48 protein-coding genes, 4 tRNA genes and 4 pseudogenes (2 of these 56 cut by a window edge) are annotated in these 57671 nt (G+C 70.9%); 20 read left to right on the top strand and 36 right to left on the bottom strand.

Features of this window, described 5'->3' with window-relative positions:
• The 13 genes from fusA to L6E17_RS24220 all read right to left on the bottom strand — a co-directional run.
• A protein-coding gene (gene fusA / locus L6E17_RS24280; protein WP_236242852.1) for an elongation factor G crosses the window boundary here: on the bottom strand, positions 1-1851 show its 5' portion. The gene continues 276 nt to the left of window position 1, outside the view; 1851 of the gene's 2127 nt are visible here — the first part of the coding sequence; its start codon is at positions 1849-1851; its stop codon lies beyond the left edge, outside the window.
• 39 nt (positions 1852-1890) lie between these two features.
• Positions 1891-2361, bottom strand: coding sequence for a 30S ribosomal protein S7 (gene rpsG / locus L6E17_RS24275; RefSeq protein ID WP_023587042.1), 471 nt, complete (start codon positions 2359-2361; stop codon positions 1891-1893).
• Positions 2362-2363: 2 nt separating this feature from the next.
• Positions 2364-2735, bottom strand: coding sequence for a 30S ribosomal protein S12 (rpsL, locus tag L6E17_RS24270; protein ID WP_003948652.1), 372 nt, complete (start codon positions 2733-2735; stop codon positions 2364-2366).
• A 1319-nt stretch (positions 2736-4054) separates the two neighbouring features.
• Complete coding sequence (locus L6E17_RS24265; RefSeq protein ID WP_236242851.1) at positions 4055-7954, bottom strand: DNA-directed RNA polymerase subunit beta'; 3900 nt, start codon at positions 7952-7954, stop codon at positions 4055-4057.
• 95 nt (positions 7955-8049) lie between these two features.
• A complete protein-coding gene (gene rpoB, locus L6E17_RS24260; RefSeq protein WP_236242850.1) occupies positions 8050-11535 on the bottom strand; it encodes a DNA-directed RNA polymerase subunit beta in 3486 nt (1161 codons plus the stop codon).
• Between the two features lie 532 nt (positions 11536-12067).
• On the bottom strand, positions 12068-12457 hold the full coding sequence (gene rplL / locus L6E17_RS24255) for a 50S ribosomal protein L7/L12 (RefSeq protein WP_236242849.1): 390 nt from the start codon (positions 12455-12457) through the stop codon (positions 12068-12070).
• 116 nt (positions 12458-12573) lie between these two features.
• Positions 12574-13104 carry a 50S ribosomal protein L10 gene (gene rplJ / locus L6E17_RS24250; RefSeq protein WP_071273103.1) on the bottom strand — a complete coding sequence of 177 codons (531 nt, stop codon included), beginning with the start codon at positions 13102-13104 and terminating at the stop codon, positions 12574-12576.
• A 286-nt stretch (positions 13105-13390) separates the two neighbouring features.
• Complete coding sequence (locus L6E17_RS24245; protein WP_236242848.1) at positions 13391-14389, bottom strand: hypothetical protein; 999 nt, start codon at positions 14387-14389, stop codon at positions 13391-13393.
• A 178-nt stretch (positions 14390-14567) separates the two neighbouring features.
• Entirely contained in the window at positions 14568-15290 is a 723-nt protein-coding gene (gene rplA, locus L6E17_RS24240) for a 50S ribosomal protein L1 (protein ID WP_236242847.1), read from the bottom strand.
• A gap of 82 nt (positions 15291-15372) precedes the next feature.
• Positions 15373-15807 (bottom strand): 50S ribosomal protein L11, encoded by a 435-nt coding sequence (rplK, locus tag L6E17_RS24235; RefSeq protein ID WP_071273094.1) that lies wholly within the window; start codon positions 15805-15807, stop codon positions 15373-15375.
• Between the two features lie 181 nt (positions 15808-15988).
• Positions 15989-16879, bottom strand: a complete 891-nt coding sequence (gene nusG, locus L6E17_RS24230) for a transcription termination/antitermination protein NusG (RefSeq protein WP_374109134.1) — start codon at positions 16877-16879, stop codon at positions 15989-15991.
• Between the two features lie 77 nt (positions 16880-16956).
• Positions 16957-17241: a preprotein translocase subunit SecE gene (gene secE, locus L6E17_RS24225; protein WP_071273091.1), complete on the bottom strand. Its 285-nt coding sequence runs from the start codon at positions 17239-17241 to the stop codon at positions 16957-16959.
• A 102-nt stretch (positions 17242-17343) separates the two neighbouring features.
• Positions 17344-17416 (bottom strand) — tRNA-Trp (locus tag L6E17_RS24220).
• Positions 17417-17679: 263 nt separating this feature from the next.
• Here L6E17_RS24220 and L6E17_RS24215 point away from each other — a divergent pair.
• Positions 17680-18915 (top strand): pyridoxal phosphate-dependent aminotransferase, encoded by a 1236-nt coding sequence (locus tag L6E17_RS24215; RefSeq protein WP_071273088.1) that lies wholly within the window; start codon positions 17680-17682, stop codon positions 18913-18915.
• Positions 18916-19054: 139 nt separating this feature from the next.
• Positions 19055-20131: an adenosine deaminase gene (locus L6E17_RS24210; protein ID WP_236242845.1), complete on the top strand. Its 1077-nt coding sequence runs from the start codon at positions 19055-19057 to the stop codon at positions 20129-20131.
• 462 nt (positions 20132-20593) lie between these two features.
• Here L6E17_RS24210 and L6E17_RS24205 read toward each other — a convergent pair whose 3' ends face one another.
• From L6E17_RS24205 to L6E17_RS24180, 6 genes are all read right to left on the bottom strand, one after another.
• On the bottom strand, positions 20594-21649 hold the full coding sequence (locus tag L6E17_RS24205) for a UDP-N-acetylmuramate dehydrogenase (protein WP_236242844.1): 1056 nt from the start codon (positions 21647-21649) through the stop codon (positions 20594-20596).
• A 365-nt stretch (positions 21650-22014) separates the two neighbouring features.
• Entirely contained in the window at positions 22015-22443 is a 429-nt protein-coding gene (locus tag L6E17_RS24200; protein ID WP_236242843.1) for a MaoC family dehydratase, read from the bottom strand.
• An 8-nt stretch (positions 22444-22451) separates the two neighbouring features.
• Entirely contained in the window at positions 22452-22904 is a 453-nt protein-coding gene (locus L6E17_RS24195) for a MaoC family dehydratase N-terminal domain-containing protein (protein WP_236242842.1), read from the bottom strand.
• A 384-nt stretch (positions 22905-23288) separates the two neighbouring features.
• Positions 23289-23453 carry a 50S ribosomal protein L33 gene (gene rpmG, locus L6E17_RS24190; RefSeq protein ID WP_003948671.1) on the bottom strand — a complete coding sequence of 55 codons (165 nt, stop codon included), beginning with the start codon at positions 23451-23453 and terminating at the stop codon, positions 23289-23291.
• 88 nt (positions 23454-23541) lie between these two features.
• Positions 23542-23614: transfer RNA gene (locus L6E17_RS24185), tRNA-Met, on the bottom strand.
• A gap of 48 nt (positions 23615-23662) precedes the next feature.
• Positions 23663-23735: transfer RNA gene (locus L6E17_RS24180), tRNA-Thr, on the bottom strand.
• A 729-nt stretch (positions 23736-24464) separates the two neighbouring features.
• Here L6E17_RS24180 and L6E17_RS24175 point away from each other — a divergent pair.
• Together L6E17_RS24175 and L6E17_RS24170 are read left to right on the top strand one after the other, a co-directional pair.
• Positions 24465-25697: an amidohydrolase family protein gene (locus L6E17_RS24175; RefSeq protein ID WP_236242841.1), complete on the top strand. Its 1233-nt coding sequence runs from the start codon at positions 24465-24467 to the stop codon at positions 25695-25697.
• A 34-nt stretch (positions 25698-25731) separates the two neighbouring features.
• Positions 25732-26388 (top strand): NAD(P)H-binding protein, encoded by a 657-nt coding sequence (locus L6E17_RS24170; protein WP_236242840.1) that lies wholly within the window; start codon positions 25732-25734, stop codon positions 26386-26388.
• A gap of 709 nt (positions 26389-27097) precedes the next feature.
• Here L6E17_RS24170 and L6E17_RS24165 read toward each other — a convergent pair.
• Positions 27098-27179 (bottom strand) — tRNA-Tyr (locus tag L6E17_RS24165).
• Positions 27180-27371: 192 nt separating this feature from the next.
• Between L6E17_RS24165 and L6E17_RS24160 the strand changes: the two genes are divergently transcribed.
• The 5 genes from L6E17_RS24160 to L6E17_RS24145 all read left to right on the top strand — a co-directional run bounded on the left by L6E17_RS24160 (position 27372) and on the right by L6E17_RS24145 (position 30018).
• The gene (locus tag L6E17_RS24160) at positions 27372-27860 is read left to right on the top strand and encodes a YajQ family cyclic di-GMP-binding protein (RefSeq protein WP_236242839.1); all 489 of its coding nucleotides are present in this window, start codon (positions 27372-27374) and stop codon (positions 27858-27860) included.
• A gap of 182 nt (positions 27861-28042) precedes the next feature.
• Entirely contained in the window at positions 28043-28546 is a 504-nt protein-coding gene (locus L6E17_RS24155) for a methylated-DNA--[protein]-cysteine S-methyltransferase (protein ID WP_236242838.1), read from the top strand.
• Positions 28543-29223 (top strand): alpha-ketoglutarate-dependent dioxygenase AlkB, encoded by a 681-nt coding sequence (locus tag L6E17_RS24150; RefSeq protein ID WP_236242837.1) that lies wholly within the window; start codon positions 28543-28545, stop codon positions 29221-29223. The genes L6E17_RS24155 and L6E17_RS24150 overlap by 4 nt, the downstream gene beginning before the upstream one ends.
• A 10-nt stretch (positions 29224-29233) precedes the next feature.
• Positions 29234-29356, top strand: a complete 123-nt coding sequence (locus tag L6E17_RS30705; protein ID WP_268985584.1) for a hypothetical protein — start codon at positions 29234-29236, stop codon at positions 29354-29356.
• Between the two features lie 491 nt (positions 29357-29847).
• Positions 29848-30018, top strand: coding sequence for a hypothetical protein (locus tag L6E17_RS24145; RefSeq protein WP_236242836.1), 171 nt, complete (start codon positions 29848-29850; stop codon positions 30016-30018).
• Here the strand turns inward: L6E17_RS24145 and L6E17_RS24140 are convergent, their stop codons facing one another.
• Entirely contained in the window at positions 30019-31020 is a 1002-nt protein-coding gene (locus L6E17_RS24140) for an IS630 family transposase (protein ID WP_236242916.1), read from the bottom strand.
• A gap of 112 nt (positions 31021-31132) precedes the next feature.
• Here L6E17_RS24140 and L6E17_RS24135 point away from each other — a divergent pair, with 112 nt between their 5' ends.
• The 4 genes and pseudogenes from L6E17_RS24135 (at position 31133) to L6E17_RS24120 (ending at position 34229) form a co-directional block, all read left to right on the top strand.
• Complete coding sequence (locus tag L6E17_RS24135) at positions 31133-31294, top strand: hypothetical protein (protein ID WP_236242835.1); 162 nt, start codon at positions 31133-31135, stop codon at positions 31292-31294.
• Positions 31295-31652: 358 nt separating this feature from the next.
• Positions 31653-32276 carry a hypothetical protein gene (locus L6E17_RS24130; protein WP_236242834.1) on the top strand — a complete coding sequence of 208 codons (624 nt, stop codon included), beginning with the start codon at positions 31653-31655 and terminating at the stop codon, positions 32274-32276.
• Positions 32277-32319: 43 nt separating this feature from the next.
• Positions 32320-33089, top strand: a pseudogene (locus L6E17_RS24125) (transposase).
• 177 nt (positions 33090-33266) lie between these two features.
• Entirely contained in the window at positions 33267-34229 is a 963-nt protein-coding gene (locus tag L6E17_RS24120) for an IS481 family transposase (RefSeq protein WP_236242833.1), read from the top strand.
• Here L6E17_RS24120 and L6E17_RS24115 read toward each other — a convergent pair.
• A complete protein-coding gene (locus L6E17_RS24115; protein WP_236242832.1) occupies positions 34226-34495 on the bottom strand; it encodes a GlsB/YeaQ/YmgE family stress response membrane protein in 270 nt (89 codons plus the stop codon). The genes L6E17_RS24120 and L6E17_RS24115 overlap by 4 nt on opposite strands.
• Before the next feature lie 92 nt (positions 34496-34587).
• On the opposite strand from L6E17_RS24115, the gene L6E17_RS24110 reads away from it, so the two are divergent.
• Positions 34588-35856 carry an APC family permease gene (locus L6E17_RS24110; RefSeq protein WP_236242831.1) on the top strand — a complete coding sequence of 423 codons (1269 nt, stop codon included), beginning with the start codon at positions 34588-34590 and terminating at the stop codon, positions 35854-35856.
• Between the two features lie 308 nt (positions 35857-36164).
• On the opposite strand, the gene L6E17_RS24105 is transcribed toward L6E17_RS24110, so the two are convergent.
• The 12 genes and pseudogenes from L6E17_RS24105 to L6E17_RS24050 all read right to left on the bottom strand — a co-directional run bounded on the left by L6E17_RS24105 (position 36165) and on the right by L6E17_RS24050 (position 48604).
• Complete coding sequence (locus L6E17_RS24105; protein ID WP_236242830.1) at positions 36165-36566, bottom strand: YccF domain-containing protein; 402 nt, start codon at positions 36564-36566, stop codon at positions 36165-36167.
• Positions 36563-37426: a zinc metalloprotease HtpX gene (gene htpX / locus L6E17_RS24100; RefSeq protein ID WP_236242829.1), complete on the bottom strand. Its 864-nt coding sequence runs from the start codon at positions 37424-37426 to the stop codon at positions 36563-36565. The genes L6E17_RS24105 and htpX overlap by 4 nt, the downstream gene beginning before the upstream one ends.
• Before the next feature lie 366 nt (positions 37427-37792).
• Positions 37793-39412: an NADH-quinone oxidoreductase subunit N gene (locus L6E17_RS24095; RefSeq protein WP_374109133.1), complete on the bottom strand. Its 1620-nt coding sequence runs from the start codon at positions 39410-39412 to the stop codon at positions 37793-37795.
• The gene (locus tag L6E17_RS24090; protein ID WP_236242914.1) at positions 39409-40962 is read right to left on the bottom strand and encodes an NADH-quinone oxidoreductase subunit M; all 1554 of its coding nucleotides are present in this window, start codon (positions 40960-40962) and stop codon (positions 39409-39411) included. The genes L6E17_RS24095 and L6E17_RS24090 overlap by 4 nt, the downstream gene beginning before the upstream one ends.
• Positions 40963-40989: 27 nt before the next feature.
• Positions 40990-42981 carry an NADH-quinone oxidoreductase subunit L gene (locus L6E17_RS24085; RefSeq protein WP_236242828.1) on the bottom strand — a complete coding sequence of 664 codons (1992 nt, stop codon included), beginning with the start codon at positions 42979-42981 and terminating at the stop codon, positions 40990-40992.
• Positions 42978-43349: an NADH-quinone oxidoreductase subunit NuoK gene (gene nuoK / locus L6E17_RS24080; protein WP_236242827.1), complete on the bottom strand. Its 372-nt coding sequence runs from the start codon at positions 43347-43349 to the stop codon at positions 42978-42980. The genes L6E17_RS24085 and nuoK overlap by 4 nt, the downstream gene beginning before the upstream one ends.
• Entirely contained in the window at positions 43349-44014 is a 666-nt protein-coding gene (locus L6E17_RS24075) for an NADH-quinone oxidoreductase subunit J (RefSeq protein WP_236242913.1), read from the bottom strand. Before L6E17_RS24075 ends, nuoK begins: the two co-directional genes overlap by 1 nt.
• A gap of 38 nt (positions 44015-44052) precedes the next feature.
• Positions 44053-44970 (bottom strand): NADH-quinone oxidoreductase subunit I, encoded by a 918-nt coding sequence (locus tag L6E17_RS24070; RefSeq protein ID WP_236242912.1) that lies wholly within the window; start codon positions 44968-44970, stop codon positions 44053-44055.
• Positions 44970-45938 (bottom strand): complex I subunit 1 family protein, encoded by a 969-nt coding sequence (locus tag L6E17_RS24065; protein ID WP_236242826.1) that lies wholly within the window; start codon positions 45936-45938, stop codon positions 44970-44972. Before L6E17_RS24065 ends, L6E17_RS24070 begins: the two co-directional genes overlap by 1 nt.
• A 1258-nt stretch (positions 45939-47196) precedes the next feature.
• Positions 47197-47607 (bottom strand): annotated as a pseudogene (locus L6E17_RS31635) (NADH-quinone oxidoreductase subunit C); the annotation flags it as partial.
• Positions 47604-48221, bottom strand: coding sequence for an NADH-quinone oxidoreductase subunit B (locus tag L6E17_RS24055; RefSeq protein ID WP_236242825.1), 618 nt, complete (start codon positions 48219-48221; stop codon positions 47604-47606). The gene L6E17_RS24055 and the pseudogene L6E17_RS31635, both read right to left, overlap by 4 nt.
• The gene (locus L6E17_RS24050) at positions 48212-48604 is read right to left on the bottom strand and encodes an NADH-quinone oxidoreductase subunit A (RefSeq protein WP_071264819.1); all 393 of its coding nucleotides are present in this window, start codon (positions 48602-48604) and stop codon (positions 48212-48214) included. Before L6E17_RS24050 ends, L6E17_RS24055 begins: the two co-directional genes overlap by 10 nt.
• Positions 48605-49046: 442 nt before the next feature.
• On the opposite strand from L6E17_RS24050, the gene L6E17_RS24045 reads away from it, so the two are divergent.
• The 4 genes and pseudogenes from L6E17_RS24045 to rarD form a co-directional block, all read left to right on the top strand.
• Entirely contained in the window at positions 49047-49307 is a 261-nt protein-coding gene (locus L6E17_RS24045; RefSeq protein ID WP_236242824.1) for a hypothetical protein, read from the top strand.
• Between the two features lie 245 nt (positions 49308-49552).
• Positions 49553-51397 (top strand): annotated as a pseudogene (locus L6E17_RS24040) (2-oxoacid:acceptor oxidoreductase subunit alpha); the annotation flags it as partial.
• 148 nt (positions 51398-51545) lie between these two features.
• Positions 51546-52598 carry a 2-oxoacid:ferredoxin oxidoreductase subunit beta gene (locus tag L6E17_RS24035; protein WP_236242823.1) on the top strand — a complete coding sequence of 351 codons (1053 nt, stop codon included), beginning with the start codon at positions 51546-51548 and terminating at the stop codon, positions 52596-52598.
• Between the two features lie 291 nt (positions 52599-52889).
• Positions 52890-53921: pseudogene (gene rarD, locus L6E17_RS24030) on the top strand (EamA family transporter RarD); the annotation flags it as partial.
• Between the two features lie 268 nt (positions 53922-54189).
• On the opposite strand, the gene L6E17_RS24025 reads toward rarD, so the two are convergent.
• A complete protein-coding gene (locus L6E17_RS24025) occupies positions 54190-54807 on the bottom strand; it encodes an ABATE domain-containing protein (protein WP_236242822.1) in 618 nt (205 codons plus the stop codon).
• 21 nt (positions 54808-54828) lie between these two features.
• Here L6E17_RS24025 and L6E17_RS24020 point away from each other — a divergent pair, with 21 nt between their 5' ends.
• Both L6E17_RS24020 and L6E17_RS24015 read left to right on the top strand, forming a co-directional pair.
• Positions 54829-55284 carry a VOC family protein gene (locus L6E17_RS24020; RefSeq protein ID WP_236242821.1) on the top strand — a complete coding sequence of 152 codons (456 nt, stop codon included), beginning with the start codon at positions 54829-54831 and terminating at the stop codon, positions 55282-55284.
• A 492-nt stretch (positions 55285-55776) separates the two neighbouring features.
• Positions 55777-57135, top strand: a complete 1359-nt coding sequence (locus L6E17_RS24015) for a M28 family metallopeptidase (RefSeq protein WP_268985583.1) — start codon at positions 55777-55779, stop codon at positions 57133-57135.
• 273 nt (positions 57136-57408) lie between these two features.
• Here the strand turns inward: L6E17_RS24015 and L6E17_RS24010 are convergent, their stop codons facing one another.
• On the bottom strand, positions 57409-57671 hold the final stretch of the coding sequence (locus L6E17_RS24010) for a sigma-E factor regulatory protein RseB domain-containing protein (protein ID WP_236242820.1). 1012 nt of this gene lie beyond the right edge of the window; 263 of the gene's 1275 nt are visible here — the last part of the coding sequence; its start codon lies beyond the right edge, outside the window — the gene reads right to left on this strand; its stop codon occupies positions 57409-57411.

The following is a 57671-nucleotide window of genomic DNA, read 5'->3' as shown; positions in this document are numbered from 1 at the left end:
CTCAAGGAGCACGGGGGATGCCTTGCGCGCGGCCTCCTTGAAGGCCTGCGAACCGGCGATCTTGAAGGCGAGCTCGGAGGAGTCGACCTCGTGGTAGCCACCGTCGAGCAGGGTGACGCGCACGCCCGTCATCTCGTAGCCCGCGAGGATGCCGAACTGCATGGCCTCCTGGCAGCCGGCGTCCACGGAAGGAATGTATTCCTTCGGGATGCGGCCACCGGTGACCTTGTTGACGAACTCGTACGAGGCGTCGCCGCCCTCGATCGGCTCGATCGCGATCTGCACCTTGGCGAACTGACCGGTACCACCGGTCTGCTTCTTGTGGGTGTAGTCCACGCGCTCGACCGTCTTGCGGATGGTCTCACGGTACGCGACCTGCGGCTTGCCGACGTTGGCCTCGACCTTGAACTCGCGCTTCATGCGGTCGACGAGCACCTCGAGGTGAAGCTCGCCCATACCGCCGATGACGGTCTGGCCGGTCTCCTCGTTGGTGTGCACCTGGAAGGAGGGGTCCTCCTCCGCGAGACGCTGGATGGCGACACCCAGCTTCTCCTGGTCACCCTTGGACTTGGGCTCGATCGCGACCTCGATGACCGGCGCCGGGAAGTCCATGGACTCCAGGATCACCGGGGACTTCTCGTCGCACAGCGTCTCACCGGTCGTGGTCTGCTTCAGACCCATGACGGCGACGATGTCGCCGGCGCCCACCGACTCGATCTCCTCACGCTTGTTGGCGTGCATGCGGTAGATCTTGCCGATGCGCTCCTTCTTGCCCTTGACGGAGTTCAGCACCGAGGTGCCGGACTCCAGGCGGCCGGAGTACACGCGGACGAACGTGAGCTTGCCGAGGTGCGGGTCGCTCATGATCTTGAAGGCCAGGGCGGCGAGCGGCTCGGAGTCGGCCGGCTTGCGCTTGACGACCTCCTCCGGGTCCTTGACGTCGTGGCCCTCGATGGCCTCGATGTCGACCGGCGACGGCAGGTAGCGCACGACCGCGTCGAGCAGGGGCTGGACGCCCTTGTTCTTGAACGCGGTGCCGCAGAACACCGGGGTCACCGTGGTGCCGGTGCCCTTGCCGGAGGCGATGGTGATACGACGGATCGCGGCGTACAGCTGCTCCTCGGAGGGCTCCTGGCCTTCCAGGTACAGCTCCATGATCTCTTCGTCGTTCTCCGCGACAGCCTCGACGAGCTTGTTGCGGTACTCCTCGGCGGCCTCGGCGTGGGTGTCCGGGATGTCGACGATGTCGTACATCTCGCCCTTGGCGGCCTCGGCGGACCAGACCAGCGCCTTCATGCGGACCAGGTCGATGACGCCCTTGAAGTCCGCCTCGGCACCGATCGGCAGCTGCATGACGATCGGCTGCGCGCCCAGGCGGTCCGAGATCATGTCCACGCAGCGGTGGAACTCGGCGCCCGTACGGTCGAGCTTGTTGACGAAGCAGATGCGCGGGACGCCGTAGCGGTCCGCCTGACGCCAGACGGTCTCGGACTGCGGCTCCACACCGGCGACACCGTCGAACACGGTGACGGCACCGTCGAGCACGCGCAGGGAACGCTCCACCTCGACGGTGAAGTCGACGTGGCCCGGCGTGTCGATGATGTTGATGGTGTGGTCGACGTCCTCGAGCGGCCAGTGGCAGGTCGTCGCGGCGGACGTGATCGTGATGCCGCGCTCCTGCTCCTGCTCCATCCAGTCCATCGTGGCAGCGCCGTCGTGGACTTCACCGATCTTGTAGGAAACACCGGTGTAGAAGAGGATGCGCTCGGTGGTGGTCGTCTTGCCCGCGTCGATGTGGGCCATGATGCCGATGTTGCGCACCCTGGCCAGGTCAAGCGAAGTGGTAGCCATAAGGCTTCAGTCTTCTCTCGGTCTCGATGGGGGTTGCGACTACCAGCGGTAGTGCGCGAAGGCCTTGTTGGACTCGGCCATCTTGTGCGTGTCCTCGCGCTTCTTGACCGAGGCGCCGAGGCCGTTGGAGGCGTCGAGCAGCTCGTTCATCAGGCGCTCGGTCATGGTCTTCTCGCGACGGGCGCGGGAGTAGCCGACCAGCCAGCGCAGCGCCAGGGTGGAGGCACGGCCGGGCTTGACCTCGATCGGCACCTGGTAGGTGGCGCCACCGACACGGCGGGACTTGACCTCAAGAGCGGGCTTGACGTTCTCGAGGGCGCGCTTCAGCGTGATGACCGGGTCCTGACCGGTCTTCTCGCGCAGGCCCTCCATGGCGCCGTACACGATGCGCTCGGCGGTGGAGCGCTTGCCGTTCAGGAGGATCTTGTTGATCAGCGAGGTCACCAGAGGAGAACCGTAAACCGGGTCGATGATGACCGGGCGCTTCGGGGCGGGGCCCTTACGAGGCATTCTTACTTCTCCTTCTTGGCGCCGTAGCGGCTGCGGGCCTGCTTGCGGTTCTTGACACCCTGGGTGTCGAGCGAGCCGCGGATGATCTTGTAGCGAACACCCGGCAGGTCCTTCACACGGCCACCACGCACGAGCACGATGGAGTGCTCCTGCAGGTTGTGTCCCTCACCCGGAATGTAAGCGGTGACCTCGATCCCGCTGGTCAGACGCACACGCGCGACCTTACGCAGGGCCGAGTTCGGCTTCTTCGGGGTGGTCGTGAACACACGCGTGCAGACGCCGCGGCGCTGAGGGGAACCCTCGAGGGCGGGCGTCTTGTTCTTCTCGACCTTGTCCTGCCGGCCCTTGCGGACCAGCTGCTGGATCGTAGGCACTACTTCTCCGGTTTCTGTGTGCCGTATAAGTAAAGCTAACCTGGAACTTCTCCGACCCACGCGGTCGGGTGTGTCGAATCAGGCGGGCCCCCGCCGCGAGGCGGGAACGAGCACAGATTGCGGTGGCCCTTGCTGGCTGCCCGTGCGGTTGAGGACACGCACAGGAGCCCAGGCACACCCCAGGCACAAGGTCTGAGCGTACCTATCGCATGGACTCCGGTCAAAACAAATGCCACGGCCCCGAACCGGCCGCGCAACCCCTCGAACAGGTGCGGGAGGCGGTCCGGCCCCCGCCGGCCGCCCGGCGCGGCGGCGGCGACGACTTCCCCGTGCCCCCGCGCTCCGCCGCGGCGCCGGCAGATCCCGCCCGAGGGTGCGACCACAGCGCGCAGGAACGCCGCCGCAGACCGCAGGATCGCCCTGACCCCCACGCATCGCCGCGCCGCAGGACGCCCAGGCACCCGCGCCACCGCCCCGCCGGACGCGCGGCCGGGCGTCCCGGCTGCGGCGTACGCGCCCCGCACCGCGTCCCCCTGCCGCCACCCGCAGCCTCGGCCGGGGCCGGCCGGCGAGGCAGGCACCCGACCGGCCGCCGCCGCGCGCTGCGGTACCGCGCGACCACGACCTCGCCCGCCGCCCTCCTCTCTCCCCCGCCGGGTGCCGCACCCTCCCAGCCGGGCAGCGCCTTGAGCGGGAGCGCGCCGAGCGCCGGACGCGCCCGCCGTACAGAAGCAGCCCCGGCTCCCCACCACCCACGAACCCGCCAGAGCGGAGCGAGCACCCTGGCACGGGCCGGCCGGAAAAGGACGCCGGCGTCGAACACGGCGACCCGCAGGCGCAGGCACCGTGCAGGGCGCGTGCGGTCGGCACCCTTGGGGGAGGCACCGCCCCTGAGGCCGCGTGCCGCCGCCCCGGTGCGCCGGCGCACCGCCGCCCCCGTGAACCCGCGCACCAGCGCCCTGGCGGCCGCCCACGGACCCGCAGAACGCCAAGTGCCGGACCCGCAGTCCTGCGGCCCGCCGCCCCGCAGCCTCCGGCCCGCAACCCAGCGCCCCCAGCCCTGCCACTCCACAGGCCGCCGCCCCGCAGACCCGCGCCCCCAGCCCCGCCACTCCACAGGCCGCGGCCCCGCAGACCCGCGCCCCCAGCCCCGCGCCCCCGCAGGCCGCCAGGGCTGAGCGACCACCCCGCACACGGCCGCGCGCGCACCGCGCCGACCGGACCCCCAGCGGGCCGCGGCGGGCCGCGGCGGCGCGCCCCGGGCACGCCGAAGGGCGGCCACCCCGCACGGGGTGACCGCCCTTCGTCAGACGTACGCCTTACTGGTTGTACGGACCGTAGTCGTAGTCCTCCAGCGGAACGGCCTGGCCGGAGCCCGTGCCGAACGGCGAGTAGTCGATGTCGTCGTAACCGACGGCCGAGTACATCGCGGCCTTGGCCTCCTCGGTCGGCTCGACCCGGATGTTGCGGTAGCGGGACAGGCCCGTACCGGCCGGGATGAGCTTACCGATGATGACGTTCTCCTTGAGGCCGATCAGGGAGTCGGACTTGGCGTTGATCGCCGCGTCCGTCAGGACCCTGGTCGTCTCCTGGAAGGAGGCCGCGGACAGCCACGACTCCGTCGCCAGCGACGCCTTGGTGATACCCATCAGCTGCGGACGGCCGGAGGCCGGGTGGCCGCCTTCCTGGACCACGCGACGGTTCTCGGTCTCGAACTTCGAGCGCTCCACCAGCTCGCCGGGCAGCAGCTCGGCGTCGCCGGACTCGATGATCGTCACGCGGCGCAGCATCTGCCGGATGATGATCTCGATGTGCTTGTCGTGGATCGACACGCCCTGCGAGTTGTAGACCTTCTGCACCTCGCCGACCAGGTGGACCTGCACGGCCCGCTGGCCGAGGATGCGCAGCACGTCGTGCGGGTTCTCGGTACCCACGGTGAGCTTCTGGCCCACCTGGACGTGGTCGCCCTCGCCGACCAGGAGACGGGCGCGCTTAGAGATCGGGTAGGCCGTCTCCTCGCTGCCGTCGTCCGGCGTGATGACGATCTTCTTGGTCTTCTCGGTCTCCTCGATCCGGACGCGGCCGGACGCCTCGGCGATCGGGGCCATGCCCTTGGGGGCACGGGCCTCGAAGAGCTCGACGACACGCGGCAGACCCTGGGTGATGTCGTCACCGGCCACACCACCGGTGTGGAAGGTACGCATCGTGAGCTGGGTGCCGGGCTCACCGATGGACTGGGCGGCGATGATGCCGACCGCCTCACCGATGTCGACGAGCTTGCCGGTGGCCAGCGAGCGGCCGTAGCACATGGCGCAGGTGCCGACGGCGGACTCGCAGGTCAGGACCGAGCGGGTCTTGACCTCGGCCACACCGGCGCCGACGAGCTGCTCGATGAGCACGTCACCGAGGTCGACACCGGCCGGGGCCAGCACCTTGCCGTCGACGACGACGTCCTCGGCGAGGCAGCGCGCGTACACGCTGGTCTCGACGTTCTCCGTCTTCCGCAGGACGCCGTCGGCGCCGCGCTCGGCGATCGCCAGGCGCAGACCGCGGTCGGTGCCGCAGTCCTCCTCGCGGATGATGACGTCCTGGGAGACGTCGACGAGACGACGGGTGAGGTAACCCGAGTCGGCGGTACGCAGAGCGGTGTCCGCCAGACCCTTACGGGCACCGTGTGTGGAGATGAAGTACTCCAGCACGGACAGGCCCTCACGGAACGAGGACTTGATCGGACGCGGGATGGTCTCGTTCTTGGCGTTCGACACCAGACCGCGCATACCGGCGATCTGGCGCATCTGCATCATGTTTCCGCGCGCACCCGAGTCGACCATCATGAAGATCGGGTTCGTCTTCGGGAAGTTGTCGTTCATCGCCTCGGCGACCTCGTTGGTCGCCTTGGTCCAGATCGCGATGAGCTCCTGGGTGCGCTCGTCCTTGGTGATCAGACCGCGCTCGTACTGCTTCTGGACCTTCTCGTCCAGCGCCTCGTAGCCGGCGACGATGGTCTTCTTCGCCTCGGGCACGACGACGTCGGAGATGGCGACGGTGACACCGGAGCGGGTGGCCCAGTGGTAGCCGGCCGCCTTCAGGTTGTCGAGCGTCGCCGCGACGATCGTCTTCGGGTAGCGCTCGGCGAGGTCGTTGACGATCTCGGAGAGCTGCTTCTTGCCCACCTGGTAGTCGATGAACGGGTAGTCCTCGGGCAGCAGCTCGTTGAAGAGCGCCCGGCCGAGGGTCGTCTCCAGCCGGAAGCTGTCACCGGCCTGCCACTCGGGCTCGCCCTCCTCCGCCACCGGCGGAGTCCAGCCGCGGGGCGGGATGGAGCCGATCGGGAAGCGGATCTCGACCTTCGCCTGGAGCGACAGCTCGCGGGCGTCGAAGGCCATGATCGCCTCGGCGGTGGAGGCGAAGGAGCGGCCCGCGCCCTTGACCTCCCGGCCCTCCTCGTCGGTGGTGAGGAAGAACAGGCCGAGCACCATGTCCTGGGTCGGCATGGTGACCGGGCGGCCGTCGGCGGGCTTGAGGATGTTGTTCGAGGACAGCATCAGGATACGGGCCTCGGCCTGCGCCTCCGCGGAGAGCGGCAGGTGGACGGCCATCTGGTCACCGTCGAAGTCCGCGTTGAACGCGGTGCAGACGAGCGGGTGGATCTGGATGGCCTTGCCCTCGACCAGCTGCGGCTCGAAGGCCTGGATGCCGAGGCGGTGCAGGGTGGGCGCACGGTTCAGCAGCACCGGGTGCTCGGCGATGACCTCTTCGAGGACGTCGTACACGACGGTGCGGCCGCGCTCGACCATGCGCTTGGCCGACTTGATGTTCTGCGCGTGGTTCAGGTCGACCAGGCGCTTCATCACGAACGGCTTGAACAGCTCCAGCGCCATGTACTTCGGCAGACCGCACTGGTGCAGCTTGAGCTGCGGGCCGACGACGATGACGGAACGGGCCGAGTAGTCGACGCGCTTGCCGAGCAGGTTCTGACGGAAGCGGCCCTGCTTGCCCTTCAGCATGTCGCTGAGGGACTTCAGGGGGCGGTTGCCGGGTCCGGTGACCGGGCGGCCGCGGCGGCCGTTGTCGAACAGCGCGTCGACGGCCTCCTGGAGCATGCGCTTCTCGTTGTTCACGATGATCTCGGGCGCGCCGAGGTCGAGAAGCCGCTTCAGGCGGTTGTTCCGGTTGATGACGCGGCGGTACAGGTCGTTCAGGTCGGAGGTCGCGAAGCGGCCGCCGTCCAGCTGCACCATCGGACGCAGGTCCGGCGGGATGACCGGGACGCAGTCCAGGACCATGCCCTTGGGGCTGTTGGAGGTCTGCAGGAACGCGGAGACGACCTTGAGCCGCTTGAGGGCGCGGGTCTTCTTCTGGCCCTTGCCCGTGCGGATGATCTCGCGGAGCTTCTCCGCCTCCTCCTCCAGGTCGAAGGACTCCAGGCGCTTCTGCAGCGCGGCGGCGCCCATCGAGCCGTCGAAGTAGGTGCCGAAGCGGTCGCGCAGCTCGCGGTAGAGCAGCTCGTCGCCCTCCAGGTCCTGGACCTTGAGGTTCTTGAAGCGGCTCCACACCTCGTCGAGGCGGTCGATCTCGCGCTGGGCGCGGTCGCGGAGCTGCTTCATCTCGCGCTCGGCGCCCTCGCGGACCTTGCGGCGCACGTCGGCCTTGGCGCCCTCGGCCTCCAGCTCGGCCAGGTCGCTCTCCAGCTTCTTGGCGCGGGCCTCGAGGTCGGCGTCGCGGCGCTGCTCGATCTGCTGGCGCTCGACGGAGACGTGGGCCTCCAGCGAGGGCAGGTCGCGCTGGCGGCGCTCCTCGTCGACGTACGTGATCATGTACGCCGCGAAGTAGATGACCTTCTCCAGGTCCTTCGGGGCGAGGTCCAGCAGGTAGCCCAGCCGGGACGGGACGCCCTTGAAGTACCAGATGTGGGTGACGGGGGCGGCCAGTTCGATGTGGCCCATCCGCTCACGGCGCACCTTGGCGCGGGTGACTTCGACGCCACACCGCTCGCAGATGATGCCCTTGAAGCGGACACGCTTGTACTTGCCGCAGTAGCACTCCCAGTCCCGGGTGGGGCCGAAGATCTTCTCGCAGAAGAGGCCGTCCTTCTCGGGCTTCAGGGTGCGGTAGTTGATGGTCTCCGGCTTCTTGACCTCGCCGTGGGACCACTGGCGGATGTCGTCCGCGGTGGCCAGGCCGATCCGCAGCTCGTCGAAGAAGTTGACGTCGAGCACTATGCGTCAATCCCTCTCAGGGTTCGTGTCAATCCATGGTCTGTACGGGTCGCTGGGTGGCCGGCCGGACCGCGGGGGTCCGGCCGGCCGACCCGTCAGACCTCTTCGACGCTGCTCGGCTCGCGCCGGGACAGGTCGATGCCGAGCTCCTCCGCAGCGCGGAAGACGTCCTCGTCGGTGTCGCGCATCTCGATGGACATGCCGTCCGAGGACAGCACCTCCACGTTGAGGCACAGGGACTGCATCTCCTTGATGAGCACCTTGAAGGACTCCGGGATGCCGGGCTCCGGAATGTTCTCGCCCTTGACGATGGCCTCGTAGACCTTCACGCGGCCGGTGACATCGTCGGACTTGATGGTCAGCAGCTCCTGGAGGGCGTATGCGGCGCCGTAAGCCTCCAGCGCCCACACCTCCATCTCACCGAAGCGCTGGCCACCGAACTGAGCCTTACCACCCAGCGGCTGCTGGGTGATCATCGAGTACGGACCGGTCGAGCGGGCGTGCAGCTTGTCGTCGACCAGGTGGTGCAGCTTGAGGATGTACATGTACCCGACCGAGATCGGGTCCGGGAACGGCTCGCCGGAGCGGCCGTCGAACAGGCGCGCCTTGCCGGACGGCAGCATCATGCGGTCGCCGTCGCGGTTCGGGATGGTGTGCTCCAGCAGACCGGCCAGCTCGTCCTCGCGGGCGCCGTCGAAGACCGGGGTCGCGACGTTGGTGCCCGGCTCGACGCGGTCGGCGCCGATGGACTGGAGCCGCTCGGCCCACTGCTCCTGGAGGCCGGAGACGTCCCAGCCCTGGCTGGCGAGCCAGCCGAGGTGGATCTCCAGGACCTGTCCCGGGTTCATTCGGGACGGCACACCCAGGGGGTTGAGGATGATGTCGACCGGGGTGCCGTCCTCCAGGAACGGCATGTCCTCGATCGGCAGGATCTTGGAGATGACACCCTTGTTGCCGTGGCGGCCGGCGAGCTTGTCACCGTCGGTGATCTTGCGCTTCTGCGCCACGTAGACGCGGACCAGCTGGTTCACGCCGGGCGGCAGCTCGTCGCCCTCCTCGCGGTCGAAGACGCGCACGCCGATGACCTTGCCGGTCTCGCCGTGCGGCACCTTCAGGGAGGTGTCGCGGACCTCGCGGGCCTTCTCGCCGAAGATCGCGCGGAGCAGGCGCTCCTCGGGGGTCAGCTCGGTCTCGCCCTTCGGGGTGACCTTGCCGACGAGGATGTCGCCGGCGACGACCTCGGCGCCGATGCGGATGATGCCGCGCTCGTCGAGGTCGGCGAGGACCTCCTCGGAGACGTTCGGGATGTCCCGGGTGATCTCCTCGGGGCCGAGCTTGGTGTCGCGGGCGTCGACCTCGTGCTCCTCGATGTGGATCGAGGAGAGGACGTCGTCCTGCACGAGGCGCTGCGACAGGATGATCGCGTCCTCGTAGTTGTAGCCCTCCCACGGCATGAAGGCCACGAGCAGGTTCTTGCCGAGCGCCATCTCGCCGTCTTCGGTGGCCGGGCCGTCGGCGAGGACCTGGCCCTCGACGACCCGGTCGCCCTCGGCGACGATGACCTTCTGGTTGACCGAGGTGCCCTGGTTGGAGCGGGCGAACTTGGCCAGGCGGTAGGTGATGTACGTGCCGTCGTCGTTGGCGACGGTGATGTAGTCGGCGGAGAGCTCCTGGACCACACCGTCCTTCTCGGCCTTGACCACGTCGCCGGCGTCGACGGCGGAGCGGTACTCCATGCCGGTGCCGACGAGCGGGGACTCGGCCTGGATGAGCGGCACGGCCTGGCGCATCATGTTCGCGCCCATGAGGGCGCGGTTGGCGTCGTCGTGCTCCAGGAAGGGGATCATGGCGGTCGCGACCGACACCATCTGGCGCGGCGAGACGTCCATGTAATCGACGTCCTCGGGACTGAGGTAGTCGACCTCGCCGCCGCGGCGGCGGACCAGGACGCGGGGCTCGGCGAACCGGAGGTCCTCGGTCAGCGGCGCGTTGGCCTGCGCGATGACGAAGCGGTCCTCCTCGTCGGCGGTCAGGTAGTCGACCTCGTCGGTGACCTGGCCGTCGATGACCTTGCGGTACGGGGTCTCGACGAAGCCGAACGCGTTGACCCGGCCGTAGGAGGCGAGCGAGCCGATCAGGCCGATGTTCGGGCCTTCGGGGGTCTCGATCGGGCACATGCGGCCGTAGTGCGACGGGTGCACGTCGCGGACCTCGAAGCCGGCCCGCTCACGGGACAGACCACCCGGGCCGAGCGCGGACAGACGGCGCTTGTGCGTCAGTCCGGACAGCGGGTTGTTCTGGTCCATGAACTGGGACAGCTGGCTGGTGCCGAAGAACTCCTTGATGGAGGCGACGACCGGCCGGATGTTGATCAGGGTCTGCGGCGTGATCGCCTCGACGTCCTGGGTCGTCATGCGCTCGCGGACGACGCGCTCCATACGGGCCAGACCCGTGCGGACCTGGTTCTGGATGAGCTCGCCGACGTTGCGCAGGCGGCGGTTGCCGAAGTGGTCGATGTCGTCGGTCTCGACGACGATCGTCGAGCCGTTGGCACCGACGGTCTCCGTCTCACCGGCGTGCAGCTGCACCAGGTACTTGATCGTCGCGATGATGTCGTCGACGGTCAGGACGCCCGCGTCCAGCGGCTCGTCCGCACCCAGCTTCTTGTTCAGCTTGTAGCGGCCGACCTTGGCCAGGTCGTAGCGCTTGGGGTTGAAGTAGAGGTTCTCCAGCAGCGTCTGCGCGGCCTCACGCGTCGGGGGCTCGCCCGGGCGCAGCTTGCGGTAGATGTCGAGCAGCGCGTCGTCCTGGCCCTGGGTGTGGTCCTTCTCCAGGGTGGCGCGCATGGACTCGTACTCGCCGAACTCCTGGAGGATCTGCTCGGTGGTCCAGCCGAGCGCCTTGAGGAGGACGGTCACGGACTGCTTGCGCTTGCGGTCGATGCGGACGCCGACCATGTCGCGCTTGTCGATCTCCATCTCCAGCCAGGCACCCCGGGACGGGATGATCTTGGCCGAGAAGATGTCCTTGTCGGACGTCTTGTCGATGGAGGAGTCGAAGTAGACGCCCGGCGAGCGCACGAGCTGCGACACCACGACACGCTCGGTGCCGTTGATGACGAAGGTGCCCTTGTTCGTCATGAGCGGGAAGTCGCCCATGAAGACCGTCTGGGACTTGATCTCGCCGGTCTCGTTGTTCGTGAACTCGGCCGTGACGAAGAGCGGCGCGGCGTAGGTGAAGTCGCGCTCCTTGCACTCGTCGATCGAGTTCTTCGGAGGCTCGAAGCGGTGGTCGCGGAAGGTGAGCGACATCGACCCGGAGAAGTCCTCGATCGGGGAGATCTCCTCGAAGATCTCCTCAAGACCGGACTTGGTGGGGACGTCCTCTCCCCGCTCAAGAGCCGCCTCGACACGAGCCTTCCACGCCGCGTTGCCGAGCAGCCAGTCGAAGCTCTCGGTCTGCAGGGCGAGAAGGTTCGGAACCTCAAGGGGCTCCTTGATCTTTGCAAAGGAGATGCGCAGCGGAGCAGTGCTTGCGCCGGTGTTCGTATTCGCGGTCGAGGCGTTGCGCGAGGCGGCCAAGAGGGGGTCCTTCCGAGGGCTCGGACTCACTACGCGCGTACCGGTTCCCAGCCGGGCGCAGAGACGACGAATGTTCCTGAAGGGGCCAAAGGGCCTGGTCAGGGCACTCGGTCAACTGTGCTCTTGCGAGGGGATGCCCCTGGTGACGGGCAGGGAGCAGCTAACAGGCAGCGCAAAGGGTCAGTGTAGCCACTTGGCCCACTGATGTCCAGGGCGTGTAGATCGCGACCCTCGTTGTTCTCAACTTCGCGCACCTCGCGCCGTCAGCGCACATCGATACTGCCCGCTCGGTCACCGATCCATGCCTCGGATCTGGATCGTGTGCCGACGCGTCCTGAGAATTGCGCGCGGCGTGCGGTTCGTCAAGGCCCCTGGCTGAGCGGGGCGCACGGCGAAGATCACCATACTCCCCTGGAGCCCCAGTGCAACCCGGCTGCCACGCAACGACGGAAGGGCGACCACCCCAATGGGTGATCGCCCTTCCTCACGCCCGCGGAGGGGCGTCAGTACGAGTCAGGAGACCCGCAGGAGGTCACTTGACCTCGACGGAGGCACCGGCGCCCTTGAGGGCCTCGGCGGCCTTGTCAGCGGCCTCCTTGTTGACCTTCTCCAGGACCGGCTTCGGGGCGCCGTCCACCAGGTCCTTGGCCTCCTTCAGGCCGAGGGAGGTCAGCTCGCGCACGACCTTGATGACCTGGATCTTCTTGTCGCCGGCACCGGTGAGGATGACGTCGAACTCGTCCTTCTCATCCTCGGCCTCGGCGGCGGCGCCACCAGCGGCACCACCGGCGACGACGACCGGCGCGGCAGCGGCGGCGGTGACGTCGAACTTCTCCTCGAAGGCCTTCACGAACTCGGAGAGCTCGATGAGGGTCATCTCCTCGAACTGCGCGAGCAGCTCGTCCTGGGTGAGCTTCGCCATGATGGCGGTCCTTCCACTCATTCGGCAGGTGCCGGGATGTACATGTGAGGCGGGCGTACGTCTGGCCCGCTGTGACCGCCGCCGCAGGTCAGGCGGCGATCAGAGTGCGAGCCGAATTACTCGGCACCGCCCTGCTCGGCCTGCTTGGCGCGCAGCGCGTCCACGGTGCGGACGAGCTTCGACGGCAGCGCCTGGAAGACGGAGGCAGCCTGGGACTGCTTCGCCTTGAAGGCACCGGCCAGCTTGCTGAGCAGAACCTCGCGGGACTCGAGGTCCGCAAGCTTCTTGATCTCGTCGGCGGACAGCGCCTTGCCGTCAAGGACACCGCCCTTGATGACGAGATTCGGGTTCTCCTTGGCGAAGTCACGAAGACCCTTCGCCGCCTCGACCGGGTCACCGGTGACGAAGGCGACCGCCGTCGGACCGTTGAACAGGTCGTCGAGCGTGCTGATCCCGGCCTCGTTGGCCGCAATCTTGGTCAGCGTGTTCTTCACCACGGCGTACTGGGCGTTCTCACCGAGCGAACGGCGCAGCTGCTTGGTCTGCGCCACGGTGAGACCGCGGTACTCGGTCAGCACAGCGGCGCTGGAGCTGCGAAACTTGTCCGTCAGCTCGGCAACCGCGGCAGCCTTGTCGGGCCTCGCCATGAGCCTCGGCCTCCTTCCGGGTGATTCGGACCGCAGTGGCTGAAGGAAGGAGACTGGGCAAAACGAAACGCCCCGGCGCAGGCACACGGGGCGTCACTCGACCAGAACGGAATCCTGGGAGTACTTCCTGAGTCACCTGCGCGGGTCGTCCGCAGCTAGCGGATCCTTCGGCCGCCGCACCCGTACGGGCACAGCAGCGACCAGCGGTCTTTGGCTTCTCAGGCAGAGTACGGGAGGGGGGCGCAGACAGGCAAATCGGTGCCTGTCTGCGCCCGGGGTCCGCTCGTCAGGCCGCGTCGGCGAACGGTTCCTCGCCGGCGCCCGCGCGGCCGGCACCCGCGCCCTCGCCCTCGCCCACGGCGCCCGCTATCCCCTCGATCATCTCGACGAAGTCGACGGTCTCGTCGGCCGGCGGTGCCTTCACGGCCGCCTTGGTGCCGTAGTCGGAGTACTCGGCGGTGATCTTCACCGTGCCCTGGGCCGTCTCCATGCCGACATCCATCTTGACGGGGTAGCCGTCGCCGTCGACCCAGACCTCGGTGTCGTACGCCTTGAGGCCCGACTTCTCGGCCTCGGCGACCAGTTCGTCGCGCTCCTCGTCGCTGAGCACCGAGAGCGACTTGTTGGCGGCCACCATCTCGTCCACGGACACCCGGCCCCGGTAGTGCTGGGTCTCCACGCCCTCGACCTTCGCCGGGCCGATGTGCTTGAGGCTCGGGGAGTCGAGGAGCAGGGCCAGCTGCTGCGCCGGGTCCTGGTTCATGGTCTCCAGGCCCTGGGTCATCTGCTTCTGGATCCGGGCGTCCCCGGACTTCTCGGCCAGGGCCTTGAAGTCCAGCTTCATCCAGCTCTTGCCCCGGAACTCCTCCGGAGTCCCCTCGCCCGCCTCCATGGCCTTACCCATGTCCATGTACATGACCTGGTCGAGCATGATCATGCGGAACTCGCCGGGTCCGCCCTGCTCCGCCAGCGGCCCGCCCTTGACCGTGAAGTCCATCACCGCGGGATCCCACCCGAGGACACCGGACATCTCCATCTCCCCGAGGCCCCCGGCGCCCTCCGGTCCACCGGGCATGCTCAGCGTCATCTGCACCTTGGCGGACTTGGCCTTCGAGGTCTTCTCGTACGCGGCCTTGATGGCGTCGACCGGTGAAGCCCCCAGGACCTCGTCACGCGGCGCGTCGGCGGCCTTCTTGTCCCCGTCCTGGCAGGCCGCCGCGCTCGCCATCACGGCCAGGGCCGCGACGGAGACACCGAGACGCCTGCGGACACGCGTGCTGTTCATTCCCCACCCTCAAGATCTCTCATACGAACACCTGCACGCTAGCGCATGGGTCCGACACTCCGGCCTGAAAAAAGTCGGCCCCGGCCCTCAGGGGAGGAGCGGGGCCGGCACGCACACCGGCCCCCGTCCTTCCGGAGAAGGGCGGGGGCCGGTCGGCGAACCGGGTGAGCCGTCAGGCTCAGACCGCGGCCGGGTCCTCCTCGACGAGGAGGTTCCGGGTGCGGTTCGGGTCCAGCGGGATGCCGGGGCCCATGGTGGTGGTGAGGGTCGCCTTCTTGACGTAGCGGCCCTTCGCGGCGGACGGCTTCAGGCGGAGGATCTCCTCCAGGGCCGCGCCGTAGTTCTCGACCAGCTTCGTCTCGTCGAACGACACCTTGCCGATGATGAAGTGCAGGTTCGAGTGCTTGTCGACACGGAACTCGATCTTGCCGCCCTTGATGTCGGTGACGGCCTTGGCGACGTCCATGGTGACGGTGCCGGTCTTCGGGTTCGGCATCAGACCACGGGGGCCGAGGACGCGGCCGAGGCGGCCGACCTTGCCCATGAGGTCAGGGGTGGCGACGACGGCGTCGAAGTCCAGACGGCCCTTCGCCACCTCGTCGATCAGTTCGTCGGAGCCGACGATGTCGGCGCCCGCGGCCTCCGCGGCCGCAGCACGGTCACCGGTCGCGAAGACCAGGACCCGGGCGGTCTTGCCGGTGCCGTGCGGAAGGTTCACGGTGCCACGGACCATCTGGTCGGCCTTGCGCGGGTCGACGCCCAGGCGGAAGGCGACCTCGACGGTGCCGTCGAACTTCGTGCTGGCGGTCTCCTTGGCGAGGCGGACGGCCTCGAGGGGGGCGTAGGTACGCGCCCGGTCGATCTTCGCGTCCGCGGCTCGCAGAGCCTTGCTGCGCTTCACTGCTTCTCCTGTGTTTCAGGGGTGGAGTCGTGGTGCGGGCCAGCGCCTGGCCCTACCACAGAGGTCACTGCGAGGGGGCTGGTCAGCCCTCGACCGTGATGCCCATGGAACGGGCGGTGCCGGCGATGATCTTCGCGGCGGCGTCCAGGTCGTTCGCGTTGAGGTCGGGCATCTTGGTGGTGGCGATCTCGCGGACCTGCGCCTCGGTGATCTTGGCGACCTTGGTCTTGTGCGGCTCGCTGGAGCCCTTCTCCACACCCGCGGCCTTGAGGATCATCTTCGCGGCCGGCGGAGTCTTGGTGACGAAGGTGAAGGAGCGGTCCTCGTAGACCGTGATCTCCACCGGGATCACCCAGCCGCGCTGCGACTCGGTCGCGGCGTTGTAGGCCTTGCAGAACTCCATGATGTTGACGCCGTGCTGACCCAGCGCCGGGCCGACCGGCGGAGCCGGGTTGGCGGCGCCGGCCTGGATCTGGAGCTTGATAAGCCCCGTGACCTTCTTCTTCTTGGGAGGCATTGCTCTCTCCGGGTCCTAGTGAGAGTGTTCCGCCGCCACCCGGCATCATCCGGATGGAGGCATACCGCACAACGATAACGGGTATCGGTGCACGTCCAAAAACCGAGCAGGTCAGAGGCGGGAATCCCCACCTCTGACCTGTCCGGAAGCCTTCAGAACGCCGGGTGCTCCGACCCTGGCCTCAGTTCTTCTGGATCTGGTCGAAGCTGAGCTCGACCGGGGTCTCGCGGCCGAAGATCTCGACGAGGCCCTTGACCTTCTTCGAGTCGGCGTTGATCTCGTTGATGGTCGCCTGCAGCGTGGCGAACGGACCGTCGGTGACGGTGACGGAGTCGCCGACCTCGAAGTCCAGGACCTGGACCTCGACCTTGCGGGCGGGGGCGGGCTTGCCCGCGGCCTCGGCGGCCTCGCGGGCGGCCTTGTCCTCGGCCTCCGGGGCGAGCATCTTGACGATCTCGTCCAGGGTCAGCGGGTACGGGTCGTAGGCGTTGCCGACGAAGCCGGTGACGCCGGGGGTGTTGCGGACGACGCCCCAGGACTCGTTCGTCAGGTCCATGCGGACGAGCACATAGCCAGGCAGCTTGTTCTGCTTGACGTTCTTGCGCTCGCCGTTCTTGATCTGGACGATCTCTTCCTCGGGGACCTCGGCCTGGTAGATGAAGTCCTCGACGTTCAGCGAGACGGCACGCTGCTCCAGGTTGGCCTTCACGCGCTTCTCGTAGCCCGCGTAGGTGTGGATGACGTACCACTCGCCCGGCAGGCCGCGCAGCTCCTCGCGGAGGGCGGCGACCGGGTCGACGGGGGCGGCGGCCTCGGCAGCAGCCTCGGTCTCGTCGTCCTCGTCGGACTCGTCGTCAGCCTCGGCGGCCTCGTCCTCGTCGGCCTCGTCCTCGGACTCCGTCTCGTCGGTGTCCTCGGCGTCCTCGGCGTCCTCGACCGTCTTGTCGGCCTCGGCGTGACCCTTGGTCGCCTCGTCGGCAGCGGCGTCCGCAGCTTCCGCCTGGTCCTCGACGGCCGCCTCGACGACGTCGAGCTCGTCCTGGGCGGACTCGTTCAGGTTCGGGTCAGACACGGTGGCTGCTTCTTCCTGGATACAGATGGGGTGGAACATGCGAAAAGGGGCGCCGGGGTGGGCGCCCTCCGCGGGAATCAGCCGAAGACGTACTTGACTGCTTCCGTGAAGCCGAGATCGATCACGGTCACCATGGCGATCATGATGACGACGAAGATGATCACAACGGTCGTGTAGGTCGAGAGCTGGCTACGGGTAGGCCAGACGACCTTGCGCAGCTCGGCGACGATCTGGCGGTAGAAGAGCGCGAGACGGCCCAGCGGGCCCTTCTTGGCTCGCTTGCCACCCTTGCGGTTCTTCTTCGACTCCGGGGCTTCGTCTTCAGCATCAGGCATGTCGATGGAGCCTACGGCGTCCGTCACGTCTCTCACCTGATTCCGGGTCGGCCGTGCCGCGCCCGGGTGGAGCCGCACGGCGGTGCAATGAAGTACATACCTGCGCACACATCCTGGCGGTGTGTGTAGCAGGGCCGGAGGGACTTGAACCCCCAACCGCTGGTTTTGGAGACCAGTGCTCTACCAATTGAGCTACGACCCTTTGTGGTGCTCCCCCAACTTACCGCATCCGCAGCAGTGCTCCGTAAGCCTCGGTGCGGGTGGTTCGTGAGGGCCAACGATCAGAGAGTGTACGTGGTCAGCGGCGCCGCGTCGAACAGATACCCCCGCGAGCCCGCCGTCCATCGGCCGCGCGGCCGGGCCCGCAGCCCCCGCGGAGGCCGCCCGCGGGGGTCCTCGGCGGTACCGGTTCATACGGTGAAACCCGTGTACCGGGGCCACGCGGGGTCTGGGAGCATGGGCCGCATGAGCGCTGCAACTCCTCCGACCTCCCCGACCGAGCGCAGGGTCTCCGCCCGCATCGGCGCGATCTCCGAGTCCGCCACCCTGGCCGTGGACGCCAAGGCCAAGGCCCTCAAGGCGGCCGGCCGCCCGGTGATCGGCTTCGGCGCGGGCGAGCCCGACTTCCCGACGCCCGACTACATCGTCGAGGCCGCGGTCGAGGCCTGCCGTAACCCGAAGTACCACCGCTACACCCCGGCCGGCGGCCTGCCCGAGCTGAAGGCCGCGATCGCCGCGAAGACGCTGCGCGACTCCGGCTACGAGGTGGACCCGTCCCAGATCCTCGTGACGAACGGCGGCAAGCAGGCCATCTACGAGGCGTTCGCCGCCATCCTGGACCCGGGCGACGAGGTCATCGTCCCGGCCCCGTACTGGACCACCTACCCGGAGTCGATCCGTCTCGCCGGCGGCGTCCCGGTGGAGGTCGTCGCCGACGAGACCACCGGCTACCGCGTGTCCGTGGAGCAGCTGGAGGCGGCGCGCACCGAGCGCACCAAGGTCGTGCTCTTCGTCTCCCCGTCGAACCCGACCGGCGCCGTCTACTCCCGCGAGGACGCCGAGGCCATCGGCCGCTGGGCCGCGGAGCACGGGCTGTGGGTGCTGACGGACGAGATCTACGAGCACCTCGTGTACGGAGACGCCGTCTTCACGTCGCTCCCGGCGCTGGTGCCCGAGCTGCGGGACAAGTGCATCGTGGTGAACGGCGTGGCGAAGACGTACGCGATGACCGGCTGGCGCGTGGGCTGGATCGTCGGCCCGAAGGACGTCGTGAAGGCCGCGACGAACCTCCAGTCGCACGCCACCTCGAACGTCTCCAACGTGGCGCAGGTCGCCGCGCTGGCGGCGGTCTCCGGCGACCTGGACGCGGTGGCGGCGATGCGCGAGGCGTTCGACCGGCGCCGCCAGACGATCGTGCGGATGCTGAACGAGATCGACGGCGTGGTCTGCCCGACTCCGGAGGGCGCCTTCTACGCCTACCCGTCGGTGAAGGGGCTGCTGGGCAAGGAGATCCGCGGCAAGCGCCCGCAGACCTCCGTGGAGCTGGCGGCGCTGATCCTCGACGAGGTGGAGGTCGCGGTGGTGCCGGGTGAGGCGTTCGGGACGCCGGGCTACCTGCGGCTGTCGTACGCGCTGGGCGACGAGGACCTGGTCGAGGGCGTGAGCCGGATGCAGAAGCTGCTGGCGGAGGCCCGCGACTGACGCGGTCCGCTGCCGCGGTCCCTCCGGCGGGCTTCGACCTGGGAACGTTCCCAGGTCGAAGCCCGCTTCTTCGTTCCCTGACGCACCCGATCGGAGAAAGGGGCTGCCGCGGGGCGCGGATGTGCGGCAGGATCCCTGGATGGAGCACGTTGTCCGCGATCTGAAACTGCTGCCGAAGGCGCATCTGCACCTGCACTTCACCGGGTCGATGCGGCCCTCCACCCTCCTGGAGCTCGCCGACAAGTACGGCGTGCACCTTCCGGAGGCGCTGACCGGCGGGGAGCCGCCGAAGCTGCGGGCGACCGACGAGCGGGGCTGGTTCAGGTTCCAGCGCCTGTACGACATCGCCCGGTCGTGCCTGCGGGAACCGGAGGACATCCGGCGGCTGGTGCGTGAGGTGGCCGAGGAGGACGTGCGGGACGGTTCCGGCTGGCTGGAGATCCAGGTGGACCCCACCTCGTACGCACCGAGGCTCGGCGGCCTGATCCCCGCCCTGGAGATCATCCTGGACGCGGTGCGGACCGCGCAGCGGGACACCGGCCTGGCGATCAGGGTGCTGGTCGCCGCGAACCGCATGAAGCACCCGCTGGACGCGCGGACGCTGGCGCGGCTCGCCGTGCGCTACCGGGACCAGGGCGTGGTGGGCTTCGGGCTGTCGAACGACGAGCGGCGCGGCATGGCCCGCGACTTCGACCGGGCGTTCGCGATCGCGCGGGACGGCGGGCTGCTGGCCGCGCCGCACGGCGGCGAGCTGACCGGCCCGGCGTCCGTGCGGGACTGCCTGGACGACCTGCGGGCCTCGCGCATCGGTCACGGGGTCCGGGCGGTGGAGGACCCGCGGCTGCTGCGGCTGCTCGCGGAGAGAGGCGTGACGTGCGAGGTCTGCCCGGCGTCGAACGTGGCGCTCGGCGTGTACGAGAAGCCGGAGTACGTGCCGCTGCGGACGCTGTTCGAGGCGGGCGTGCCGATGGCGCTGGGCGCGGACGACCCGCTGCTGTTCGGGGCGCGGCTCGCGGACCAGTACGAGATCGCGCGGCACCACCACGGCTTCACGGACGCCGAGCTCGCGGAGCTGGCCCGGCAGTCGGTGCGGGGTTCGGTGGCGCCGGAGGACGTGCGGCGCGCGCTGCTGTCGGGGATCGACGACTGGCTGGCCGCGGACCCGGCGGCCGGAGGCGCCGCGGGCTCCGAGGCGGGCAGCGGGCCCCGCAGGTAGCGGGGTGCTGGCGTCCGGGGCCCGCCTGCGTACGTGAAGCGCGGGTGACATCGCGGTTCACCTCCGCTCGCGCGGAGAGCAGGCCCGCCCGGGTACGTGAAGCGGGGGTGACATCGCGGTTCACCTCCGCTCGCGCGGAGAGCAGGCCCGCCCGGGTACGTGAAGCGGGGGTGCGCGGGAGCGCGGGGCCTGACCGGCCGGGCGTATGAGCGGCGCCGCGCCGCCGGGGCGGCGCCGCGGGGTGCCGCTCTTCGCGGCAAACGGCGGCGGGCTCGGGCCGCGGGGTCTCCTGCGCGTACGACGGCCGGATGCGGCGCCGAGGCGGGGTGAGGCGCCGGAAGCGGCGCGAGCCGACCCGGGGCGCGGCCACCGGAAGCGGCGCGGAGGCGTTGCGGCCGCGGCGGGCGGCAGGCTCGCGGGGGCTTCAGAGGCTCCGCGCCGGGCGGTCGGCCCGTGGGAGCCTCAGAGGCTGACGCCGACGGTCACCGGCTCGTTGACGAGCGTGACGCCGAAGGCGTCCCGTACGCCGGCGACGACCTCGCGGGCCAGGGCGAGCAGGTCCTCGGTGGTGGCCTCGCCGCGGTTCGTGAGCGCCAGGGTGTGCTTGGTGGAGATCCGGGCGGGCCCGGAGCCGTACCCCTTGGTGAAGCCGGCCTTGTCGATGAGCCAGGCGGCGGAGGTCTTGGTCCGCCCCTCCCCCGCCGGGTACGCGGGCGGCGTGACGTCGGCGCCGAGGCGCTCGCGAACGCGGCCGAGGAACGCCTCGTACGCCTCGTCCGTGAGGATCGGGTTGGTGAAGAACGACCCGGCGGACCAGGTGTCGTGGTCGTCCGGGTCCAGGACCATGCCCTTCCCGGCGCGCAGGGCGAGGACGGTCTCGCGTGCGTCGGCGAGCGGCACGCGGTCGCCCACCTCGACGCCGAGGGCGCGCGCGGTCTCCGCGTACCGGACCGGGGCGCTCATGCCCTGCCCGTCCTCCAACCCGAAGCGGACCCGCAGGACGACGAACCGGTCGGCGTCGCCCTTGAAGCGGCTGTGCCGGTAGGAGAAGCCGCACGCCTCGCCGGGGAGGGTGACGACCTCGTCCGCACGCCGGTCGTACGCGACGACCTCGGTGATCGTGGAGGAGACCTCCTGGCCGTACGCCCCGACGTTCTGGATGGGGGTGGCCCCCGCGGAACCGGGGATGCCGGCCAGGCACTCGACGCCGGCGAGCCCGGCCTCCACGGTGCGGGCCACGGCGTCGGACCAGACCTCGCCCGCGGCGAGCTCCAGGCGGGTGCCGTCGAGGCGGAAGCCGCGTGTGGCGATGCGCAGGGCGGTGCCGTCGAAGCCCTTGTCACCGATGACCAGGTTGGACCCGCCGCCGATCAGCAGCAGCGGTGTCCCGGTGGCGTCGGCCTCCCGTACGGCGGCGACGACCTCGTCGTCCGTGGTGGCGGTGAGCAGCCGGTTGGCGGGGCCGCCGAGCCGGAACGTGGTCAGCGGGGCGAGGGGAGCGTCGTGGAGTTCCTGCACGCGCCAAGCCTACGGTGCGGCCCGCGCCGGCGGCCCCGGAGACCTTCCAGGGCCGGGCGCGCTCCACGGCTGCACGGCTGCACGGCTTCCGGCGGCCGACGGCCGACTGCTGGCGGCCGGCCGCCGTCGGATGCGGGAGCCGCGGCAGGGACGAAGCCGGGCGGCTTCGGCGGCTCCGAGGCTCGACGGCTGCCTCGGGGCCGCGGGCGTACGGGCGCACAGCCCGGATGTGGGGCGGTCGGCAGGCGGCCGCCGGCCCCGGCCTGCCGGCGGCCGTGTGCCCGCGCCGCGCCCCAGCCGTACCCGCCGCCGGCCGCGGTCGCCGAGCGCCAGGCCGGAGGTCACGGAGGACCTCGGCCGGAGGGTCAGGCGAGCCGGACCACCGCGCGGGACATGCCGAGTACCCTCTGGCCACCGCTCATGGCGGTCAGGTCGACGCGTACCCGCCGGTCGTCCAGCTTGGCCGCGACCTTGGCACTCACCTCGATGAGCGCGCCCTCGTCGTCGTTCGGCACGACGACCGGCTTGGTGAAGCGCACGCCGTACTCGACGACGGCGGCCGGGTCCCCCGCCCAGTCGGTGACGACCCGGATCGCCTCGGCCATCGTGAACATGCCGTGCGCGATGACGTCCGGCAGGCCGACCTCGCGGGCGAACTTCTCGTTCCAGTGAATCGGGTTGAAGTCGCCGGAGGCGCCCGCGTACCGCACCAGGGTGGCGCGGGTGACGGGGAAGCTCTGGGCCGGCAGTTCGGTGCCGACCTCGACGTCGTCGTATGCGATCTTCGCGGTCATGGTGTGTCTCACGCCTCCTCTGCCGCGCGCGCGACGAGCTTGGTCCACGCGGTCACGACGTGCTCGCCCGCCTCGTCGTACACCTCGCCGCGGACGTCGAGGATGTCGTTGCCCGCGAGGGACTTGATCGCCTCGATGGTCGAGGTGACGGTGAGCCGGTCCCCGGCCCGCACGGGCCGGCTGTAGGCGAACTTCTGGTCGCCGTGCACGACGCGGCTGTAGTCCAGGCCGAGCTGCGGGTCGGCGATGACCTCCTCGGAGGCCTTGAACGTGATGGCGAACACGAAGGTCGGCGGAGCGATCACATCGGGATGACCGAGCGCCTTGGCCGCCTCCGTGTCGGTGAAAGCCGGGTTCGGGTCGCCGACGGCCTCGGCGAACTCGCGGATCTTCTCACGCCCCACCTCGTACGGAGGGGTGGGCGGATAGGTCCGCCCCACGAAGGACTGGTCGAGCGCCATGTAAGCGGTACCTCCTGCGGTCGTACTCAGTGATCAGGCAATCAGACCGTCGGCCGGCCCGGCGATCCGGGGCCCGTGTTCCGACCGGGATACCGCAACCTGGGTGCCCCGGCCGGCCGGGTTTCCTGGCCCGGTCCTTGCGTCCGGGTGCCATGCATGTCATCCCGAACGGGGGCTCCCGTGAAGCGCGCTCCGGGCGGCGAAGGCGCGGAATCCGAGATCCGGTGAGCCCGATGAGCCCGGTGGTTCCGTGGCTCGGTGGGCCGATGGTTCCGGTGGGCCGGTGGGCCGGTCACTCTGTGGCCCCGCGGCCACCCCGGTGATCCCGTGGTCAAACGACACGAGGCCGCCCCCGGTGGGGACGGCCTCGTGTACGAGCCTGTTTCAGCGCGTCTCGCGGTGCGCAGTGTGTGCGTTGCAGCGCGGGCAGTGCTTCTTCATCTCAAGACGGTCCGGGTTGTTGCGCCGGTTCTTCTTGGTGATGTAGTTCCGCTCCTTGCACTCCACGCAGGCCAGCGTGATCTTCGGGCGGACGTCGGTGGCAGCCACGTGAGTGCTCCTTGACGGACGGATGGACGGATTAACGCAGAAAAGAGTAGCCGATCGAAGGACCGACCCCACAATCGGCTACTGGGAGTAGCGGTGACCGGACTTGAACCGGTGACACAGCGATTATGAGCCGCTTGCTCTACCGACTGAGCTACACCGCTTTGATGTACGGATCACCTCACCCTAAGGTGAGGATCACCTCACACCAGAGCCCCAATACGGAATCGAACCGTAGACCTTCTCCTTACCATGGAGACGCTCTGCCGACTGAGCTATTGGGGCGAGCGATGAAGACATTACACGGTCGGCGCCCGTTCGCCCAAATCCGATACGCGGCCCGCCCGAGGGCCTGCCGGGCAGCAGGCCGCGGAGCTCCCCGGAGCCGGCGGGAGGCCGTTCCTCCCCGGCTCGACACCCGGCTCACGCACCGGTTCCCGGGTCAGCCGCGCCCCGACCCCGACCGCCGCACCGGGCCGTCCGAGGAGGGCCCGCGGGCGCGCACGGGGCGGGCACTCCGGCGCGGGCGCGGGACGGGTAGCCCGGCGGGGCCGGGCGGGCACCCCGGCGGGTACGGGACGGGTACCTAGACGGGCGCGAGGCGGGCATGCCGGCGGGCGCCCTGGCAAAGACATGGCCGCAAGCACGGGGACGGGCACCCCGGCGGGTACGGGACGGGTACCCAGGCGGGCGCGAGGCGGGCACCCCGGCAGACATGGCCGCAGGCACGGGATCGGGCACCCCGGCGGGCACGGGGGCGGGCGCCGGGGCACCCCGCACCCACCCCGCACCGGCTGAGACAGCACCCGGCCTCCGGGCCCGTACCAGCGCGTTACCGTCCCCGGCGGCGCCTCGTACGCCACTCGTGCCTCACGCCAGTACGACTATTGCGCTCCTCCTCGAAGCCCGGACGGACGGCGCCTAGGCTCGGCTCACGCTGCGCGATCTTGCCCCCTCGTCCCAGGCCCCGCTCCCCGCTCCCCCGCTCCCATCCCCTTCCCCGTGAGGAGCCCGATGTCCTCCGACAGCCAGCAGCCGCGGCCGCCCGAGGGCGCCACCACCGGCACCACCACGCTGCTGCTGTGCGGCGCCCGGCTCACCGACGGCCGCACCGTCGACGTACGGGTCAGCGGCGGCCGCATCGAGGCCGTCGGCACACCCGGCAGCCTCGGTTCGCACGGAGCCAGGGTGGACCTCGGCGGCTACCTCCTGCTGCCCGCCCCCGCGGAACCGCACGCGCACGCCGACACGGCGCTCAGTGCGGAGGCGCCCGGCCCGGTCTCGTACGCGGCCGACGACGTCCAGCGCCGCGCCACCGAGGCGGCCCTGCTGCAACTCGGCCACGGGGCGACGGCCATGCGCGCCCACGTGAGGATCGGCGACGTACAGGAACTGGCCCCCCTTGAGGCGGTGCTGCAGGCGCGGCGGGCGCTGCGCGGGCTGGCGGACCTGACGACCGTGGCAGTACCGCGGCTGCTGACGGGGGTCGCGGGCGCGGACGGGCTGGCGATGCTGCGGGACGCACTGAAGATGGGCGCTTCCGTCGTGGGCGGCTGTCCGGATCTGGACCCTGATCCGGCCGGGTACGTGGAGGCGCTGCTGGAGGTGGCGGCGGAGCACGGCTGCCCGGTCGACCTGCACACGGACGGAGACGACCCGGCGCGGCTGGCTCGGCTGGCGGCCGTGGCGGGCGGGCTGCGCCCGGGAGTGGCGATCGGTCCGTGCGGCGCGCTGGGCCGGCTCCCGGCGGACGCTCAGGGCCGGGTGGCGGACCAGCTGGCGGCGGCGGGCGTCACGGTGATGTGCCTGCCGCAGGGCGGCTGCGGGGGCACGGAGCTGCGGGCCGTGGCGCCGGTACGGCTGCTGCGGGCGGCGGGGGTGCGGCTGGCGGCGGGCGGCGGTGCGCTGCGCGACCTGGCGAACCCGGTGGGTCGCGGCGATCCGCTGGAGGCGGCGTACCTGCTGGCCTCCCAGGGCGGGCTGCGGCCGACGGAGGCGTACGGGGCGGTGAGCGAGGCCGCGCGGGAGGCGATGGGGCTGCCGCCGGTGCGGGTGGAGGCCGGGTTCCCCGCGGAGCTCCTGGCGGTGCGCGGCGAGCAGCTGCCGTCGGTGCTGTCCCTCGCGTACAGCAGGATCGTCATCCACCGCGGGCGGGTGGTGGCCAGGACGAGCGCGGTGCGCGAGTACTGCGACTCGGCGGCGGCGCTGGAACTGCCGCGCCAGGCCCGGCCGGACACGCGCCCGTGAGCGCGCGGCGCCTTTTGACCGTACGGTCGTGAGCATGCGTATCGTCATCGCTGGAGGACACGGTCAGATCGCGCTGCGTCTGGAGCGGCTGCTTGCGGCGGCCGGGCACGAGGCCGCGGGCATCATCCGCACACCCGAGCAGGCGGACGACCTGCGGGCGGCAGGCGCCGAACCGGTCGTCATGGACCTGGAGTCGGCGTCGGTGGAGATGGTGGCGGCGGTGCTGCAGGGCGCCGACGCGGCGGTCTTCGCGGCGGGCGCCGGCCCGGGCAGCGGGCCCGCCCGCAAGGTCACGGTGGACCGGGACGCTGCCGTCCTGCTGGCCGACGCGGCGGAGCGCGCGGGTGTGCGCCGGTTCGTCGTCGTCTCCTCGATGCGCGCCGCCCCCGACCACCCCGGCGACGACGTCTTCGACGCGTACCTGCGGGCGAAGGGCGAGGCGGACGCCTATGTCCGCGCGAAGTCGTCGCTGGACTGGACGATCCTGCGCCCGGGGATGCTGACGAACGACGCGGGCACGGGGCTGGTACGCCTGGAGGCCTCCACCGGGCGCGGTCCGGTCCCCCGCGACGACGTGGCCGCCGTCCTGGCCGAACTCCTCGAAACCCCGGCCACAGCCGGCCTCACCCTGGAACTGACCACCGGCTCGGTCCCGGTAGCGGTCGCCGTCAGGGCAGTCGCGGGAAACTGACCGCGGGTCGGCTCTCCGTGGTCATCCCGACGGGGGACGGCCACCACCGAGTCGACGAGCGCCCGTGTCTTCCGACGCATCGTCAGGCCGCACACTCGCCGGGCAGACGCCCTCCCTCCGGGGTGCAGCGCGAACACGGCCCTGGGCACGCCGGTCGCCGTCGGTGTCGGCCCCGCGGGCGACCGCCTGCGGATCGCCGGCCTGTACACCGCGGTGCGGATCGCCCGGCCTGTCCACCACGGTGAGGCGAGAGCCGGCAGGGCTTCTTCCCCCCTCCGCTGCCTACGGCAGATCAGCGACCACCGGTCAGCCCGTCGGTCTCGATCCCGACGCGGCGGCCGAGAGCAGTGCGTGCGCCGGCGACATGATGGAGGCCGTGCGCGGGCTCATGCCCTTCGCCGGTCGCTCTGTGCGGATGCGCCGCGGGGGCGCCGTGCGGGCGGCAGCCAGGCGGGGGCGCGGGCTGGGTCCTGGCGCGCGGGGCCGGCAGGGGGCTGGGGCCGTGGCCGCGGAGTCGGCAGGGGGCCGGGACGTCGGGGGCCGCGATCCGGCCGGGCGCGGTGGTGGAGCGTGCCGGGAAAGTCCTGCGGGGCGGGACGGGGGAAGGTCGTGGGGGGTGGGGGCCGTGGGCGGGGGCGTGTCTCGGAGTGTCGGCACAGCAGAACGGCCCCTGATCGCGTTTCCGCAGATCAGGGGCCGTTCCATCCTGTGGCGGCGCCAGGATTCGAACCTGGGTAGGCTAAGCCGACGGATTTACAGTCCGCTCCCATTGGCCACTCGGGCACACCGCCTGGGATATCGCCTCGGAGGACCGGCCTTGCGGCGGTACTCCCTGGCAACGACGTAAACAATACCTGATCCCCGGGGGTGCTCCGCCACTGGATTCGATCAGCCACGGGGTGGTCCCGGGTGGCTAGGCTGTGGGGTTGCGACCGGCGGGTCCGGACGCACTTCTACGCACCCGATACAAGGAGCCACAGGACATGGCCGACTCCAGTTTCGACATCGTCTCGAAGGTCGAGCGGCAGGAGGTCGACAACGCCCTCAACCAGGCGGCGAAGGAGATCTCCCAGCGCTACGACTTCAAGGGCGTCGGGGCGTCGATCGCGTGGTCCGGCGAGAAGATCCTGATGCAGGCGAACTCCGAGGAGCGGGTCAAGGCGATCCTCGACGTCTTCCAGTCCAAGCTGATCAAGCGCGGCATCTCGCTGAAGGCGCTGGACGCCGGTGAGCCGCAGCTTTCCGGCAAGGAGTACAAGATCTTCGCCTCCATCCAGGAGGGCATCTCCCAGGAGAACGCCAAGAAGGTCGCGAAGATCATCCGCGACGAGGGCCCGAAGGGCGTGAAGGCCCAGGTGCAGGGCGACGAGCTGCGGGTCAGCTCCAAGAGCCGCGACGACCTGCAGGCCGTCATCGCACTGCTCAAGGGCAAGGACTTCGACTTCGCCCTGCAGTTCGTGAACTACCGCTGATCGGCGGCGCCCGGCACCCGGGGCGGGACGGGGGCGGATCCGGTCGGCGGCCGGTCCGCCCCCGCCTTGTCTGCCGGGGGTGGAGACGGGAGGGGCCGGGCCGGTCGGCTTCATGTCGGAAAGCTGCCAGCCCCCGCTCCCCCGCCGCGCCACACTGGCGGGGAGGAAGGGATGGACGAGTCATGATCGTGTACACGCGGGTCGGAAGCCCACTGGGCGACCTCCTGCTGGTGGGCGAGGAGCGTCCCGACGGGTCCGCCGCACTCCGCTCGGTGTCCTTGCCCGAGCAGAAGGGCGGTGCCGTCGTCCAGGAGGCATGGCGGAGTGCGCCCGCGACCTTCACCGCGGTCGCCGAGCAGCTCGACGCCTACTTCGCCGGCCGGAGGACCCGCTTCGACGTGCCCTGTGTGATGCCGGCCTCCGCGACCGAGTTCCAGCAGCGGGTGTGGCGGGTCCTCGACGACATCCCGTACGGAACCACGGTGACGTACGGGGAGGTCGCCGCCCGCATCGGTACCAGCGGTGCCGGGGTACGGGCCGTGGGCACGGCGATCGGGCGCAACCCGCTGCTGGTGGTGCGGCCCTGTCACCGGGTGATCGGCGCGGACGGTGCGCTGCGCGGCTACGCCGCCGGCCCGGAGCGCAAGCAGCTGCTGCTGGGGTGGGAAGGGGCGCTCGTACGGTGACCGGCGGCGGGCTGTTCGCCTTGCCGCGCGGGCGGGCCGAGGTGGCGCCAGGCGCGGTGCACCTACCGGGCTGGCTGCCCCTGGCGCGGCAGCGCGAGCTGGTCGACGCCTGCCGGGCGTGGGCCCGGGGCCCGGTACCGCTGCGGCACACGGTGCTGCCCGGTGGCGGGGTGATGTCCGTCCGGACGCTGTGCCTCGGCTGGCACTGGCAGCCCTACCGCTACAGCCGGACCGCCGACGACGTGAACGGCGCCCGTGTCGCACCCCTCCCGTCCTGGCTGGTCGAGTGGGGGCGGGCGGCGGTGGCGGACGCGTACGGTGACGACGGCGGGTATGCGCCGGACGCCGCACTGGTGAACTTCTACGACGCCGAAGCGCGTATGGGCATGCACCGGGACGAGGAGGAGCGGTGCGGTGCCCCGGTGGTGTCCCTCAGCCTCGGTGACAGCTGCGTCTTCCGGTTCGGGAACACGGAGCACCGGGGGCGGCCGTACACCGACGTGGAGCTGGCGTCGGGCGATCTGTTCGTCTTCGGCGGAGCCTCCCGCTTCGCCTATCACGGGGTGACGAAGGTGTACCCGGGCACGGGTGATCCGGCCACGGGCATGCGCGGGGGCCGCCTGAACGTCACCCTGCGGGAGACCGGCCTGACGGGCCGTCTTCCGGAGGCGGCCTGACGGGTCGTCCGTGGTCCAGGGCGGCATCGCGCACGTGCAGCGGTTCTCGGTGGGCACTGCCAACTTCGACGCCACCGACCTCAGCTGCGGCTACGGCAATCAGATCGTGACCGCGCCGGCGAACCTGGGGTGAGCGGCGCGAGGTACGTCGTCGACACCTCCCGCAACGGTACGGCGCGATGGACCCCAGTGGCCGACACGTCGACTGCGCAACCCCGTCGGCCGCAAGCTCGCGTGCCGTCATCGCTCGGCATCGGCGGCGCCGAATACCTGCTGTGGATCAAACTCCCCGGGGACTCCGAGGGCAGTACGGTACCGCCCCGCCCGGGACCCCCGCCAGCACGTTCTCCCCGTTCCTCGCCGGGAACCTGATCAACGGCATCTGAGAAGCCAAACCTGAAACGTTATAGGATCAGCGGGAGTTGGATCGCCGGTACGCTGCTTACGGGAAGTCGCTCAGACCAGCTCGGACGTCTTCTCTACCCGCCTCTGGCACACGAGATGGCCAGAGTCATTGCCGGCCGACCTTACTCTTCACCGTAGGCACGGGGGAGTGTCATGGGTCCCCAGCCTGGCCTGCTGAAATAGTCAGAAGCCTGTTACAGGTTGAGGAGAGTTCCTGTCATGAAGCGAGTTTCCCTGAAGATGTCCGCTGCCCTGGCGGCGGCCGGCGCTGTCGCCAGCCTGGTGACCGTGGGTGTCACCGCTCCGGCGGCCAACGCCGCGCCCTCCTGCGTCAAAGTGCAGCATGGGAGGACCTTCTACGAGGAGACCGCCTTCGGAAAGTACTATTGATCAGAAACTCATGGGGTTCTCGTCCATGACGTAGCGGACGTGTGGGCCACCGAAGTAGCCGCGGACGATGTGCGGCTGACGCTGACGCCTGCGGAAGAAGCGGCGGGTTTCGGCAGCGAGTTCGGCCTGGTCGCGGGCCCGGTGCTGCTTGGGCAGGCTGTGCTTGAGGTCGGCGTTGACCAGCTCGTCGGGGTTCAGCTCGGGCGAGTACGGGGGCAGGAAGTGCAGCTCTACATCATCGGGGTGGGCGGCGTGCCAGTCGCGGACCTTCTTCGAGCGGTGCGCGGAGTGACCGTCGACCACGAGGTGGACCTTGTGGTCGAAGTGGCCGGCGAGCCGGCCCAGGAAGCGGCACATCACTTCGGCGGTGAAGGACTCGGTGAAGACCATGAAGTGCATCCGGCCCTTGGTGCTGATCGCCGACATCGCGTTCACGGAGAACCGGTTCCCGCTCCGCCGCACGACGGGCGTCTTCCCCTTCTCACCCCAGGTGCGGCCGGTGACCTGGTCGGATCGGATGCCGACCTGGTCGGCGAAGAGGATCTCGCCGCCGTCTTTCTTCGCCTGCACGCGGATCTTCGGCCAGGTCTCTTCATGCCAGCGCCGGACGGCCTCGGGGTCCTGCTCGACGGCCCGCTTGTCCGGGCGCTGGAAGGACAGCCCCCATCGCTTCAAATACTTGCCCACCCCCACCTCGGTCAGCCGCACCCGGTACAGCTTCGCGATCAGCTCGCCCACCAGCCGCCGTGTCCACAGCTGACCGGAAAGCCCCACGTCACACGGCCGGTGGTCCAGGACCGCCTGCCGCACCGCGGCCTGCTCGGCCTCCCCGAGCACCTGGTGCACACCGACCGGCTTACCCCGAGGACGCATGACCAGGGCCTCCCGACCACCGGCCTGCCACTTCGCCCACCAGCCGTCGACCGCCTTCAGCGACACCCCGAACACTGCCGCCACGTCCTCGCGGTCCCGCCCCGCCATCAGAGCGGCCACCGCCCGCAGCCGCAGGGCCTCCTGCGCCGACGGCGACAGATGCCGCGCGTCCCCCACCAGATCGCTCACACCCACCCAACGACCCAGAACCCAAACCGTTTCTGATCAATATCACCACTGGGTGAAGATCACGAACAACTGCGCCAGCAAGAAGAAGCTCAAGGTGGACTGGAGGGGGGCCTTTATGCCCGACTCGAAGTGCACCACGATCAACAAGGGCAAGAGCGCAGAATTCACCAAGGACGGCAAGTGGGGCGCCTACGCCGGGTGGTACGGCTGCTGAGCTGACCCGTAGGGCATTCAGCTTCTCACCGGGTTCTGGCGGAGAACGCCAGCCCAGCCCGGTAGAAGACCACACCGAAGCTCCCGGCCGACGGCCTGCCAGCCAGCAGATCGCCGACCGGGAGCTTCGCTGTGTTCCGTGTCCTGGACTGAAGGCGTGGCACGGCATCGTGAGCGGCTACGACAAGATGCCCGAGAGTGATCTTGCTGGCCTCCACCTGCGAGGAGCAGTGATCTGGATGCGCAGCCTCCAATGATCACGACTCAATACAGGCCCTAAGAGCTGTCCCGTAACTGGACGGCACCTCCTTGCCGATCCCGGATCGGACCGTGTCAGTGACTAGTGACAGGATCGAGGGGTGCTGATCAAGGGATACGACGTCGGCCCGTTGGTGCCGGGCGAGTCACTGCTGGTCCACCCGGGCTTCTGGTCGAACTACCTCCTGGCGATGTGCAGCGACGGAGGGTGTCCCGAGCGCCCGGTTCCAGAGTGGTTCGGCGAGGACGGCGCCGATGTCGATGCCCTGTCCGAGGTCCTCTTCGATCCTGAGCGCTGGCCAGCGTTCAGGGTGCCGGCAGAAGACGGCCCCGGAGCCGTGGTGATCTACCGCAACCTGGATGGCGATTACGGCACCGACTACCTCCTCACCCATCCAGCCAGAAGCTACGCCGAGCAGATCGCCAGCTGGGACGGAGATTTCTCGGGCACTGGGCTGACATGGCACGAACTGATCCGGATCGCTGACAGCCCGTCGCTTACGGACGAAGGCGTCCAGGACACGGCCACCCGCTTCCTGCTGCTGCTTCCCCTCCTCACCGAGCCGGACGTGCCGGAAACAGCACCAGCAAGGCTTATCGCCGCCCTGACCGCAGTCGGCGCGCCGCAAGACACTGCCTCCATCGCGGCGGAGCACCTCCTGGCCCACCTCACGAGGAGATCCCGACACGACCCCACGTGGGCCTCTCCGCTGAGCGGCAGCTGAGAGGTGGCCCGAGCCGCCAGCCACGCCATGAAACGATCTTGGTATGGCTGGTGTGATCACGGCGTCGGAATCTTCCTGGATAGCCCCGTTCTCCGGGCTGAGCCCTCGCGCCTTCGGGAAGCTGGTAACGGTTCTGCGGCGCCAGGGTGCAGACGCAGTCCGCAAGGGCCGGCCGTGGAGCCTTCCGCTGGAGGATCGGGCCCTGCTGGTCGCGGCCTACTGGCGAACGAACCTCACAATGCGGCAACTCGCTCCGCTGTTCGGGGTGTCGAAGTCGGCGGCGGACCGGATCATCGACCGCCTCGGGCCGATGCTCGCTCTCCAGCCCCGTAAACGGTTCGCCAAGGACACCGTGCTCATCGTGGACGGCACCCTGGTCCCAACCCGCGACCACGCCATCGCCGAGCGGTCGAAGAACTACCGGTACTCCACCAACCACCAGGTCGTCATCGACGCCGACACGCGCCTGGTCGTCGTGGTCGGCCGGCCGATCGCCGGGAACCGCAACGACTGCAAGGCGTGGGAGGAATCCGGCGCCAAAGCCGCCGTCGGGAAGACCACCACGATCGCCGACGGCGGCTACCCCGGCACCGGATTGGTCATCCCGCACCGTCGGCAGCGCGGCCAGACCGAACTCCCGGACTGGAAAGAGGACCACAATAGGTCCCACAAGCACGTCCGCGCCCGGGTCGAGCACGTCTTCGCCCGCATGAAGACCTGGAAGATCCTCCGCACTGCCGCCTCAAAGGCGACGGCGTCCACCACGCCATGCTCGGCATCGCCCGCATGCACAACCTCGCCCTCGCCGGATAAGGCAGCGGGCGCAGCGGCCAACCATGTCTGAGGCGACCAGAAGATCATTTACGGGACAACCCTTAGCTGTGTTGTCCCGGGACGTTGGTGACACGCGTGCTGGGTGCTTGAACGGGTGAGGGCCTTCTGGTTTCGGTGTGGATTGCGACATCTACCGCCGACTGCCAGGAGGCCCTCGTGTCCCACCGTAATGCCCCGCTGACCCCGACCGGCAGGCTGCGTCCGGCCCGGTGTGTCGTGGATGACGGATGGCCGCTGCGGCGGGCCGCGGAACGCTTCCAGGTCAGCCACACCACAGCCGCACGCTGGGCGAGCCGCTACCGACAGCTGGGCCCGGCCGGGATGCACGACCGCTCCAGCCGCCCTCACCACAGCCCGCGCCGAACGCCGGCAGCCGTCGAGGAGCAGGTCGTGCGGTTGCGGCGCGAGCACCGCATCGGACCGGTGCGGCTGGCCGCCCGCTGCGGCATCGCCGCCTCCACCGCCCACCGCATCCTCGTCCGGCACCACCTGCCCGCCCTGACCACGCTGGACCGGGCCACCGGCGAACCCGTCCGCCGCTACGAACACTCCCGGCCCGGCGAACTGCTCCACATCGACGTCAAGAAACTCGGCCGCATCCCCGACGGCGGCGGCCACAAGTTCCTCGGCCGGCCGGCCGGCCGGGTCAACCAGGACCGCCGCAACGGCACCGGATACGCCTACCTGCACACCGCCCTGGACGACCACTCCCGCCTCGCCTACACCGAGGACCTGCCCGACGAGAAGGCCGCCACCTGTGCGGCCTTCCTGCGACGGGCAACAGCCTGGTTCGCCCACCAGGGCATCACCATCGAGCGGGTCCTGACCGACAACGCCTGGGCCTACACCAAGAACACCTGGCGCCAGACCTGCCACGAGCTGGGTATCAGCCCTCGCTGGACCCGGCCCTGGCGGCCGCAGACCAACGGCAAGATCGAACGCTTCCACCGCACCCTGCTCGACGAATGGGCCTACGCCCGCCCCTACCGCTCAGAGCAGGAACGACGCGACGCCTTCCCCGGCTGGCTGCACACCTACAATCACCACCGCGGACACACCGCGCTGAAAGGCCAACCACCCGCAAGCCGCGTCCCCAACCTCACGGGTCAACACACCTAGCGGGAGCGGGAGTGGCCGAACAGGATCCGGTACGCGATCAGCAACACCAGCGATCCACCGATGGCGGCCAGCCAGGTGGCGCCGTCGAAGAAGTCGTTGCTGATCGGCCGGTCGAGGAAGCGGGCCGACAGCCAGCCGCCTGTGAAGGCCCCCGCGATGCCTATGAGGGTCGTGCCGATGAGGCCGCCCGGATCGCGGCCCGGGAGCAGCACCTTCGCTATGACACCGGCCAGCAGGCCGAGGATGATCCAGCCGAAAACGGTCATGCTCTCCTCTTTGCTCTCGCGCGTTTCGGGGGTTGCCCCCTAGGACGCCGGGGGTACGGGCAGGGGTTGCCCAGGTCAGTAGGGTGCAGTCCATGTCAAGGGAACTCCGCCGCTCTCTGGGTGTCTTCGACGCGGTCGTCATCGGTCTGGGGTCGATGGTGGGTGCCGGCATTTTCGCCGCGCTCGGCCCCGCCGCGGGGGCGGCCGGCAGCGGCCTGCTCGCGGGGCTGGCGCTGGCCGCCGCCGTGGCGTACTGCAACGCGATGGCCTCGGCGCGGCTCGCGGCCCGCTATCCGTCGTCGGGCGGCACGTATGTGTACGGCCGGGAGCGCCTGGGTCCGTTCTGGGGTTATCTCGCGGGCTGGTCGTTCGTGGTCGGCAAGACGGCGTCGTGCGCGGCGATGGCACTGACGGTCGGTGTCTACGTGTGGCCGGAGCAGGCGCACGCGGTGGCGGTCGCGGCGGTCGTGGCACTGACTGCCGTGAACTACGGGGGCGTGCAGAAGTCAGCGCTGGTGACACGCACCATCGTGGCGGTAGTGCTGGCGGTCCTGGCGGCCGTGGCGGTGTCCTGCCTCTCGTCGGGCGCTGCGGACTTCGAGCGGTTGGGTTTCGCCGGCGACGTGTCGGCCGGCGGTGTGTTGCAGGCGGCGGGGCTGCTGTTCTTCGCGTTCGCCGGCTATGCGCGGATTGCCACGCTCGGCGAGGAGGTCCGGGATCCGGAGCGGACGATCCCTCGGGCGGTTCCGCTGGCGCTCGGCATCGCGCTGGTGGCCTATGCGGGGGTGGCGGTCTCCGTTCTGTCGGTGCTGGGCTCCGAGGACCTCAGCCGGTCGGCGGCGCCCCTGGCAGACGCCGTGCGGGCCGCGGGGGTCGAGGGACTGGCGCCGGTGGTGCGGGTGGCGGCGGCGGTGGCGGCGCTCGGGTCGCTGCTGGCGTTGGTTCTCGGGGTGTCCCGCACGACTCTGGCCATGGCGAGGGACGGCCACCTGCCGCAGACGCTGGCGGCGGTCCACCCGCGCTTCCAGGTGCCCCACCACGCGGAGCTCGCTGTGGGCGTCGTGGTGGCGGTGGTGGCGGCCACGGCCGATGTGCGGGGAGCGATCGGTTTCTCGTCGTTCGGCGTGCTGCTCTACTACGCCATCGCGAACGCTTCCGCGTGGACGCTCACGCCCAGGCTGTCGTCGATCCGCGTGCTGGCGGCGGGCGGCTTGGCGGGCTGCCTGGCCCTGGCGTTCTCGCTGCCGCTGCCGTCGGTGCTCGCGGGCGCGGCCGTCGTCGCGGCGGGGGCCGTGCTGTACGCGGTGCGGGGCGGGGGCTCACCGGAGGGGAGCCGTTCCGGTCGTGCGCCGCAGGGGTAGCGAGCGCAGGGCGTCGGGACGCAGGCGGCGGGCGTCGGCCGGTAGGCGGGGGGCGGTCGGTGCCTGGCGGTAGGCGGCCGGCTTCTGCCGCGCGGTGTGCGGCGGGCTTGTGCCTTGCGCGGCCCGGCCCCGGGAAGTGGGCCCCTGCCGGGATGCCGCCGACGTCGGTGGCACGATCCTGCGGGGGATCACCCGCCCGCGCGAGACTACGGCCGACCACCGAACCAGAACAGGGAAGTAACTCTGTGTAGTCGCTCATGGGTTCATGATGAACCCTGCCACCGACGGCCCGCTGGGCCTGTGGATAACTATCGCTGCCAGGTCGCCGCGAAGGCCTGGTCCGTCGGGACGATCTCCTTGCCGAGCGGCAGCAGGGACACGGGGACCAGCTTGAAGTTGGCGATGCCCAGCGGGATACCGATGATCGTGACGCACAGCGCGATGCCCGTGACGATATGGCCGAGGGCGAGCCACCACCCGGCGAGCACCAGCCACAGCACGTTGCCGAGGCAGGAGGGGGCGCCCGCGTCGCGGCGGTCCACGACCGTGTGGCCGAACGGCCAGAGCGCGTACAGGCCGATGCGGAAGGCCGCCAGGCCGAACGGGATGCCGATGATCGTGATGCACAGCAGCAGACCGGCAGCCAAGTACCCGAGGAACAGCCAGAAGCCGCTGAATACGAGCCAGATGATGTTCAGAACGGTTTTCACGGGCGGTGACCTGCCATCTGTTCGAGCCGGGCGATGCGTTCCGCCATCGGCGGGTGGGTGGAGAACAGGCGGGACATGCCCTGTCCCGGCCGGAACGGGTTCGCGATCATCATGTGGCTCGCGGTCTCGATCCTCGGCTCCGGGGGAAGCGGCAGCCGCTGCGTCCCGGCCTCCAGCTTGCGGAGGGCGTCCGCCAGAGCGAGGGGGTCGCCGGTGAGCCGGGCGCCCGAGGCGTCGGCCTCGTACTCCCGGGAGCGGCTGACCGCGAGCTGGATCACCGATGCCGCGAGCGGACCGAGGATCATGATGAGCAGCATGCCCAGCAGGCCGGGGCCCTCGTCGTCCTCGGACCGGCCGACCGGGACCAGCCACGCGAAGTTGACCATGAACACGATCACGGAGGCAAGCGCGCCCGCGACCGACGAGATGAGGATGTCGCGGTTGTAGACGTGGCTGAGTTCGTGGCCGATGACCCCGCGCAGCTCCCGCTCGTCCAGGAGGCGCAGGATGCCCTCCGTGCAGCAGACGGCGGCGTTGCGGGGGTTGCGACCGGTCGCGAAGGCGTTGGGGGCCTGCGTCGGCGATATGTACAGCCGCGGCATGGGCTGTCTGGCCTGCGTGGACAGCTCCCGGACCATCCGGTAGAGCTGCGGGGCCTCGAACTCGGTGACGGGCCGTGCGCGCATGGCTCGCAGCGCGAGCTTGTCGCTGTTCCAGTACGCGTAGGCGTTGGTGCCCAGCGCGATCAGGACGGCGATCAGCAGTCCCGTACGCCCGAAGAAGCTTCCGATCAGGATGATGAGTGCGGACAGTCCCCCGAGGAGTACGGCGGTTCTCAGCCCGTTGTGCCGGCGGTGCACGGTACGCCCTCCAAGTGGTGCGGCAGGGGAACCCTTCGCTGGTCTTGCTCCACTGTCCAGTGGACCCTCCCGTACTGGTCAACGCCAGGCGGGAGTGGCTGGTTCCCGGGTGCTCTCCGGGCCTGCGGGCCGGCGGGCTGCGCCGTTGGGGTGACGCGGCGCTGCGGGGTGGTCCGCCTCCGCCAGGGCGGGCGGGAGCAGCAGGACGCACGTGGTGCGGTGGGCGCGGCCACCGGCGCGGGTGCCGGTGGCCGTGTGACGGTGGCCGTGTGGCGCGGTGGAGGTGGGCGCGCGTCCGGGCGTTCCTGCCGGGCTCGTGCAGTCGTTCAGCGTCGGTGGCTGCCCCTGGGGGCCCGACCGGAGCGGTCAGAAGAGGGACGAGGCGGTGAAGCGCAGCACGAGCTGCGGATAGCCGGAGAGCAGGATTCCGCCGACGCCGGTGAGGGCGATGGCCGCGGTGAGCGGGGCGGGCACCCGGCTCCGTACCGGGGCGGGTGCCCGGGTGGCGGCCGCTGTCCCGGGCTCCGTCTCGGGGGCGCGGAAGAGGAGGGCCGTCCAGCGCAGGTAGTAGTACAGGGCGACCGCGACGTTGACGCCCATGACGACCGCCAGCCAGCCGAGGCCGGCGTCGACGGCCGCGGAGAAGACCACGACCTTGGCGAAGAGGCCGATGACGCCTGGCGGCAGGCCCGCGAGGCAGAGCAGGAAGAAGCCCATGGCGAGCGCGGCGGCGGGCCGCGTGGCGTACAGGCCCCGGTAGTCGCTGATGCGGTTGGCGGGGTGGGTGCGGGCGACGAGCGCGGCGACGGCGAAGGCGCCGAGGTTCACGACGGCGTACATGAGGGCGTACGCGACGGTGGCGCCGACCTGGTCGTCCCGGGAGTACGCGGCGGCGGCGATCGGCACCAGGAGGTAGCCGGCCTGGCCTACGGACGACCAGGCGAGGAGGCGGACCGCGCTCCACGCGCGCGTAGGGACCTGCCGGAGGGCGGCTACGTTGCCGACGGTCATGGTGAGCGCGGCCAGGACGGCGAGGGCGGGCCCCCACACGTCGGCGTACGACGGGAAGGCGACGACGGTCACCAGGACGAGCCCGGTGAAGCCGACGGCCTTGCCGACGACGGACAGGTAGGCGGCGACGGGGAGGGGCGCCCCCACGTACGTGTCGGGCACCCAGAAGTGGAAGGGCGCCGCGGCCGTCTTGAAGGCGAAGCCGACGAGGGTGAGGGCGACTCCGGCCTTGGTGAGGGTGTCGAGCTGGGCGGGCACGTCCCCGAGCCGCTGCGCGATCTCCGTGAGGTGGAGGGTTCCGGTCGCCGCGTACACGAAGCTGGCGCCGAGCAGGGTGACGGCGGTCGCGGTGACCGAGGACAGGAAGAACTTCAGGGCCGCCTCGCCGGACATGCGGTCGCCCCGCTTGAGCCCCACGAGCGCGAAAACGGGCAGGGAGGCGACTTCCAGAGCGACGACGAGGGTGGCCAGGTCGCGGGCCGCGGGCAGCAACGCGGCCCCGGCGGCAGAGGCCAGCAGCAGGAACCAGAACTCGCCGGCGGGCAGCTTCTCCTCGGTCTCCGTGACGGAGAGGAGTGCTGTCAGCAGGGCGCCGCCCAGCGCCAGGAACTGGATGGCCAGGGCGAAGTGGTCGGCGACGTAGCTGCAGACGCCGGGGTCGGTCGTCAGGCAGAAGGTGGCGCGGTCGCCGGCGCGCAGCGGCACCAGGCTGAGCAGCGCGGCCGTGAGGCCGGCGACGGACGCCCAGGCGAGCAGCGACTTGCGTGCCTGCGGCAGGAACAGGTCGGCGACCAGGACGGCCAGGGCGACGACGGCGGCGATGGTGGGCGGGGCGATCACGGCCCAGTCGACGGACTGCACGAGGTCGGCCGCGGCCGTGGGGCCGGGGGCCGCGGCGGCCCAGCCGGAGACCTGCGGGACCGCCTGGTCGGCCGAGGTGGTGACAAGGGCTGCGCTCGTGTCGGCGGGGGTCACGACTTGCCTCCTGCGAGGAGCTGCTGCACGGCCGGGTCGGTGAGGCCGAGGAGGGCCGCGGGCCAGAGTCCCGCGAGGACGGTGAGCACGGCGAGCGGGGTCCACGCCGCGTACTCGTACGCCTGGACGTCGGCGAGGCGGGGCTCGTCGCCGGTGGGGGCCGCACCCATGCAGACGCGGCGTACGACGACCAGGAGGTACGCGGCGGTGAGGAGCGTGCCGAGTCCGGCGACGGCCATGAACGTGAGGAACGCGGGACGGCTGAGGCCCGGCGCGGGCTGGAAGGCGCCGAACATGGCGAGCATCTCGCCCCAGAAGCCGGCGAGGCCCGGGAGGCCGAGGGAAGCGACGGCCGCGAAGGCGAGGAGGCCGCCGAGGCGCGGGGCGCGGCCGTAGAGTGCGGCGCCGGTGGCCCCCGCGAGGGTGTCGAGGTCGGCCGTGCCGAAGCGGTCCTTGACCGCGCCGGCCAGGAAGAACAGCAGTCCGGTGATCAGGCCGTGGGCGATGTTCGCGAACAGCGCGCCGTTGACGCCGGTGGGGGTCATCGTCGCGATGCCGAGGAGTACGAAGCCCATGTGGCCGACGGACGAGTAGGCGATGAGCCGCTTGAGGTCGCCCGAGGCGCCGGGCCGCGCGAGGGCCAGGCACGCGAGGGACCCGTAGACGATCCCGGCGACGGCGAAGGCCGCGAGGTACGGCGCGAAGACCTGCATGCCGTCCGGCGCGATCGGGAGGGCGATCCGGACGAAACCGTACGTACCCATCTTCAGCAGGACGCCGGCGAGGAGGACGGAGCCGACGGTCGGGGCGGCGGTGTGGGCGTCGGGCAGCCAGCTGTGCAGCGGCCACATCGGCGTCTTGACCGCGAGTCCGATCCCGATCGCGAGAACGGCGGTGACCTGCAGTGATGTGCTCAGTCCGCGGCCGTTGTCAGTGGCGAGTGCCACCATGTCGAAGGTGCCGGCCTTCAGTCCGATGAGGAGCAGGCCGAGCAGCATGACGACCGAGCCGAGGAGGGTGAAGAGGATGAACTTCCATGCGGCCTGCTGCCGTCCCTCGCCGCCCCAGCGGGCGATGAGGAAGTACATCGGGATGAGCACCGTCTCGAACGCGAGGAAGAAGAGCAGCAGGTCGAGGACGGCGAAGGTGGCGAGGGTGCCGGACTCGAGGAGCAGCAGCAAGGCCACGAACGCCTTCGGCGAGGGGCCGGCGGGCTGCTTGAAGTAGATGTACACCGCGCTGAGGAAGGTCAGCAGCGCGGTCATGACCAGGAGGGGGAGGGAGATGCCGTCGACGCCGAGGTGGATGCGTACGTCGAGTGCCTTGATCCAGCTGATGTCGGTCGTGGCCTGCATCCTCGACGGCTGGTCGTGGTCGAAGCCGAGAGTGAGGGCGATCGCGGCGAGGAGGACCGCGCCGGTGACGGTCACGCCGTGGCGGAGCACGGCCTGCTCGGGTGACCTGCCCTTCATGCCGGGCGGGGCGGGCAGGAGCGCGGCGGCGGCGCCGAGGAGCGGGGCGGCGACGACGAACGCGAGAAGGAACTGCATCACGGATTCGCTGATATCGATCACGGCTCACGCTCCGGCGGCGACGAGGACGGCGGCGATCGCCAGGGCGACGGAGCCGGCCAGCAGGACGCTGAGGTAGGTCTGCACGTTGCCGGTCTGGGCGCGGCGGACGGCGGCGCCGAGGAGCCCGGTGGTGAGGCCGGCTCCGCGGACGTAGGTGTCGACGACCTCGCGGTCGAGGAAGCGGACGAGGGACGCCGCCGCCTGGACGGGCCGTACGAAGAGGGCGTGGTAGGCGGCGTCGACGTGGAATCCGGCGGCGGCGTGGCGGTGCAGCGGTCCCAGCAGGAGGCGTCCCGGGTCGGCGGGGTCCGGCGCGGCGGCGATCGAGCCGTATGCCGCGGTGTGGGTGGCGATGGCCTCGGCTTCGGACAGGGCGGGTTCGCCTTCGGGGTGGGCCGCGACGGCGCCCATCGGGACGGCGGTGGCGCGGGCGGCGGCGTGGCGCCAGGCGGCGTAGGTGACGAGGCCGCCGATGAGGGCGACGCCGGTGCTCAGGACCGCGGTGTTCGTCGTCGGGGTGAGGGGGTTCCCGTCGAACCAGTCGTCGAGGACGACGGCGGTCAGTCCGAACGTGAGGGAGGGCAGTGCGAGGACCCACAGGACGGCGTTCATGGCGATGGGCTGCTTGCCGTGGTCGGGGGCCTCGGCTCCCTTGCCGCGGAAGGCGAGCAGCCAGAGGCGCGTCGCGTAGGCGGCGGTGAGGAGGGCGGTGAGCAGACCGGCTGCGAGGACGGTCCATCCCGCACCCGCGGGGGCGATGTCCCGGTCTCCGAGTGCGGTGTGCTCGGCTGCGACGAGGACGGCTTCCTTGGAGAAGAAGCCGGCGAAGGGCGGAATCGCCGCGAGGGCGAGGAGGGCGATCGTCATCGTCCAGTACGCGTCGGGGACGCGGCGGGCGAGGCCGCTCATGCGGGACATGGCGGCGAGCGAGTTCGTGCCGGCGGCGTGGATCACCACACCGGCGGCGAGGAACAGCACGGCCTTGAACGCGCCGTGGGAGAGGAGGTGGAAGACGGCGGCGCCGCGGTCGCCGACGGCGAGGGCGCCCGCCATGTAGCCGAGCTGGCCGATGGTCGAGTAGGCGAGGACGCGCTTGATGTCGTCCTGGGCGAGGGCGGCCAGGGCGGAGCCGACCATGGTGACCGCGGCCATCACGGCGAGGACGGTCATGGCGGCGGCGGAGGCCGCGAACAGCGGGAGGAGGCGCGCGACGAAGTAGACGCCCGCGGCGACCATGGTCGCGGCGTGGATGAGCGCGGAGACCGGTGTGGGGCCGGCCATGGCGTCGGGAAGCCAGGTGTGCAGGGGGAACTGGGCGGACTTCCCCGCGACGCCGGCCAGCAGGAGCAGAGCCACGAGCGTCGGGTGGTCGATGGCGCCGGCGGCCACGGAGCCGAGGATCCCGGTGATCCGGAAGGTGCCGGCGTCGGCGGCCAGGGCGAACAGTCCGATGAGGAAGGGGACGTCGCCGAGTTTGGTGACGAGGAACGCCTTGAGGGAGGCGGCCCTGGCTTCGGGGGTCTCCCAGTAGTGGCCGACGAGGAAGTACGAGCAGATGCCCATGATCTCCCAGCCGACCAGCAGCACCATCAGGTCGCCGGAGTAGACGACGAGCAGCATCGCGGAGGTGAACAGGGACACGAGGGCCGCGTACGACGGGTAGCGCGGGTCGTCGCGGAGGTAGCCCGTGGAGTAGATCTGCACGCACGAGGCGACGAGTCCGACGAGCACGGCCGTGAGCACCGCGAATCCGTCGAGGTGCAGGGCCAGCTCGATCGGGACGGAGCCGGTGGGGGTGAGCTGGGTGGCCGCGTCGATGGCCTCCTGTCCGCCCTGCCGTACGGCGACCACGACGGCGGCGGCCAGGGCGGCCAGGGTCGGCAGCACCGCGAGCGGACGCACGAAACCGGGGGCCGTGCGTCCGAGGAGGAGGCCTGCGGCGGCGCCGAGGAACGGGAGGAGGGGGACGAGGACGGCGAGGGTCGTGGTGGTCACGCGGTGGCCTCCGCCTTCTCGCCGGTGCCGGTGCGTGGGGTGGAGGCGTCGCCGGTGCTCGCGGTCTCGGCGTTGTCGCGGAGCTTGTCGATGTCGGCGGTGCCGCGGGAGCGGTACACCATCAGGACGATCGCGAGGCCGATGCCGATCTCGGCGGCGGCGATGGCGATGGTGAAGAGGGTGAGGGCCTGGCCTGCGTGGAGGGTGTCGCGGAGCCAGACGTCGAAGGCGACGAGGTTCAGGTTGACGGCGTTGAGCATGAGCTCGACGGACATCAGGACCAGGATCGCGTTGCGGCGGGCCAGGACGCCGTACAGGCCGGTGCAGAACAGCAGGGCCGCGAGGACGGCGGGGTAGGCGAGGTGCATCAGCGCCGGCCCTCCCCGTCGGTGGGCTCGGTGGTGCCCGTGCGGCCGGCGGAACCCTCCGGGGCCTTCACCGGAGAGCTGCCGGGAGCCGCGTCCGGCGTGTTCCTGCGGGAGAGGACGATGGCGCCGACGAGCGCGGCGAGGAGGAGGACGGACAGCGCCTCGAACGGCAGGACCCAGTGCCGGAAGAGGATCTCCCCCGAGACCCGGGTGGATCCCTGGGCGGGCCCGTCGAGGTCGATCCAGGTGGTGCGGAAGGCGTCGACGACCACCCAGACCAGGGCTGCCGCGGCGGCGCCGGCCACGGCGAGGGCGGCCGGCCGGTTGCCGGAGTCGGCATCCGGGGAGCGGCCGATGGGGGCCTTGGTGAGCATGAGCCCGAAGAGGAGGAGAACGACGACGGAACCGACGTAGATCAGCACTTGGACCCAGGCGATGAACTCGGCGGTGAGCAGCAGGTACTCGACGGCGAGGCCGCCGAGGGCCACGACCAGCCAGAGGGCGGCGTGCACCAGATGGCGGGTCGTCACGGTGAGGACGGCGGCGCCGAGGGTGACGACGCCGACGAGGAGGAAGGCGATCTCCACGCCGGTGGGCGAGAGGAAGCCGTTGGCAGCCGGTGCCAGCGGTGCCGTGGTCGCCGTGGCAGTCGCGGCCGGGCCCAGCGTGGTCGCGGCGGGGGCCAGGGCGAGGGCGAGGAGCGTCACTCGGAACCTCCCTCGGTGGCGCCGGGGCCCTCAGCCGGGCGGGGGGACGGACGACGGGGCGGGGTGCCGTCGGACGCGGGGTCCTCCGACGGGGTGTCTGCGGAGGGGCTGCCCTGGGGGCCAGTGCCCGGAGGGGTAGTGCCCGGAGGGGTAGTGCCCGGAGGGGTAGTGCCCTGGGTGGGGCCAGGCTGGGGGGACCTGTCCTCGGTGGAGTCAGGCGGAGAGGGCGCGGGCTGTGGCAGGCCGGGCTGGGACGGGCGGGTGCCACCGGCGGCGGCGGGCGCATCGTTCTTGGGCGTGCCGGCATCGGGCGGGGCGGCGGACGGGCCGGTGGCGCCGGGCGTAGCGGCGGACGGGCCGGTCTGGGCGGGGGTCGGCTCGGTGGCGGCCTGCTGCGCGGCGAGTTTGTCGGCGGCCTTGCGGGCGGCGGCGAGCTCCTTCGGCTCCTCGGCGGCCGGGTCCAGGGCCGGGGGCTCCGGGACCGTCCACATCCACTCGCGGAGCTTGTCCCGTTCGTGGGTGAGGTCGCGGATGTCGGTCTCCGCGTACTCGAACTCGGGCGACCAGAACAGCGCGTCGAAAGGACAGACCTCCACGCAGATGCCGCAGTACATGCAGAGCGCGAAGTCGATGGCGAAGCGGTCGAGGACGTTGCGGCTGCGCTCGCGGCCGCCCGGGGCGGCGGGAGGCACCGTCTCCTTGTGGGAGTCGATGTAGATGCACCAGTCGGGGCACTCGCGGGCGCAGAGCATGCAGACCGTGCAGTTCTCCTCGAACAGGCCGATGACGCCGCGGGTGCGGGGCGGCAGCTCGGGCTGCACGTCGGGGTACTGCGCGGTGACGGTCTTCTTCGTCATCGTGCGCAGGGTGACGGCCAGGCCCTTGGCCAGGCCTGAACCCGGAAGGGGAGCCATCAGTCGATCACCACCTTGACGATGCCGGTGAGGGCGACCTGGGCGAGTGCCAGGGGGACCAGGGTCGTCCAGGCGAGCTTCTGCAGCTGGTCCTCGCGGAGCCGCGGGTAGCTCACGCGCAGCCAGATCACGAGGAAGGCGAGTACGGCCGTCTTCAGGAGGGTCCACAGCCAGCCGAGGCCCTCCGCGCCGAACGGGCCGTGCCAGCCACCGAGGAACAGGACGGTGGTCAGACCGCACAGGATGACGATGCCCGCGTACTCGGCGAGGAGGAAGAGAGCGAAGCGGAGACCGGTGTATTCGGTGTAGGCACCGAAGATGATCTCCGAGTCGGCGATCGGCATGTCGAAGGGCGGCCTCTGGAGCTCGGCCAGGCCGGCGACGAAGAACACCAGCGCTCCGGTGATCTGCCACGGCACCCACCACCACTCGAAGGCGTCCAGGATGCCCGGCAGCGAGACCGTGCCGGCCGCCATCGCGACGGAGGCGGCGGCGAGCAGCATCGGCAGCTCGTACGCCAGGAGCTGGGCGGCGGTCCGCAGGCCGCCGAGGAGGGAGAACTTGTTGGCCGAGGCCCAGCCCGCCATGAGTGAGCCGAGGACGCCGACGCCCATGACCGCGAGCACGAAGAAGATGCCCGCGTCGACCACCACTCCGACGGCGCCCTCCCCGGGGCCGACGGGGATGGCGACGAGGACGAGGAGGTACGGGAGGAGGGCTATGGCGGGCGCGAGCTGGAAGACGCGGCGGTCGGCTTCGGCCGGTACCACGTCCTCCTTCTGGGCGAACTTCACACCGTCGGCGACGAGCTGGGCCCACCCGTGGAAACCGCCGGCGTACATGGGCCCGAGCCGGCCCTGCATATGGGCCATGACCTTGTGCTCGGTCTGACCGATCACCAGGGGCAGCGTCAGGAAGAGGGCGAAGACGACGACCAGGCGGAGGGCGACGTCGAGTACGTCGTTCACGCGTCTCCTTCGGGGTGTCGTCGGGGGCGGGCGGCCCCGTCGCCGGACGGACCGGCCTCCGGGCCCGTTGCCGGGGAGGAGTCGGGCTCGGACTGCGGCTCGGCCTCCGGGCCCGTTGCCGGGGAGGAGTCGGGCCGGCCCTGCGACTTGGGCTCGGGCTCGGTTTCCGGGCCCGGGGCGGACACGGCACCGGCGTCGGGGCCCGGGGTGGGCGCGGAGGCGGTGTCCGGGCCCGGGGTGGGCGCGGAAGCGGTGTCCGGCTCAGGCTGCGGCTCAGCCGCAGCAGCGGCGTCGGGCTGCGGCTCGACCGCGGAAGGGGGCTTGGGCTGCGGCTGGGGTGACTCCGACGGCCGAGGCTCCGACGGCTGGGGCGGCCGCGGCTCGGTGGGCTGGGGCTGCCGGGCCTTGGCCGGCGGCTCTCCCGGCTGGGGCCGTTCCTCGGTCGACGGCTCCCCGGCTCCGCCTCCGTGGGGCGCTGCGGCTGCCCCTCGGCCGGCGACTGCTCCGGCCTGGGCTGCTCGGTCGGCTGCGGCTGCCGTTGCGTGGACGGCTCGGGCTGCGCGACCGACTGCGGCTGCTGCCGGGGCTCCGCGGGCGGCTGGGCTTCGGCGTCGGCGAAGGCAGGGCGGGGGTTGTTCCAGGGCGCGTCGCTGCTGCGGGTGCGCGGGGGCGGCGCCGGGGCGGCGGGCTGATTCGCCGCGGTGCCTTCGGCGCGCTGGCTGGCCGAGCCCTCGCTCGCACTGCGGGCCCGGCGCTGTGTGGCCGATCCTTCACTCGCACTGCGGGCCCGGCGCGGCGGGGCGGCAGCCGGCGGGGCGGCGGTCGGCGAGGCTTCGGGGGCGGGGGCCTGACTGGCCGAGCCTTCGCTCACACTGCGGGCCCGGCGCTGTGTGGCCGATCCTTCACTCGCACTGCGGGCCCGGCGCGGCGGGGCGGCGGTCGGTGAGGCTTCGGGGGCGGAGGCGGGAGCGGCGGTCTGGCTGGCGGAGCCCTCGCTCGCCGAACGGGTGCGGCGTACCGGACGGTCGCCCGCCGCGCGGGCGGAGCGGGCCGGTCGGGCCGCGGCGGGCGGAAGCTGACCCTTCAGGGGTCCCCACTCGTTCGGGTCCGGGACACCCGGCGGCAGCATCTGGCGGCGCTTGGGGCCGCCGTGGTCGGACTCGCCCGGCTCCTTGGCGCCCGGCCACGCCTTGGCGACCCGTGCGGCCAGCACGAAGTCCTTGCGGAGCGGGTGGCCCTCGAAGGTGTCGGGGAGGAGCAGGTGCGTGAGGTTCGGGTGGTCCTCGAAGACCACGCCGAACATCTCGTGCGTCTCGCGCTCGTGCCAGGCCGCGCCGGCGTAGACGCCGACAGCGGTGGGGAGCGCGGGGGCGGTGTGCGGCACGGTCGTACGGAGCAGGAGGCGGCGTACCGTACCGGTCTCCAGGGCGGCGACGTGGGCGCAGACGCGGAAGCCCGTGCCGGGTTCGTCGACCGCGCTGAGCCAGTCGAAGTACGAGCAGCCGAGCCGGTCCCGGGCGGTCTCCAGCGCGGTGATCCAGGCGGCGGCGGGGACGTCGACGGTCAGCAGGTCGTACGCCCGTTCGGCCGTTGCCTCGGGGCCGAAGATCTCGGCCGCGGCCTCGGGCAGGGAGTCGTACGGGTGCGGGTGGGGGCGCGGCGTGGTCACGGCCGGTCACCTCCGGGCGCGGGCGGCGGGGTGACCAGGCCGCTGCGGAGGGCCGCGGCGGAGGGCCGGGACGCGCCGCTCCGGGGAGCGTACCGCTCGTCGAGGGACTCGCGGGCGATCTTCTCCTGGAGCTTCAGGATGCCCTGCAGCAGCGCCTCGGGCCTGGGCGGGCATCCGGGGACGTACACGTCGACCGGGATGATCTGGTCGACGCCCTTGGTGACGGAGTACGAGTCCCAGTAGGGGCCGCCGCAGTTGGAGCAGGCGCCGAACGAGATGACGTACTTGGGCTCCGGCATCTGCTCGTACAGGCGCTTCACGGCGGGCGCCATCTTGTCGGTGACCGTGCCGGAGACGATCATCAGGTCGGCCTGGCGGGGGCCGGGCGCGAAGGGGATGACACCCAGCCGGATGAAGTCGTGCCGGGCCATGGAGGCGGCGATGAACTCGATGGCGCAGCAGGCGAGGCCGAAGTTGAAGACCCACAGGCTGTAGCGGCGGCCCCAGTTCAGGACCACCTTCATGGGCTCGGGCGCCAGCCGCGACAGCACGCCCAGCCGCTGCGGCTCGGGCAGCGGAACGGGCTCGGGCGCGGTTCCGGGAGTCACGTCCATGTCAGGACGCCCTTCTTGTACGCGTACAGCAGGCCCACGGCCAGGAAGCCGAGGAAGATGAACATCTCGACGAGCGTGGTCGCGCCGTACCCGGCGGCGGCGAAGACGGTCGCCCAGGGGAAGAGGAAGATCGAGTCGACCGCGAAGATCACGTAGAGGAAGGCGTACACGTAGTAGCGGACCTGGGTGTGGGCCCAGCCCTCCCCCACGGGGTCGACGCCGCACTCGTAGGTCAGGAACTTCTCCTGGGTCGGCACGACGGGCCGCAGCAGCCGCCCGGCCGCGAAGGCGACGGCCACGAAGAGCACGCCGACGACGGCCAGGAGTCCGACGACCGAGTAGCTCTGGAAGTAGTCGGCCGCGAGCCCGGTGCGTTCCGGCACATCCACGTCCGTCCGCTCCTCTCTCCGTGTCGTCCGGTGTCTTCCTGCCCGTCTGGTACGCAGGGGAGTCTAGGCCCTGGCAGAGGCCGGGTTACCGGCCGTGCCGACCCGCGGGAGACCGGCCGCTGGGCCCGCCGCGTGAAAAGGATCAGCGGCGGGTACTCAGCCCCGGGCCGGGAGTGCCGTTCCGGCCCGCCGACGGGGTGGGAGAAGCATGATGGTTCCGGACAGACGGCCGTCTCAAACAGGCGTCCATTATATGAGTCACTTAAGGAAGGGGACCCTTACCGACGTAGGGTGGGCCTTGGGGCGACCGGTCGGCCGGCCGCCTACCGAGCGTTCTCCCGCCGACGGCGGAGAGACCCCTTGTTTCGAGGGAGGTCCAGTTCAGTGACCAACCAGGTCAGCAGCCCGGCCGAGCAGACAGGGCTCGGAGAGCAGCGTGGAACGCCTGCTGCGGGGGCCGGCTCCGCGGAGCACGACGGACACGATCAGCACCCCGACGGACACGACCGGCACCCCGACGGACACGACCGGCACCCTGACGGACACGATCAGCACCCCGACGGACACGACGCAAACGGCCGAGACGGCGGAGACGGCCGAGATGGCCGAGATGGCCGAGATGGCCGAGATGGCCGAGACGGCAGAGACGCGGGACATGCCGCACACGACGAGCACCGGGACGGGCCGCCCGACGTGACCCCCGGACAGACGAGTGACGCCGGACAGTCGGGTGAGGCCGGGGGCGCCGGTGAGGCTGCGGACGCCGGTGAGGCCGGACGGGCTGCCCGGCAGTCCGGTGGGCCCGCACGCGCCGGTGAGGCCGGAAACCCCGGCGAGGCCGGAAGTACCGCCGGTGGCTCCCGAGACGCCGGCGAGGCCGCTGTTGCGGCGGGGAAGTCCGGGACGGCCGGGGCTGCCGGGTCGGCCGGGAAGCCGGGGAAGAAGGAAGTCCGTCGCCTGGAGCGCGTGATCATCCGTTTCGCGGGTGACTCGGGTGACGGTATGCAGTTGACGGGCGACCGGTTCACGTCCGAGACGGCGTCCTTCGGGAACGACCTGTCGACGCTGCCGAACTTCCCGGCCGAGATCCGTGCTCCCGCCGGGACGCTGCCGGGTGTGTCGTCGTTCCAGCTGCACTTCGCCGACCACGACATCCTCACCCCGGGTGACGCGCCGAACGTCCTGGTGGCGATGAACCCGGCCGCGTTGAAGGCGAACATCGGCGACGTGCCGCGCGGTGGGGAGGTGATCGTCAACACCGACGAGTTCGCCAAGCGGTCCATGGCCAAGGTCGGCTACGACAGCGACCCGCTGGAGGACGGCTCGCTGGACGGCTACCGGGTGCACCGGGTGCCGCTGACCACGCTGACGGTGGAGGCGCTGAAGGACTTCGGCCTGACGCGCAAGGAGGCCGAGCGGTCGAAGAACATGTTCGCGCTGGGTCTGCTGTCGTGGATGTACCACCGGCCGACCGAGGGCACCGAGAACTTCCTGCGCCGCAAGTTCGCCAAGAAGCCGCAGATCGCCGAGGCGAACGTGGCGGCGTTCCGGGCGGGCTGGAACTTCGGCGAGACCACCGAGGACTTCGCCGTCTCCTACGAGGTCGCCCCGGCCGCCTCCGCGTTCCCCGCCGGCACGTACCGCAACATCTCCGGCAACCTCGCCCTGTCGTACGGGCTGATCGCCGCCGCGCACCAGGCGGGCCTGCCGCTGTTCCTCGGTTCGTACCCGATCACCCCGGCCTCCGACATCCTGCACGAGCTGTCGAAGCACAAGAACTTCGGTGTGCGCACGTTCCAGGCCGAGGACGAGATCGCCGGGATCGGTGCGGCGCTGGGGGCGGCGTTCGGCGGGTCGCTGGCGGTGACGACGACGTCCGGGCCCGGTGTGGCGCTCAAGAGCGAGACGATCGGTCTCGCGGTGTCGCTGGAGCTGCCGCTGCTGATCGTGGACATCCAGCGTGGCGGCCCGTCGACGGGTCTGCCGACCAAGACGGAGCAGGCGGACCTGCTCCAGGCGATGTACGGCCGCAACGGCGAGGCGCCGGTACCGATCGTGGCGCCCTCCACGCCGGCGGACTGCTTCGACGCGGCGCTGGAGGCGGCCCGGATCGCGCTGGCCTACCGCACCCCCGTCTTCCTGCTGTCCGACGGCTACCTGGCCAACGGCTCGGAGCCGTGGCGCATCCCCGACACCGACGACCTGCCGGATGTGTCGGTGGCCTTCGCGACGGGTCCCAACCACACCCTGGCCGACGGCACCGAGGTCTTCTGGCCGTACAAGCGGGACCCGGAGACGCTGGCCCGCCCGTGGGCCGTGCCGGGCACGCCGGGGCTGGAGCACCGGATCGGCGGCATCGAGAAGCAGGACGGCACGGGCAACATCTCCTACGACCCCGCCAACCACGACTTCATGGTCCGCACCCGCCAGGCCAAGGTCGACGGCATCGACGTGCCCGAGGTGCACGTCGACGACCCCGACGGCGAAGCGCGGCTGCTGGTGCTGGGCTGGGGCTCGACGTACGGGCCGATCACCGCGGCCGTGCGGCGGCTGCGCCGTGACGGCGAACGGATCGCCCAGGCCCATCTGCGCCACCTCAACCCCCTGCCCGCGAACCTGGGCGAGGTCCTCAAGCGGTACGACAAGGTCGTCATCCCCGAGATGAACCTCGGCCAGCTCGCCACCCTCGTGCGCGCCCGGTACCTCGTCGACGCGCACAGCCACACCCAGATCAACGGCATGCCCTTCAAGGCCGAGCAGCTCGCCGCGGCCCTGAAGCAGGCCATGCACACGACACACTCGGCGCACACGACGCAGTCGGCGCACGCGGCGCGCACGACGCAGCCGGCGGACACGGCGGGCGCGGCGCAGGCGTCGCGGACGGCGCGGACGTCGCAGGCTGCTGCACGCCCTCATCAGGCCAAGGAGGCCATCGATGGCTGAGAAGCTCCTCGACCTCGTTCCCAAGGCCGAGGCCGAGCAGTCGATGAAGGACTTCAAGTCCGACCAGGAAGTGCGCTGGTGCCCCGGCTGCGGCGACTACGCCATCCTCGCCGCCGTCCAGGGCTTCATGCCGCAGCTCGGCCTGGCCAGGGAGAACATCGTCTTCGTCTCCGGCATCGGCTGCTCCTCCCGCTTCCCGTACTACATGAACACCTACGGGATGCACTCCATCCACGGCCGCGCCCCCGCCATCGCCACCGGCCTGGCCGCCTCCCGCCGCGACCTGTCCGTCTGGGTCGTCACCGGCGACGGCGACGCCCTGTCCATCGGCGGCAACCACCTCATCCACGCCCTGCGCCGCAACGTCAACCTCAAGATCCTGCTGTTCAACAACCGGATCTACGGCCTCACCAAGGGCCAGTACTCCCCCACCTCCGAAGTCGGCAAGATCACCAAATCCACGCCGATGGGCTCCCTCGACGCCCCCTTCAACCCCGTCTCCCTCGCCCTGGGCGCGGAAGCGTCCTTCGTGGCCCGCACGGTCGACTCCGACCGCAAGCACCTCACCGACGTCCTGCGGCAGGCCGCCGACCACCCCGGCACCGCCCTGGTGGAGATCTACCAGAACTGCAACATCTTCAACGACGGCGCCTTCGACACCCTGAAGGACAAGGAACAGGCCGAGGAAGCCGTCATCCGCCTGGAACACGGCCGGCCCATCCGCTTCGGCCGTGGCGGCACCAAGGGCGTCGTACGCGACCGCGCCACCGGCGACCTCGACATCGTCACCGTCACCGCCGGCAACGAAGCCGACATCCTGGTCCACGACGCCCAGGCGGCATCGCCCACCACCGCGTTCGCCCTCTCCCGGCTCGCCGACCCCGACACCCTCCACCACACCCCCATCGGCGTGCTGCGCAGCGTCCACCGCCCCGTCTACGACACGCTCATGGCGGACCAACTCGACGAGGCGGTCCAGCAGCGCGGCAAGGGCGACCTGGGCGCGCTGCTCGCGGGCGGCGACACCTGGACGGTCGTCGGCTGACACCGCGATCCACACGGCGGCCCGGTCCTGACACGGTTCAGGACCGGGCCTCGCCGTATGCCCGGCGGGTGGGCGCGGGATGGTCATGACCGTATAACGATACGGGCATGACATCGCGGCCGGTCCGGCGCTACCGTCGTCCGGACAGGGCGTGCGGAAAGGCGGTGGCGCGTGGCGGCCAAGAGCGGCAGCGGGATCAGCGCAGGAGAGCCGGCGGCGGGGCTCGACGCGGCGGCGGAAGCCGGCTCAAGCCGGAAGGCCGGGCTCCTCTACGGCTTCGCCGCGTACGGGATGTGGGGGCTGTTCCCGCTGTACTGGCCGCTCCTCCAGCCGGCGGGCGCGCTGGAGATCCTGGCGCACCGGATGGTGTGGTCCCTCGCGACCGTAGCCCTGGCGCTGCTGGCCCTGCGCCGCTGGGGATGGATACCCGGGCTGCTGCGGCAGCCGCGCAAGCTCGGTCTGATCACCGTCGCGGCCGCCGTGATCACCGTCAACTGGGGCCTCTACATCTGGTCCGTGAACGCGGGCTACGTGGTGGAGTCGTCCCTCGGCTACTTCATCAACCCCCTGGTGACCATCGCCATGGGCGTCCTGCTGCTGAAGGAGCGGCTGCGGCCCGCCCAGTGGATCGCGGTCGGCACCGGGTTCGCGGCCGTGGTGGTGCTGGCCGTCGGCTACGGGCGCCCGCCGTGGATCTCCCTGGTGCTGGCGTTCTCGTTCGCCACGTACGGCCTGGTGAAGAAGACGGTCAACCTGGGCGGGCTGGAGTCGCTGGCCGCGGAGACGGCGATCCAGTTCCTGCCCGCGCTGGCGTACCTGCTGTGGCTGGGCTCGCAGGGCTCCGCCGCCTTCGGCGGCGCGGGCGTCGGCCACATGGCCCTGCTGGCGTCGGCGGGCCTGGTCACCGCCGTGCCGCTGGTGTGCTTCGGCGCGGCGGCCATCCGCGTCCCGCTGTCCACGATCGGACTGCTGCAGTACCTGGCGCCGGTCTTCCAGTTCCTGCTCGGCGTCCTGTACTTCCGTGAGGCGATGCCGCCCGAGCGCTGGGCGGGCTTCGGGCTGGTGTGGCTGGCCCTGTCCCTCCTCACCTGGGACGCCCTGCGCACGGCACGGCGCACCCGGGCGCAGGCGCAGGCCCTGCGGCGGGCCGCCGCGGCCGACTCCGGGGGATCGGGACGCGCGCCTTCCGGCACCACCGCCGCGGGGGCCGCCGCGTCCGCGCAGGCCGCCGGTACGGGTACGCCCGCCGCGGAGGCCCCGGCGGCCGGCGCGGAGACCCCGGCGGCGGCGCGCCTGCCGCCGGAGCACCCTCAGCCTGAGCCCCTGCGGCACGCGCGACCGCGTTCTGCGGGTCCACGCGTCGTGTCCACGCGTCGTGTCCACACGGCTGCGGGCCGCGGCTCTACGGGTCCGCTGACATCGCGGCGCTTCGGGTCTGCGGCCTCGGGTCTGCGGGCCTACGGCCGCCTGCGGGCTTGCGGACCTGCGGGCTTCGGGCCTGCCGGCTTCGGGCCTACGGCCATCTGCGGGCTACGGGCCCGCGGGCCTGCGCCGAGGTGTCCGGGGGTGCAGCGGTCGGGCCGGTGCCGTGTCACGCGTCGGCCGCCGGAGCGGTACGGGCTTCCGTGCGGGCGCGGTGGGTCCGTACCTTCTGGCGGTTCCCGCACCGCTCCATCGCGCACCAGCGGCGGCGCCCCGGCCGGGACGTGTCGACGAAGAGCAGGTAGCAGTCGTGCGCGCCGCACTCGCGGATGCGGTGCGCGTACGGGCCGGTGAACAGGTCGACCGCGTCCCGGGCCACCGTCGACAGCAGCCCCGCGACCGTCGCACCCGGCGCCCACTCGCGGCGGCCCGCCGGGGTCATCCGCACGGCCAGCGGCGGCGCCGCGGCCGCCGCGTTCAGGAGCCCGACCGCCGCCGCGTCCAGCGGGGCTGCGTGCGCCCGCGCGGTGGCCAGCAGGTGCAGCGCGTCGCGCAGTTCGCGTACGGCGGCCAGGTCGCCGTACGCCACCTCCAGCGGCAGACCCGGGTCCAGGCGGCTGGCCGCCACCCAATCGTGCAGGCCGGCAGGCGTCTCCAGCACCTCGTAGCGCGCCAGGAGGCCGGGCCCGCCCGTGGTGAGCAGCTCCAGGCACAGGGCGCCCGGGTCGAAGCGGTACGGGCGGCCCTCGGGGGTGCGGAGGGTGAGACCTGTTGCGGACCCGATCATGTAACCAATATAACCAGTTACATGACCGCACTCCACTGGAAGCTTGTGATCGACGCGAACGATCCGCACGCGCAGGCCGCCTTCTGGGCGCAGGCACTGGGCTATGTGGTGGAAGACCACAGCGCCCTGATCGAGCGGCTCCTCGCCGCCGGGCACGCGTCAGCCGACCAGGCCGTCGGGGCGCAGGGCCGGTACGCATGGCGCGATCTGGCCGCCGTCCGGCATCCGGACGATCCGTACGACGGCGCGACAGGAGTGGGGACGGGCCGGCGCCTGCTGTTCCAGCGCGTCCCCGAGGCGAAGACCGTCAAGAACCGGCTCCATCTCGACCTGCACACGGGACCCGACCGGGACAGGGAAGCGGAGGTCAGGCGCCTGGAGGGCCTCGGCGCTTCCGTGCTGCGACGCGTCCAGGAGCCGGCGGGCACCTGGACGGTCATGCGGGACCCGGAGGGCGGCGAGTTCTGCGTGCACTGAGCCCCCGCGCTCAGCGGCCCGGCGCGGCCCTGCCCCTCCCGCCCGCCCCTTGCGCTCGCACCCTCCGCAGGCCGTACGGTCGCCCGTCCGCGCAGCGGCGGCCGGAAACGGCACGTCCACGTGGCGCGGGGCGGGGAAAAGGTGCACGCACACCCTCACGCGGGCTCCGCTATGCGAACAGGGCTGACAAGAAACGACCCTTGACGCTTCATCAGATCGTCGCCGACCATTCACCACGCACTGCACGCGCCACGCACCGTCCGCACCACGCACGACGCGCCACACGCACCACGCACTGCACGCACCACACGCGCCGCACGCGCCGAAAGGCACCGCACGCGCCGCACGCACTGAAAGGCACTGCACGCGCTGAACGCCCCGCGCTCACCGCGCGGCGCATCGGCACGACTCGCTCCAAGGCCCCGCTTCACCGCCGTAGCGGGGCGCTCGCACGTTCCGTCCCATCCCCGTACGGAATTCGGAGCCCCCCACATGACGATCCACGCGTCCCGAATATCGCGCAGACGCACCGCCGCGTCCGCCGTGCTCGCCCTCGCCGCCCTGGTCGGCGGAGCGGCACCCACGGCCCTCGCGGCACCGTCCACCCCCGTGGCACCGTCCGCCCCCGCGGCACCGTCGGCTGCCACGGCACCCGACATCCCCGTCGCCAACGTCAAGGCGCATCTCACGCAGTTCCAGTCGATCGCCTCCGCGAACGGCGGCAACCGCGCCCACGGGCGCCCCGGTTACCGCGCCTCCGTGGACTACCTGAAGGCGAAGCTGGACGCCGCCGGCTACACCACCACCGTCCAGCAGTTCACCACCAACGGGTCCGTCGGCTACAACCTCATCGCGGACTGGCCCGGCGGCGACGCCGACCAGGTGCTGATGGCCGGCGCCCACCTCGACTCCGTGTCGTCCGGGCCCGGCATCAACGACAACGGCTCCGGCTCCGCCGCCGTCCTGGAGGCCGCTCTCGCGGTGTCCCGTGCCGGGTACCAGCCCGACAAGCACCTGCGGTTCGCGTGGTGGGGCGCCGAGGAACTCGGGCTCGTCGGCTCCCGCTACTACGTCGGGAACCTGTCGGCCACCGAGCGGTCCAAGATCTCCGGGTACCTGAACTTCGACATGATCGGGTCACCGAACCCCGGCTACTTCGTCTACGACGACGACCCCGTCATCGAGAAGACCTTCAAGGACTACTTCGCCGGGATCGGCGTGCCCACGGAGATCGAGACCGAGGCCGACGGGCGTTCCGACCACACCTCCTTCAAGAACGCGGGTATCCCGGTCGGCGGCCTGTTCACCGGCGCCGGCCGCACCAAGACCTCGGCGCAGGCGCAGAAGTGGGGCGGCACGGCCGGTCAGGCCTTCGACCGCTGCTACCACTCGTCGTGCGACACCACGTCGAACATCAACGACACCGCGCTCGACCGGAACAGCGACGCCCTCGCGCACGCCGTGTGGGCCCTGTCCTCCGGCGGGACGACGGAGCCGCCGACGGGTGACACGTACGAGAACACGAACGACGTCGCGATCCCGGACAACGGCGGCGCGGTCTCCTCGTCCCTCAGCATCACCGGCCGTACCGGCAACGCCCCGTCGAACCTGCAGGTCGGCGTGGACATCGTGCACACCTGGCGCGGTGACCTGGTCGTCGACCTGATCGCCCCCGACGGCTCGGCGTACCGCCTGAAGAACGCCAGCGGCAGCGACTCCGCGGACAACGTCCGGGAGACCTACACGGTGGACGCCTCCAGCGAGACCGCCAACGGCACCTGGCAGCTGCGGGTCCAGGACACCGCCCGCTACGACACCGGCTACATCAACAGCTTCAAGCTGACCTTCTGACGGCCGGCGCGCACGGAGCGGGGCCGCACCGGGCACCGGTGCGGCCCCGCGGCACCTCCAGAGCTGCGCGGCCCTGCGACTGCCCGCCCCCGTCTGCGGCGCGGCACCTCCAAGGCTCCGCGGCCCCTGCGACGGCGCGGTCCCGGGCGGCGGCGGGGCACACCGCGTCCCGCGCAACGCGCCCCGCACACCGCGCCCCGCACACCGCGTCCCGCACACCGCGCAACGCGCCCACGGCGTCGCGCGCCGGATGACCGGCGCACGCCAAGGTGCCTACCGGGCGGCCTTGTTCGCGGCGTCCAGCAGCGCCTTCTCGGTCACCGCGCCGACGTAGACCTTGCCGTCGTCCGTCAGCAGGGCGTTGACCAGGCGGGTCTTGAAGACCGTGCCGGAGCCGAACTTCCCGGTCACCTGGTCACCCAGGGCGCCGAGGAACTTCTCGGCCTCGGCCGGCAGTCCCTCCTCGCCCGCGCCGGACGGCGCGGCGGGGCCGCCGAGTTCCAGGATCGTGGTCCAGCCCTCGCCTATCACGTTCG

The sequence above is a fragment of the Streptomyces sp. CC228A genome (assembly GCF_021390935.1).
Classification (GTDB): Bacteria; Actinomycetota; Actinomycetes; order Streptomycetales; family Streptomycetaceae; genus Streptomyces.
The sequence above is the reverse complement of the archived record's forward strand: the minus strand, read 5'-3'. Positions and strand labels throughout refer to the sequence as shown.

Excerpts from the sequence above, each read along its gene's own strand:
- L6E17_RS24245 (WP_236242848.1), bottom strand. The coding sequence starts at position 14,389 with ATGAACAGCACGCGTGTCCGCAGGCGTCTCGGTGTCTCCGTCGCGGCC.
- L6E17_RS24070 (WP_236242912.1), bottom strand. The coding sequence starts at position 44,970 with ATGGCTCCCCTTCCGGGTTCAGGCCTGGCCAAGGGCCTGGCCGTCACC.
- L6E17_RS24145 (WP_236242836.1), top strand. The coding sequence starts at position 29,848 with ATGAAGCGAGTTTCCCTGAAGATGTCCGCTGCCCTGGCGGCGGCCGGC.
- L6E17_RS24035 (WP_236242823.1), top strand. The coding sequence starts at position 51,546 with ATGGCTGAGAAGCTCCTCGACCTCGTTCCCAAGGCCGAGGCCGAGCAG.
- L6E17_RS24195 (WP_236242842.1), bottom strand. The coding sequence starts at position 22,904 with ATGGCGCTCGACCAGTCCTTCGTGGGGCGGACCTATCCGCCCACCCCT.
- rplK (WP_071273094.1), bottom strand. The coding sequence starts at position 15,807 with ATGCCTCCCAAGAAGAAGAAGGTCACGGGGCTTATCAAGCTCCAGATC.
- L6E17_RS24015 (WP_268985583.1), top strand. The coding sequence starts at position 55,777 with ATGACGATCCACGCGTCCCGAATATCGCGCAGACGCACCGCCGCGTCC.
- L6E17_RS24200 (WP_236242843.1), bottom strand. The coding sequence starts at position 22,443 with ATGACCGCGAAGATCGCATACGACGACGTCGAGGTCGGCACCGAACTG.
- rplL (WP_236242849.1), bottom strand. The coding sequence starts at position 12,457 with ATGGCGAAGCTCACCCAGGACGAGCTGCTCGCGCAGTTCGAGGAGATG.
- L6E17_RS24025 (WP_236242822.1), bottom strand. The coding sequence starts at position 54,807 with ATGATCGGGTCCGCAACAGGTCTCACCCTCCGCACCCCCGAGGGCCGC.
- rpsG (WP_023587042.1), bottom strand. The coding sequence starts at position 2,361 with ATGCCTCGTAAGGGCCCCGCCCCGAAGCGCCCGGTCATCATCGACCCG.
- L6E17_RS24110 (WP_236242831.1), top strand. The coding sequence starts at position 34,588 with ATGTCAAGGGAACTCCGCCGCTCTCTGGGTGTCTTCGACGCGGTCGTC.
- L6E17_RS24215 (WP_071273088.1), top strand. The coding sequence starts at position 17,680 with ATGAGCGCTGCAACTCCTCCGACCTCCCCGACCGAGCGCAGGGTCTCC.
- L6E17_RS24175 (WP_236242841.1), top strand. The coding sequence starts at position 24,465 with ATGTCCTCCGACAGCCAGCAGCCGCGGCCGCCCGAGGGCGCCACCACC.
- L6E17_RS24160 (WP_236242839.1), top strand. The coding sequence starts at position 27,372 with ATGGCCGACTCCAGTTTCGACATCGTCTCGAAGGTCGAGCGGCAGGAG.
- nuoK (WP_236242827.1), bottom strand. The coding sequence starts at position 43,349 with ATGCACCTCGCCTACCCCGCCGTCCTCGCGGCCCTGCTGTTCTGCACC.
- rplJ (WP_071273103.1), bottom strand. The coding sequence starts at position 13,104 with ATGGCGAGGCCCGACAAGGCTGCCGCGGTTGCCGAGCTGACGGACAAG.
- L6E17_RS24055 (WP_236242825.1), bottom strand. The coding sequence starts at position 48,221 with ATGGACGTGACTCCCGGAACCGCGCCCGAGCCCGTTCCGCTGCCCGAG.
- L6E17_RS24115 (WP_236242832.1), bottom strand. The coding sequence starts at position 34,495 with ATGACCGTTTTCGGCTGGATCATCCTCGGCCTGCTGGCCGGTGTCATA.
- L6E17_RS24155 (WP_236242838.1), top strand. The coding sequence starts at position 28,043 with ATGATCGTGTACACGCGGGTCGGAAGCCCACTGGGCGACCTCCTGCTG.
- L6E17_RS24020 (WP_236242821.1), top strand. The coding sequence starts at position 54,829 with ATGACCGCACTCCACTGGAAGCTTGTGATCGACGCGAACGATCCGCAC.
- L6E17_RS24210 (WP_236242845.1), top strand. The coding sequence starts at position 19,055 with ATGGAGCACGTTGTCCGCGATCTGAAACTGCTGCCGAAGGCGCATCTG.
- L6E17_RS24170 (WP_236242840.1), top strand. The coding sequence starts at position 25,732 with ATGCGTATCGTCATCGCTGGAGGACACGGTCAGATCGCGCTGCGTCTG.
- L6E17_RS24090 (WP_236242914.1), bottom strand. The coding sequence starts at position 40,962 with ATGCAGTTCCTTCTCGCGTTCGTCGTCGCCGCCCCGCTCCTCGGCGCC.